A 56,552-nucleotide genomic window follows, 5' to 3' on the forward strand; every position below is an offset into this window, starting at 1 on the left:
CGTCGGCGCTCGCCGCGCCCGAGACGCCCCCGGCACCGTCGGCGCCCGCCCCCGCGGCGGTGGCCAAGGCGGCGGCGGAGATCGATGAGCTGCGACAGAGCAACCTGCACCTGGCGGCCGAGCTGGCGGATCTCAAGTCCGACTACCGGTCGATGACCGCGCGTAGCCGGCTGAGCCAGCTGGGCGTGACCGACCCGACCAGCTTCCGGATCGAGGGGCGGCTGTCCTACGGTGGCCGCGCCGGACGTCTGGTGACCCCGCACGGCGAGGTGGCGACCCCCGCGTTCATCCCCGTCTCCACCCGCGGCACCGTCCGCGCGGTGCTGCCGGAGTCGGTCCGCGACCTGGGCGCACAGGCCGTGCTGGCCAGCGCCTACCACCTGTACCTGCAGCCCGGCGCCGAGGTCGTCGAGGGTGCGGGCGGTCTGGGCCGGTTCATGAATTGGCCCGGCACCACGATCACGGAGTCCGGTTCGTTCGCGTTGGCCGGCGGTGACCCGGAGGCGCAGACCAACGGTGCCGGCAAGCGGACGCGGGTCGACGACGGTGGCGTGTCCTTCCGCAGCCACCTCGACGGCACCGAGCACCGGTTCACCCCGGAGTCCTCGATGCTGGTGCAGCACCGCCTGGGTGCGGACGTGATGTTCGCTCTGGACGCGCACGGCGGCGGCACCCTGGCCGAGCAGCAGTCCACGGTCGCCCGCAACCTGGCCTGGGCGCGGCGCGGTCTCGCCGAGCACAACTTCCTGACCGCGCAGCGCGGCGACCGCCAGTCGCTGTGGGCCGTGATCGGAGGCGGCGGGTACGAGCAGGTGCGGCGCTCGGCGGCGCGCGAGTTGCGCGGCCTGAGCGATGAGGACCGGATGTCCGGCGGTCTCGGGTTCGGCGGCTACGTACTGGCCGACGTCCCGACGGGTGTGGATTTCGGCGAGGTGGTCCGGTGGGTCACCGCCGAGCTCGACGAGGAGTCGCCGCGGCACCTGCTGGGCGCGTTCGAGCCCGCGGACCTGTTCGCCGCGGTCGAGGCGGGCATCGACACCATCGACTCCGCGGCCCCGTCGCGGGCGGCCAAGGCCGGCATCGTGTACACCGTGGACGGCACGTACTCGATCTCGGATCCCAAGTACCGCAGCGACTTCGGCCCTCTGGATCCGGAGACGATCAACTACGCGTCGCAGTACTCGCGGGCGTACATCCACCACCTGTTCGAGGCCAAGGAGGGGCTGGCGATCACGCTGTGCACCATCCACAACGAGCAGTTCCTGGTGTCGTTGCTGTCCCGGATCCGGCAGTCGATCGTGGACGGTGACTACGACCGGTTCAAGTTCGATTTCCTCAGCCGCTTCAGTGGCGGGACGACACCCGCGTTCGCGCCCGTCATCGACTGACGAGCGTAGCGAGAGCAGGCTCACACACCGACGCCCCCGGTCGACTCGACCGGGGGCGTCGGCTATCGTCTGACCCGATCCAGGCCGACCCTGATGTCTCGAACCGAGGAGAAAACCGTTGCGCCACAATAACGCAGCCCGATCCGCCGGGGTCGCTGTCGCGGCCGCGGCGACGTTCGCGCTGGCCGCGTGCGGGTCGGGCGCCACCGGATCATCAGGCGCGACCGCGACATCGTCCGCCGTCGCCCCGCCGGTACCGGCGGCCAAGGCGCTCACGGCGGCCGACCTGCCGTCGGACTGGAAACTCGCGGCGGTGCCCGGCAAGGCGTTCGTGCCCTCGGCGATCGGCGAGTTGGAGAGCTCGCGGGGGCTGACCTACGAGCCGGCCGCGTGCAAGGCGCCCGACATCGCGGGCCAGTCCGAGGTGGAGCAGACCGCCACGGCGAGCCAGCGCGTCGAGATCACGGTGTCGAACGCCGTCTATTCGGTAGCGCTGCTGCCCGGCGATGTGGACATCAGGACATTCGAGTCCGCCGCCACCGGACAGTGCGCCAAGGTCACCCTGAGCAACGGCACCGCGTCGGCGCAGCGCATCACCACGAAGCAGCCGCTTCCGTCGGGGATCGACGTGCCCGGCGGATTCGTCCTGGACGCGACCACAATCCCCGTCAGCGGCGGCGGTCAGCCGGCGCACGGTCTGGCCGCCTACCTCACCACCCACGGCACCACGGTGATCGTCTCGTCCGCCGTCGGCGCGAGCGGCACGGTCGACCGCGTGACGTTCGACGACGTGCTCGACCGCGTGGTGAAGAAGGTCTCCGGGTAGCCGCCCATCGAGTGCCCCGCCGCTCATCGAGTGCCCACAGGTCTATTGGTGGGCGTCGAACGACGACGCGCAGCCGCGTTGCGAGGAACGTGGTCGGGACGAGGGCCCCGGGACCGTCGACGAGAAGCGCACTCCCGGGCAGTAGTGGTCGGACTACCGGCGCTGGGTGCTCGCGGTGGCGTCGACGTGCCCGTCTGCCGTGCTCAGCCACATCCGTACTCCATCGCCGTCCAGCCGCGGGCGGTGCCCCGAGCAGCGGCCGATCCCGAGCGGCGGCATAGGTTCTTCGATGTGATCACGCGCGAGTTGGTCGCGGCGCGGCTGCTGGGGAGCAGGCCGCCCTACCCCATGCGATGACCTATGCCGCACGAACAGCCCTCTGCCCCACCGGCGCCCATGCGGAAGGGGGCACTCGGTGGGGCAGAGGGCGTTCGGTGGGCGTCAGTCGGTGAGCGCGTCGGCGCTCTCAGCGCGGGCGAAGCTGTTGGCGATCTCCTTCTCCGCCTCGGCCTTGCCGACCCAGTTGGAGCCCTTCACGAACTTGCCGGGCTCGAGGTCCTTGTAGTGCACGAAGAAGTGCTCGATGGCGTCGAGCTCGAACTTGTCGATGTCCGAGATGTCCTGGTAGCGGTCCCAGCGGGGGTCGCCGGCCGGCACCACGAGCACCTTGTCGTCGCCGCCCTTCTCGTCCTCCATCTTGAACATGCCGATGGCGCGGGCCTCCACGATCGAGCCCGGGATCACCGACTCGGGGAGCAGCACCATCGCGTCCAGGGGATCGCCGTCCTCGCCCAGGGTGTCCTCGATGTAGCCGTAGTCGGTGGGGTAGCCGAACGCCGTGTACAGGTAGCGGTCCAGTTTGAGGCGGCCGGTCTTGTGGTCGACCTCGTACTTGTTCCGCGAGCCCTTCGCGATCTCGACGGTGACCTCGAACTCCACGCTGTGTTCCCTTCGTGAGTGGTGCATCGACTCCGCCGGGCCTGCGACGACGCGCAGCCGACGACCGGTCTCCGAGGATACCGGTCGGGCGCCGGGGGCGGCACGGGGTCGCCGCGGCTACTGTGGTGGCGATCGAATCGCGTCCGGCCGATACCGCCCGGAGCCAGGAAACGACGGTGACCGTACGTGCCCGTCGGAGAGGAGGCCCGGTGGGGCGGCACGACGGCGCACGGGGGAGCCTCGAGCAGTCGAGGACCCGGCGCACGATGGTCCGGGTCCTGATCGCCATCGTGGTGCTCGCGCTGATCGTGGCGGGTGGCATCGCCGGCACCGTCGTCTACCAGGCGAAGCAGCGCGCCGACCGGCTGCGTGCGGAGGTCCCCGTGCAGCCCGCCGCAGTCGCGTACACGCCGCAGCTCGTGGGCGTCGACCCGGCCGTCTCCGCGCCGACGGCCGACGGCACGCGGGCGGCGATCGCTGCAGCGCTGCGCAACCCGGACCTCGGGCGGTTCACCGGCATCATCACCGACGCGGTCACCGGCGACGTGCTGTGGCAGCAGGACCCGGACCTGCCGCGGACGCCGGCGTCGACCACCAAGCTCCTCACGGCCGCTGCGGCACTGCTGACCCTTGGCGACGGGTCGAAGGTCACCACGACCGTGGTCGCGGGCGACGAGCCCGGCACCGTCGTCGTGGTGGGTGCGGGCGACCCGACGCTGACCTCCCTGCCGCCCGGAAAGGAGGGGCTGTCGCGCGGCGCGGCGCGGATCTCCACGCTCGCCGACCAGTTGCGCGCGTCGGGCACGAGCGTCCAGCGCATCCTCGTCGACACGTCGCTGTTCACCGGCCCGCAGATGGCGCAGGGCTGGGACCGCGCCGACATCGCGGGCGGTGACATCACCCCGATGCAGGCGTTCACCACCGACAGTGGACGACTCGACCCGACGGTGGACGAGTCGCCCCGCTCGCCGGAGCCCGCGCTCACCGCCGGCCGCGCCCTGGCCGCGGACCTCGGGCTGCCCGCGTCCGCGGTCGCGGACGGCACCGCGCCGGCCGGCGCCAAGGTGCTCGCATCGGTGCAGTCGGCGGCGCTGGGCCAGCGGCTGCTCGAGTCGATGACGCTGTCGGACAACGTGGTCATCGAGCAGATCGGTATGCAGGTGGCCGGGGCGGTGGGCAAGCCGCGCTCCATCGCGGGGTCTGCCGAAGCGGTGCTCTCGGTGCTGCAGGACAACGGCTTCGACGTGAGCGGCGTGACGCTGCGCGACGCGAACGGGTTGTCCACCGAGGACCGCATCCCTGCGGCGGTCCTCGACCGGATCGTCACGGCCGCCACGTCGGCGGACCACCCCAAGCTGCGGCCGCTGCTCGACTTCCTCCCCATCGCGGGTGCGACGGGGACGCTCAGCGATCGCTACACCACGGCCGACCGCGGCGGCGCGGGGTATGTTCGGGCCAAGACGGGCAGCCTGTCGGGCGTGAACACCCTCGCCGGCTTCGTCAACGACCGGGACGGCAGGGTGCTGACGTTTGCGCTGATGTCGTCGGGCACGTCCGACGGCGTCGCGCGTCCGGCGATCGACGCCATCGCCACCGCGCTGCGCGGCTGCGGCTGCCGCTGACATTCCGAGCAGGTAGGAGGCATCATGGCCGACACCGTCCGCGTGGGCGAGCGCATCGATTGGGGCCTGGCCGCGGCGACGGGGCGACGGCTCTCCCGCCCCGGGCCCGCCACGACCGGCTACACGCGTGACCGCGCGGCCGAGCAGCTGCTCGGCTTCGCCGTCTCCTCCGAGGACCACGTCCGCGACACCACCGGACTCACGGCGACCGCCGCGCAGCGGCCCGCGCGCGTCGTCGACCGCGCCGAGTGGATCACCGCCGCGGCCGAGTCGATGGGCACGCTGCTCGGTTCGCCCGCCGACGCCGCGCCCCGTCCGCACCGCGGTGGCCTGCTCGGCGTGGCAGCGGCCGTCGGGGCCGGGCTGGGGGAGAAGGTCGCGGGTGCGCAGGCGGGCGCCCTGCTGGCGTTCCTGTCCGGCGCGATCCTGGGGCAGTTCGACCCGTTCGCGGGCGGGGCCGCCGACGGTGTCCCGGCCGCCGATCCGGACGGCCGGGGCGAGCTACTCCTGGTGGCGCCCAACATCATCGGCGTCGAGCGGGCATTGGACCTGGTGCCGGACGACTTCCGCATGTGGGTGTGCCTGCACGAGGTGACCCACCGCGTGCAGTTCGGTGCCAACCCGTGGCTCGCGGGCTACATGACCGACAACGTCGCCCTGATCTCGGCGCAGGCGGGTGAGTCCACCGCCGAGATGCTCGAGCGGCTCGTCGGGTCGCTGCGCGGTGGCTCAGGGGCCGACAGTGGCGCGCAGCGCCAGCCCGGCGTGCTGGGCGTGCTGCAGCTGCTGCAGGGCCCCGAGCAGTTCGCCGCCGTCGAGAACCTGCTGATGCTCGGCACCCTGCTGGAGGGCCATGCCGACCACGTGATGGACGCCGTGGGACCGGCCGTGGTGCCTACCGTCGCGACGATCCGCGCTGCGTTCGACCGGCGCCGCAGCCGCCCGCAGAACCCGATCCAGCGGCTGCTGCGCGCCCTCCTCGGCCTCGACGCCAAGACTGCACAGTACGTGCGCGGCAAGCAGTTCGTGGACGCGGTCGTCGAGACCGTGGGTATGGAGCGGTTCAACGCGATCTGGACCTCGGCCGAGACCCTGCCGCGCACCGCCGAGATCGAGGACCCGGCGGCCTGGATCGCCCGCGTGTTGTGACGGGCGCGCTCCCGGCACCCGGGCCGGCGCTCGGCGCGGTGCGCCGCGCGGTGAGCGCGTGGCATCGGGCGCACGGGGAGCCGCCGCGGGTATGCGCCGGACTGTCCGGCGGCGCCGACTCCCTCGCCCTGGTCGCGGCTCTCGCACAGGCGCGTATCCGCACCTCGGCAATCGTGATCGACCATGCGCTGCAACCAGATTCGGCATCTGTTGCGCAGAGTGCGGTAGCGGCCGCCGCGCGTGTCGGGTGCCCGGACGCCCGGGTCGCCCGGGTCACCGTCGGCGCCCGCGGGGGGCTCGAGGCGGCTGCGCGCACGGCCCGGTACGCCGCGCTCGACTCGTGCCGCGACGGCGCGCCGGTGCTGCTCGCGCACACCCTCGACGACCAGGCGGAGACCGTGCTGCTGGGGCTCGGCCTCGGTTCGGGCGCCCGGTCGCTCGCGGGGATGCGCGAGTGGGCGCCCCCGTACGGTCGGCCGCTGCTGGGGGTGCGACGCGCGGTCACCGTCGCCGCCTGCACCGAGCTGGGGGAGCTGCCGTATCGCGACCCGCACAACGCCGACCCGCGGTTCACGCGCGTCCGCCTGCGCGCCGAGTCGCTGCCGCTGCTCGAGGAGATCCTGGGGGGCGGTGTGGCCGAGGCGCTCGCCCGCACCGCCGACGCCCTGCGCGCCGACGGGGACGCCCTCGACGCCCTCGCGGCGGCTGTGCTGGCCGGCCGACCCCGGGGCTCCGGCCTGCCCGTGACCGCGGTGAGCGGGCTGTCGCAGGCAGTGCGGGTGCGGGTGCTGCGGGCCTGGCTCGCGGCCGACGGTGCCCGTGCCCTCACCTCGGCGCACCTGCGCGCCGTCGACCGGCTGCTCACCGACTGGCACGGGCAGGGCCCCGTCGCCGTGCCGGCGGGGCCGGACGCAGCCGTCCCGGCGGGGCCGGACGCAGCCGTGCCGGCGGGGCCGGGTCCTGCCGCACCGCGGTTCGTGGTGGTGCGCGACAATGGCATCCTGAAGACCACGTGGGCGTGCGACGCCCGATGTGGACCAGTTGGTCGGCGGACGAAAGGTACGGACGGGTGACCGAAACGGGAATCTATGCGGGGGACATCGCGTCTGTCGTTCTCACCGAGGAGCAGATCCGCGCCCGCACGACCGAATTGGCCGGCCAGATCGCGGAGCGCTACCCGGTCCGCGAGGGCGAACCCGACCTGCTGCTCATCACCGTTCTCAAGGGTGCCGTGATGTTCGTGACCGACCTCGCCCGCGCGCTGCCCGTGCCCACGCAGCTGGAGTTCATGGCGGTGTCGAGCTACGGGTCATCGACGTCCAGCTCGGGTGTGGTGCGGATCCTCAAGGACCTCGACCGGGACATCGAGGGCCGCGACGTGCTGATCGTCGAGGACATCATCGACTCGGGGCTCACCCTGAGCTGGCTGATGCGCAACCTGGCGAGCCGCAATCCGCGGTCGCTCAACGTGGTCACCCTGCTGCGTAAGCCCGAGGCGGTGCGGGTCGACGTCGACGTCGCATGGATCGGTTTCGACATCCCCAGCGCTTTCGTCGTGGGCTACGGCCTCGATTACGCCGAGCGGTACCGGGACCTGCCGTACATCGGGGTCCTGGAGCCGCACGTCTACAGCGTCTGATGCGGGGCGAGACGGCGGTCGCGATCGCGGCGTCGGTCCGGGCGGGGGATCGCACCGCGGTCGAGGCGACGCGCGCCGCGCTGGATGCGATCGCGGCGACCGACTCCGACGTGGGCGCCTTCCGCGTAGTGCGGCGCGAGGCGGCGCTCGCCGAGGCGGCCGCGGTCGACTCGCGCACCGACCGCTACGCGCTCCCGCTGGCGGGGGTGCCCGTCGCGATCAAGGACAACGTCGACGTGGCGGGCGAACGCATCCTGGACGGTGTCTCCGGCGCCGCCGCGGCGGGGATCGCACCGTCGAGCGGCGATCATCCCGTCGTGCGGCGGCTGCGCGCCGCCGGCGCCGTGGTGGTGGGCCTGACGCGGGTGCCCGAGCTGTGCCTGTGGGGCACGACCGACGACTCGGACGTGATCACCCGGAGCCCGGCTCGGCCGGGTCGGACCGCGGGCGGCAGCTCCGGCGGCTCGGGCGCGGCGGTCTCGGCGGGGCATGTGCCCCTCGCCCACGGGAACGACGGCATGGGCTCGTTGCGCGTGCCGGGGGCCGCGTGCTCCCTGGTCGCGATCAAGCCCGGGACGGGTGTCGTGCCCGCGCAGCTGGGCGCCAACAACTGGTTCACCATGGCCGAGAACGGGCCCATGGCCGCCACGGTCGCCGACGCCGCGCTCGGTCTCGCCGTGATGGCCGACCGCCCCGAGCTCGCGGACCTGGGGGACGCGGCCGGTCTGCGCATCGGCCTGGGCCTGAACCGGCCGACCCCGGCGACGTTCGCGCGCCCCGGCGTGCTCGCCGCCGCCCGCGCGGCGGCGGCGCAGCTCTCCGCGCACGGCCTATCGGTCGCGGACTTCCGGGTGCCGTATCCGGCGGACCCGTCCGTCGTACTGGCGCGGTGGTTCGCCGTCGCCGCGGTCGACGCCGACGATCTCGCCGCCCGCGGCGAGGACCTGCGCGCGTTGCAGCCACGCACCCGGCGGCACGTGGCGATCGGCCGAGTCGCCCTCCGGCGGGGCTGGGTGCGCCCGGCCGACGCCGCCGCGCTGCGGTCCCGCGTGGAGCGGGCCTTCGCCGACGCGCGGATCGACATCCTCGTCACGCCCACTCTGACATCGGAACCCATCGCCGCCCGCCGCTACAGCGCACGCTCCTGGGTCGCCAACGTCGTGCCCAACGTCGCGTACGCGCCGTACCCGAGCATGTGGAACGTGCTGGGCTGGCCTGCGATGACGGTGCCCTTCCGCGGTGTCGGCGTGCAGCTGGTGGCGCGCCCGGGCGGCGAGGCCGACCTGCTCGCCGTCGGTGCCCTGCTCGAGCGCACCGCGAGGAGCTGACGCGGCGGTAACATCAGTCCGGAGGTGTCGGACAGGGGGCGACGATGGGCATGCCAGGGGTGGGCGGGCCGCAGGGGTACGGCTCGGGCGGGTACGGACCGGGGGTGCCGGGATCGGGCGGGCCGGGCACCGGCGGGCCCGGTTCTGGTGGCCGACGCGGCTGGCTGGCGCTGCTGATCGGTAGCGGCGTGGTGCTGGTGGTGGCGGTCGTCGCGATCGTCGCGGTGTTGGTGTCGGGCTCCGGCGGATCCGGTCCGGGTCCGTCGCCCAGCGCGTCGGCGTCGGCGGACGCCTCCGCGTCGGCGTCACCGTCGGCCGCGCCGCCGCTGCTGCCCGCGGCGGCGATGATCACCCCGGATCAGGTGAAAACGATCACGCAGATCACATTCCCCGCGCCGGACACGAGTGCGGCCGTGACCGAGGATCCCGGTCCCACCGATGTGGTCGGCTCCGACGACTGCCTCACGACGTACGCGCCGACCCGTGCGGCGGTCTGGGGCACGACCCTCTCGCGCACCATGGCCTACTACCGCGACGGCACGGCCACCGACTTCTCGAACCTGATCAGCGTGGGCGTCGGCTCGTTCGGCGCCGATGCCGACGCCCAGTCCACGTTCGACAAGGTCAAGGCTGCTGTGATGGCCTGCTCGTCGTACCAGGAGAAGACCAGCGACACCTTCACCGCGCAGTGGTCGGTGGACGCCGGTAAGACGGCTACCGCCACCGACCTCACGTGGCGCGTGACGCAGAACAACGGCGCCACGGGCTGGCACTGCGTGGCCGACTACCGGGTGTTCCGCAACGTGAACATCATCGCGAAACAGTGCAGCTCCGGCAGCGTGATACCGGCCCGGCTCGTGGACCAGATGATCACGAACGCGGGCGGATAGCGCGGGGTACGACGCGGCGGTAACAGTGTCGGGTGCTTCAAATCGGCCATCTCTTCATGCAGACTCGACGGGTGCTGACGGGTTATGCGGAGAAATGGCGGTGCGAGCCGGGCGAGTGGATGGCGTGGACGGCGAGCGAGGCCACCCGCGCCGCGATGATGCGCGCCGAACCCTGCGGCATCGTCCCGTCGTACGTGCAGCAGGACCATCTCCGCAGCTCCCGGGTCGACGGTCGCCCGGTCGCGCGGCTCGGGGTCACCAAGTTCACCGTGTTCGAGCGGTTCGACGAGGCCGTCATGCACCGGGTGTTCACCGACTTCCTGCGCGCGCACACGTCGTTCCACACGTGGTTCGACCGGGGCGCCGACGGTGACTGGATCGGCCGCACGTTGCCTGCGGACCGGCTCGAGCTGACGGTGGCGGCGCGCGGCGGCAGTGGGGACGACATCCCCGGCGACGGCGGGCACGGCACCCTCAAGGACTTCGTCTTCACCCACACGCGCACCCCCGCCGAGTGGTCGTCGTTCACCTTCGGGGTCGGCGACCTGCAGCACGCGACCGGAGCGGATCCGTGGTTCACCATCGCGCTGGCGTCCGACCATCTCTACACCGACGGCGTCTCGCAGGCGATCACCTTCATCGAGCTGCTCTCCCGGTACAGCGCGGCGATCGCGGGGGTGCCGTACGTCGAGATCCCCGGCCGGCCGTATGCGGCCTACGCGGCGGAGCAGCGCCGCCGGGTGGGGCGCTTGCGCTGCAGCGACGAGGTGGTGCAGCGCTGGCGCGCGGCGATCGTGCGGTCGGGTGGCACGACACCGTCGTTCCCGCTGTCGCTGGGTCTCGCGCCCGGCGAGTCGGCGCCCGGTTTCATGGCTGCGGACACCGAGTTCATCGGGCCCGACGTGGCGGAGCGGTTCGCCTGCGTGGTGCGCAGCGCGGGCGGGGGCATGAACGCCGGGCTGCTCGCGGTGATGGCGGAGCTGCACCGGCGGTTCACCGGATCCGAGACCTTCGCGATGACGCTGCCGCGCAACGACCGACCGGATCCGCTCGACAGGTTCGCTGTCGGTTGGTATGTCACGTTGGTGCCCGTGCACTTCGAGTGCCCCGCCGGGACCGCGTTCGCCGATGTGGTGCGTGTCGCGCAGGACGCGCTCGTCGAGGCCCGCGAGCTCGACGGCGTGCCGATCTACCCCATGATCGACCTGCTGCGCGACGACCCGGCGTTCGGCGTCGAGCACGGCTTCGCCGCGCCCATGCTGTCGTACCTGGACCTCACCCGGCTGCCCGGCGGGGAGCTCGCGGCGAAGCACGACTTCTCGGTGTTCGGCAACTCGAGCCCGGCCCGGGAGGTGTTCTTCTGGCTCAACCGCCACGACGGAGGCCTGGACTACAACGCTATGCACCCCGACACCCCCGAGGCCCACGCCGCGATCGCCCGGTACGTCGAGGAGTTCCGCGCAGTGGTCACCTCGCTCGCCGAGACCGGGGGAGCCGAGCCGGGTGGCCTGGCCGCGGCCGGGGCCCTCGCCGCGGTGGGGCGCGGGCGTAGGTCGGCGGGCAGGGCCCCGGCAGCCTGACGGTGGCTCCCGCGGGCCGCGTCCGGCACCGTCGGGCCCGGGCCCGACGTTCGCCCTGAGCGAGCGAACGCGGCACCGGCCGCCAGGCGGGGTAGCCTGGGGAATCGACCCCGCGCAGATCGACGCGCGCGCTCCGCTTGGAAGGACCGACGAGCCGCTAGGCCGAACGCTATGAAACGCAAGACTCTGATCCGCAATCTGGCCGTCGTCGCCGGGTTCGTACTGCTGGTGTGGGCGTTCACGATGCTCAGCAGCGGCGGCAATCGCGATTACAAGGCCGTGTCCACGTCTGTCGCGCTCGCGCAGCTGAAGACCGACAACGTCAAAGACGTCCAGATCGATGACAAGGAGCAGACGCTCCGGATCACGCTGGACAAAGCGGTCGACGGTACCGACGGCGCGACCAAGGTGTTCACGAAGTACCCCTCGGGGACCGTGCGGGACATCTTCGCCGATGTGCAGGCGGCGAAGGGCGCCACCTACACGACCAACGTGTCGCAGGACTCGTCGCTCTGGCAGAGCCTGTTGCTGATGTTCCTGCCGGTGATCCTGTTGGTGGGCCTGTTCTTCTTCCTGATGAACCGGATGCAGGGCGGCGGCCGCGGCGGCGTCATGGGCTTCGGCAAGTCGAAGGCCAAGCAGCTGAGCAAGGACATGCCCAAGACGACGTTCGCTGATGTGGCGGGTGCGGACGAGGCCGTCGAGGAACTCTACGAGATCAAGGACTTCCTGCAGAACCCGGCGCGATACCAGGCGCTCGGCGCGAAGATCCCCCGGGGCGTACTGCTGTACGGCCCGCCGGGTACCGGCAAGACGCTGCTCGCGCGCGCCGTGGCCGGCGAGGCCGGGGTGCCGTTCTTCACGATATCCGGCTCGGACTTCGTCGAGATGTTCGTGGGTGTCGGTGCGTCCCGCGTCCGCGATCTGTTCGAGCAGGCCAAGGAGAACAGTCCCTGCATCATCTTCGTCGACGAGATCGACGCGGTCGGGCGCCAGCGCGGCGCGGGCCTCGGCGGCGGGCACGACGAGCGGGAGCAGACCCTCAACCAGCTGCTGGTCGAGATGGACGGCTTCGGCGACCGGCAGGGCGTGATCCTGATCGCGGCCACCAACCGGCCCGACATCCTCGACCCGGCGCTGCTGCGCCCCGGCCGGTTCGACCGGCAGATCCCCGTGTCCAACCCGGACATGGCGGGCCGCAAGGCGATCCTGCAGGTGCACGCCAAGGGCAAGCCGCTGGCGGACGACGTCGACCTGGACGGGCTCGCCAAGCGCACGCCCGGCATGTCAGGCGCCGACCTGGCCAACGTCATCAACGAGTCCGCGCTGCTCACGGCGCGCGAGAACGGCACCCTGATCACCGGGGCGACGATGGAGGAGGCGGTCGACCGGGTGGTCGGCGGCCCGCGCCGCAAGAGCCGGATCATCAGCGAGCACGAGAAGAAGGTCACGGCGTACCACGAGGGTGGGCACACGCTCGCCGCATGGGCGTCGCGCGACCTCGACCCGGTCTACAAGGTGACGATCCTGGCGCGCGGCCGCACCGGCGGCCACGCACTGGCGGTGCCGGAGAACGACAAGGGCATGTACACCCGCGCCGAGATGATCGCGCGCCTGGTGTTCTCGATGGGCGGCCGCGCGGCCGAGGAGCTGGTCTTCGCGGAGCCCACGACGGGCGCGTCCAGCGACATCGACCAGGCCACCAAGATCGCCCGCGCGATGGTCACCGAGTACGGCATGAGCGCCCGCCTGGGTGCCGTGAAGTACGGGCAGGACGAGGGCGACCCGTTCCTGGGCCGCGGTATGGGCGGCGGTCCGCAGTACTCGCAGGACGTCGCGAAGGACATCGACGAGGAGGTGCGCAGTCTGATCGAGGCCGCGCACACCGAGGCGTGGGCGATCCTCAACGAGTACCGCGACGTGCTCGACGTGCTGGCCACCGAGCTGCTGGAGAAGGAGACGCTGGTCCGCAAGGACCTCGAGCGGATCTTCGCCAGCGTCGAGAAGCGGCCGCGGATCACGCAGTTCGACGTGTTCGGCGAGCGGATCCCCTCGAACAAGCCGCCGATCAAGACGCCCAAGGAGATCGCCCTCGAGAAGGGCGAGCCCTGGCCGCCAGTCGACGAGGAGGCCGAACGCGCCAAGGCGCTCACCGCGGCCGTGGGGCAGCCGGCGATGGGCCCGGGTGCACCCGGCCACGGCTGGGAGGGCCGGTACCCCGCGGGCCAGACCCCGACGAGTCCGAACGGCGGGCAGTACCCGGGGGCGCAGTACCCGGGCACCCAGTACCCGGGCAACGGGCAGCAGCCCGGCGGCCAGTATCCGGCGAGTGGCCAGTATCCGGGGGCCCAGTACCCCCAGGGGCAGTACCCGAGGCCCCAGGGGCAGCACCCCGGTCACCAGTACCCGGGACCGCAGTACCCGAACGGCCAGTACCCCAACGGTCAGGCTCCGTCGGGTCAGGGGCCGAGCAGCCAGTATCCGAACGGCCAGGGCGGCAACGGTAGTCGCCCCGACTACGGCGCCCCCGCCGGCTGGTCGGCTCCCGGATGGCCGCCTGCGGGCGGGCCCGTCGACGGTGACAACGGCCGGCCCGCTGCGGGCGAGCGCCCGAGCAGCGAGGACTGAACGATGACCACGGCGCAGACGGGCGCGGCGATCTCTCCTTTCGACCACGACCGTGCGGTGTCCGCCGTGCGCGAGTTGTTGCTCGCCGTCGGTGAGGACCCGAGTCGCTCGGGCCTCGTGGAGACGCCGGAGCGCGTCGCACGGTCGTTCGCGGAGATGTTCGCGGGTCTGCACACGGATCCCGACGCCGTCCTCGACACGACGTTCGAGGAGAACCACGACGAGCTGGTCCTGGTCAAGGACATCCCCATGTACTCGACGTGCGAGCACCACCTGGTGGCGTTCCACGGGGTGGCGCACGTCGGCTACATTCCGGGCCCGGCGGGCCGGGTAACAGGTTTGAGCAAGCTCGCGCGGCTGGTGGACCTGTACGCCAAGCGACCGCAGGTCCAGGAGCGCCTCACGTCCCAGATCGCGGACGCTGTGCTGCGCAAGCTGGACCCGCGCGGCGTCATCGTCGTCATCGAGGCCGAGCACCTGTGCATGGCGATGCGCGGCATCCGCAAGCCCGGAGCCACCACCACCACATCGGCGGTGCGCGGGCTGTTCAAGAGCAGCGCGTCGTCGCGGGCAGAGGCGCTCGACCTCATTCTGCGCCGGTGACGGTCCGGGTCGCCCCACGGAGCGTGCCGGCCGATCGGGAGGCGACGCTGGTCATGGGTGTCGTGAACGTGACCGCCGACTCGTTCTCCGACGGAGGACGGTATCTCGACGTGGACGCTGCGGTCGCGCACGGGCTCGAACTGGTGGCCGAGGGGGCCGCCATCGTCGACGTGGGCGGCGAGTCGACGCGCCCGGGCGCGCACCGCGTGCCCGCGTAGGTCGAGCGCGACCACGCGGTCCCGGTGATCGGCGCGCTGGCGGCCGCGGGTGTGACGGTGTCGGTGGACACCATGCGCGCATCGGTGGCCACCGCGGCGCTCGCCGCGGGCGCGGCGATCGTCAACGACGTCTCCGGCGGCCGCGCCGATCCCGACATGGCCCGTGTGGTCGCCGACTCCAGCGTCCCGTGGGTGCTGATGCACTGGCGCTCGTCGCTGGATCTGCGGCACGACTTCGCCGAGTACGACGACGTCGTGACCAGCGTGCGTGACGAACTGCTGCAGCAGGTCGAGCTCGCCGTCGCCGCGGGCGTGCCCGCCGAGCGGGTGATCCTCGATCCGGGCCTGGGTTTCGCGAAGCGCGCGGACCACAACTGGGCGCTGCTGCGCTCACTCGACGCGTTCACCGGGACGGGACTGCGGGTGCTGGTCGGAGCGTCGCGCAAGCGGTTCCTCGGTGAGTTGCTCGGCGGTCGCCCGCCCGCCGGTCGTGAGGTGGCGACGGCGGCCGTGTCGGCCCTGTGCGCCGCGGCAGGCGTCTGGGGCGTCCGCGTGCACGACGTGCGGGCGTCCGTCGACGCCGTCGCGGTTGCCGCCGCCTGGCAGCAGGGCGGAGCCGCGCTCCGCACCCAGCCGCCCGTGCCGGCGGGAGCCGACGGTGGCTGACCGCATCGAACTGCGCGGCCTCGCGGTCCGCGGCAACCACGGCGTGTTCGACCACGAGCGGCGCGATGGGCAGGACTTCCTGGTCGACCTCGTGCTGTGGGTCGACTCGCGCCGCGCCGCCGAGACCGACGACCTGGCCGACACCGTCGACTACGGGGCGCTGGCGCAGCGTGCACACGACATCGTGGCCGGCCCGCCGCGGAACCTGATCGAGACCGTCGCCGCAGAGATCGCCGACGTCGTCGCGGCCGACCCGCGCGTGCACGCGGTCGAGGTCACGATCCACAAGCCGTCGGCGCCGATTCCGCTGACCTTCGCCGACGTGGCCGTGGTCGCGCGACGCTCGCGCCGGGGCGGGTCGCAGCCGGCCGGGGGCACAGGGGTCGACTCATGACCCGCGCGGTGCTGTCGATCGGCGCGAACATCGGCGACGCCGCAGCCACCGTCGAGCGTGCGATCGCTGCGCTGGGGCCGGCGCTGGCCGCGCGATCGCCGCTGTACACCACCCCGCCGTGGGGCGGCGTCGAGCAGGACGACTTCGTGAACGCCACCGTGGTCGCCGACGATCCTGCCCGCGACGCTGCGGCGTGGCTCGCCTTCGCGCGCGAGCGGGAGGCCGAGGCCGAGCGTGTCCGTACCGTGCGCTGGGGCCCACGCACCCTCGACGTGGACGTCGTCGCGGTGTGGGACGGCGCGGACCCGGTCCTGGACTCCGATCGCGAGCTGACTCTGCCGCACCCGCGCGCCCACGAGCGCGCGTTCGTCCTGGTCCCGTGGCTGGCCGCCGACCCGGACGCAGTGCTGCCCGGCTGCGGCCGCGTCGTGGACCTGGTGCGGGCCCTGCCCGCCGCCGACGTCGCGGGGGTGACCCGACGGTGACCGAGCGTGGACCCCGGTTCCCCGGCGTACCCGCGGACGGCGGCGCGCCCGAACCTCGGCGCGGCCTCAAGCCGACCGGATGGCGTGAGCTGGTGGCGATCGCCCTCGCCGTGGGCGTGGCGGTGTGGATCGTGGTGCGGTCGCACTACGGCTCGCTGCCGTCCGTGCCGCTGCTGGCGGGGGGGTCGCTGTACGTGCTCGCAGCGATCGAGACGCCGGTGGCGTTCGTGGTGCGCTCGCGCGTCGCCGGCGGGCGCGTCGGCATCGGCGCCGGCCGGATGCACCCGATCACCGTGGCGCGGGCTGTGGCGTTGGCCAAGGCGTCGGCGCTGCTCGGCGCGTTCGCGGTCGGCGTGTTCGGCGGCCTGCTGGTGTTCCTGCTGTCGGAGCGGTCCACGCTGACCGCCGCCCAACACGACATGCCGGGCGCGGCGCTCGGCCTGGTCGGCGCGCTGCTGCTGGTGGCGGCGGCGCTGTGGTTGGAGCGGTGTTGTCGTACGCCTGACGATCCCGATGAGCAGCCCACGGACGCCTCCCCGGCGTGATCGCTGCCTGGCCCGGCGCGCAGGTGAGCTCCCGATGAGCAGCCCACGGACGCCTCCCCGGCGTGATCGCTGCCTGGCCGGCGCAAGGGCGGGTGACACTCCGTTCAACCTGTTTGAAACGGGTGGGGCGGTTGTCTACGAAAGCGACATTTGCGCGGGGTGCGACGGTAAGGGGTTGTAGAACGGTATGGTCACGTCATGACTTCTCCTGTCCGGCGGCGGCCGAACCGGCGATCGAGGGGTGGCGTGGGTCAGCTGATGCTCGCCGCGATCATCGTGCTCGCTGTGATCGGGACCGTGCTCTCGGTGTTCGTGGACAGCGAGCCGTGGGGTGCGATCTCACTGATCCTGCTGATCTGGGGCCTGGTGATCGCGGCCTTCCTCATCGCGCGATACCTGCGGGACCTGCGGGCTGCGGACGCGAAGGAACGCGACCTCAAGCTGGTGTACGACCTGCAGCTGGAGCGGGAGATCACCGCCCGTCGCGAGTACGAGCTCACTCTGGAGCGTGATCTGCGCGCGGACCTGCGGGCGGAGGCGAACGCCGAGCTGGACTCGCTCAAGTCCGAGGTGCTGGCGTTGCGCGCGAACCTCGAAGAGCTGCTCGGGCGCGACCTGGGCCCGTCGTATGCGGAGCTGTACGCGACGGCGCAGCGGCGGGCGCTCGCCGAGGCGGCCGCCTCGTCCGGGGTGTTCGAGGACGACGACCGGGTGCGCGCGCAGCAGGACTTCGAGTCGATGCATCGGGCGCACGTCGCGAGCGGCGAGAACCTCGCCGCCGGCGGTGACGACTTCGACAGCTACTACGGTTCCGACGGGGGTGCGGGCGGTGACGTGACCGAGTTCGCGGACGACTTCCATGACGACGACGCCGCCGACGAGCCGATCGATGCGGAGCATGCGCTGATCGGGCACGACGGTGGCCCCGGCGACGAGAGCCCGACCACGGTCTTCCAGGCCGTCGTCGACGAGCCGGTGCAGCGGGCGCAGGCGCCGTCCCGCGACGAGACGCGCATCATGGAGACGGTCGTCGAGACCGAGTCGGTGGAGCAGGAGGAGGCCGGGGGACGGCCGAGCTCCGGTCGGCGGTTCGGCTTCGGCTTCGGGCGCAGCCGCCAGGCGGCGCCGGAGCCCGAGCCCGTGGACATCGAGCCCGTGGAGGACTTCGTGCCGCCGCCCGCGCAGCGGGGATTCGCGGCCGAGCGGGGGTACCAGGGACGGCAGGCTCAGCAGGGTTACCCGCCGCAGCGCTCCCAGGGACAGCAGGGTCAGCCCGCGCAGCAGCCGTGGCAGGGGCAGCCGGGTTACTCCGCCGGGCCGGGCTATCCCGCGCAGCCGGGCTGGGACCAGCCCCCCGCCGAGCAGGTCTGGCAGCAGGCCCCCACGCAGGGTCGGTGGGCGCACCCCGATCAGCGTTATCCGGCCGCCGCGGCGTACCCGACCGGTCCCGCCCAGCAATACGCCCCGGACGAGTCCGTGGCGGAGCAGGTGCCCGCGGAGGAACCCGCGCGGCAGGACGGCGGCCACGAGGGCTGGGAGAACGCCCTCGAATGGGGCCGCGCCGGCGGCCGGTCGAGCGGCGCCGAGCAGGATCGGACGGAGCCGGATCAGGCCGCCGAGCCCGCGGCCGAGGGCCACGACCCGGTGAACGGCCAGCACTCGTCGGGCAGCACCGTGGCCGAGCTGATCGCGCGCATGAACGCCGGCACCGAGCGCACCGCGGGCCGCCGCCGCCACGGCGACGACGTGTAGCGCGAGAGCACGGAGTCGTTCGGCCGCGATACGCCATCAGCTGATCCACTCGGTGGGCGCGGTGTCCCCGGAACGGCCGGTCACACCCATCGATCACATCAACCTGCGACGTGACTGCCGGTCGACGTGCCGGCCTGCCTGCGGGCGGCGTCGATGACCTCTGTCACATCGCGTTGCGGCCCGTGGTGAGCCGGGCCTAGCCTTCTCGTGTACGTCTGGTACCCGCGGTGCGGGCCTGGAACGAACCACCTGGAGGCTGACCGTGCTGTCAGAAGTCGATGACCACTGCTCATGAGTTCGGTGGTATCCCCAATCCCGCGCCCGCCCGCCTGTCGGTAGGCATCGTCTCCGCCGGCCGTGTCGGTACAGCCCTCGGCGAGGCGCTCGAGCGCGTCGGCCACATCGTGTCTGCTGTGTCGGCACCGTCGAGCACCTCCCGTGCCCGCGCCGCCCGGCGCCTGCCCGAGGCCGCGATTCGTGAGCCCGCCGCCGTCGCCGCCCATGCCGAGCTGCTGATCCTGGCCGTGCCCGACACCGTGCTCGCGCAGTGCGTCGAAGGCCTGGCGCCGCTGGTCAATCCCTCCGCTATCGTCCTGCACACCTCCGGCGCCACGGGGGTCGGCGTGCTCGCGCCGCTCAGCGTGCGCGGGTGTACGACCGTGGCGTTCCACCCCGCGATGACGTTCGTCGACGCGCCCGAGGACACCGACAGGCTGCGGTCGGCGTGCGTCGGCGTCACCGCCGTCGACGAGGTCGGTTATGCGGTGGGGCAGGCCCTCGCGATCGAGCTGGGGGCCGAGCCGGTTCGTGTCCGCGAGGACGCCCGGGCCCTCTACCACGCGGCGCTGTCGCACGGCGCCAACCACCTCGTCGCTCTGATCGACGACGCGGTCGCCGCGCTGACCGTCGCGTTGGACGGTGGCGCCCACCAGGATTCGGTCGGCGGACCGGCTGCGGGCCTGCCCGAGCGGGTGCTCGGTCCGCTGGCGCGTGCCGCCCTCGAGAACGCGCTGCGGTCGGGGCCCGCGGCGCTGACCGGCCCCGCGGCGCGGGGCGACGCCGACACCGTCCGCCGCCACCGGGCGGCGCTGGACGCCGTCGACCCCCCGATCGCGGCCGCATACCGGGCCCAGTCCCGCCGCGCGGCTAGCCAATCCGGAACCCTGTCGATCCTCGACACCGTCCTCAAACCGCAACCGTGAAGGAGTGTTGAGAAGATGAGCTCACCCACCGGGATGTACACGCCCGGTCGACTCACCGTGCACCACGATCCGGTGCAGCTGTCGAAGGTCACGGCGGCGCTGCGCGCCACCGGCCGGCAGGTCGCGCTGGTGCCCACCATGGGCGCCCTGCACGCGGGGCACCTCGAGCTCGTCCACGCCGCCCGGCTGACGGGCGCGGTGGTCGTGGTGTCGATATTCGTCAACCCCCTGCAGTTCGGGGCCGGCGAGGATCTCGACGCGTACCCGCGCACCGTGGACGCAGACATCGAGAAGCTCACGGCCGCCGGCGTCGAGCTCGTGTTCGCGCCGTCGGCATCGGCGATGTACCCCACCGGTCCGCGCACCACGGTGCACCCCGGACCGGCGGGGGTGGGGCTCGAGGCCGCGAGCCGCCCCACCCACTTCGCCGGGATGCTCACCGTGGTGAACAAGCTGCTCAACATCGTCCGCCCGCACGCCGCGTACTTCGGCGAGAAGGACTACCAGCAGCTGGTGCTGGTGCAGCAGATGGTGACCGATCTGAACATGGACGCCCGCATCGTGGGCGTGCCCACGGTGCGGGAGGCCGACGGCCTGGCCATGAGCTCGCGCAACACCTACCTCGAGCCGCAGCAGCGAGAGGTGGCGGTCACGCTGTCGGCGGCACTGCTGGCCGGGGCCTACGCGGCGCAGGGCGGCCGGGCCGCGATCCTGGCGGCCGCGCGCGACGTGCTGGCGCACGCACCGGAGCTCGACGTCGACTACCTCGAGCTCCGGGCGCCCGATCTGTCCGAGGCGCCCGAGCACGGCGACGGCCGGCTGCTGGTCGCGGCGCGGTTGGGCCGTACCCGCCTGCTCGACAACGTCGGCGTCGCGATCGGCGCCGGGTTCCTGGCCGACCCCGCGACCGACCGCACCGCACAGGCTGAGGAGGTCTGAATCATGCTGCGCACCATGATGAAATCCAAGATCCATCGCGCCACGGTGACGCAGGCGGATCTGCACTACGTGGGCTCGGTGACCATCGACGCGGACCTGCTGGACGCCGCCGATCTGCTCGAGGGTGAGCAGGTCGCCATCGTCGACGTGACCAACGGTGCCCGCCTCGAGACTTATGTGATCGCGGGTGAGCGAGGCACCGGAGTGATCGGGATCAACGGCGCCGCAGCACATCTCGTGCATCCAGGGGATATCGTGATCATCATCGCCTACGGGATCATGGATCCCGCCGAGGTGGCGGCGTACGACCCACGGGTGGTGTTCGTGGACGCCGACAACCACACGGCGGCGCTCGGCCCGGACCCCGCGTACGTCCCCGACGGTTTCGGCCTCGCCACTGGCCGGGTCTGACCGGCCGTGCTGCTGACGATCGACGGCGGCAACACGTCGGTCGCGCTGGGCCTGTTCCCCGCCGACGGTGACGTGGGTGACCCGCCGCTGGGTACGTGGCGGATCCGCAGCGATGCGCGGATGACCGGCGACGAGTTGGCGCTGCTGGTGCGCGGCCTCATCGAGGTGCCCACGGCGGCGGTCACCGGCGTCTGTGCGCTGTCGACGGTGCCGGAGCTGCTGCGCGCCATCCGCTCGATGCTGCCGCGGTACTTCCCGGAGGCCGCACACGTGGTGATCGCTCCCGGGGTCAAGACGGGCGTACCACTCCTGGTGGACAACCCGCGCGAGGTGGGCACCGATCGGGTGGCCAACGCGGCGGGCGCATTCACGATCTTCCGATCGGCTTGTGTCGTCGTCGATTTCGGGACATCGACGCGTGTCGACGTGGTGAGCGGCCGCGGCGAGTTCCTCGGTGGCGCGATCGCGCCGGGCATCGACATCGCGCTCGACGCGCTGGCCGCGCGGACGGTGGCGCTGCGCCGCGTGGAGCTGGCGCCGCCACGCTCGGTGGTCGGCAAGAACACCGTCGAGGCACTGCAGGCCGGGGTGCTGCTGGGCTTCGCCGGGATGGTGGACGCGCTGGTGGGCCGGGTCCGCACGGAGCTTCCGGAGCTCGCCGACGCCACCGTCGTCGCCACGGGTGGGCTCGACGACGCGGTGCTCGCGGAGTGCCGCACCGTCACCGTCCGGCGCCCGGATCTGACCCTGCAGGGGCTGCGCGCGGTCTACCAGCGGGAGACCGCGCGTCGCCCTCGGCACCGATAGGCCGCACGGGTTATGCGCGTCGGTGAGTGGAACTCTTGTGGTCGTCGCGGCGACTCTGCTAGGTTGCCAGCCGTGACCACGAGTGTGCGCAGCTGTCTGGAGTGTTGTCGGTCCTGGTAGGACCGCGGGTGTCTCGCCGCGGCCTGGACAGGATCTGCGTAGCCCACCCGTTCGCCACACTCGCATGGAGCACTCGACGTGTACGCTCTGCACACTCTTCTCGAATCCGGCGTTGGCGTCATCGACGTCCGTGACCAGGCCGATCGCAGCCGCGACGGCATCCTCCCCGGCGCGGTCGCCATCGATGCGGCGGCCGTGATCGCCCGCGTCGTTCCCGGCCTTCCCACCAGCCTGTCCACGGCCGGCCGGGAGGCGCAGTGGCTGCTCGTCAGCACCAACGGCGCGACCGCCGCGGCGATCGCGATGCGGCTGCGCGACCGTGGCGTGTGCGCATCGCACGTCGAGGGCGGGTTCCGCGCGCTCACCACGCTGGGCGCCGGCGTGACCGCGCCCGCGTACCGGCGCGCGGTCGCACAGTTCGCCGCCCACTCGGGCTAGGTCGTGTCGGGACCGACCCGGGCGCTCGCGAATGCCGGGTCGATAGCGGCGGTTATTGTTATACGTCGTGACTGACGACGTGAATTCCGCAGGCCGCCCAGAGGTGTCCGAGCAGCAGCGGATGCGGATGGACAAGCGCGCCCGGATCCTGGCCGACGGTGGCGACCCGTATCCCGTGTCGGTGCCCCGCACGCACAGCCTGCGCGAGATCCGCGATGCGTACCCCGAGCTCGAGCCCGACACCGAGACCGGCCTGCAGGTCGGCGTGGTGGGGCGTGTCATCTTTCAGCGGAATACGGGCAAGCTGTGTTTCGCGACCCTGCAGGAGGGGAATGGTGTCACCCTGCAGGTGATGCTGTCGGTGGCCGGAATCGGCGCGGAATCGCTGGCCCGGTACAAAGCGGACACGGATCTCGGAGACTTCCTGTTCGTGCGTGGCGAGGTGATCTCGTCGCGGCGCGGCGAGCTGTCCGTGATGGCTGATTCCTGGCGGATCGCCGCCAAAGCGCTACGTCCGTTGCCGGTGCTGCATTCCGAACTGTCGGAGGAGTCGCGGGTCCGGAATCGCGCCGCGGATCTGATCGTTCGCCCCGGGGCGCGGGACATGGCCCGTAAGCGGGTCGCCGTCGTGCGTGAGCTGCGGAATGCGCTGGAACGACGCGATTTCCTCGAGGTCGAGACGCCGATGCTGCAGACGCTGCCCGGCGGTGCTGCGGCGCGGCCGTTCGTGACCCACTCGAACGCGCTCGATATCGACCTGTTCCTGCGGATCGCACCCGAGTTGTATCTCAAGCGGTGCGTCGTGGGTGGACTCGAGCGCGTTTTCGAGATCAACCGGAATTTCCGGAACGAGGGCATCGACTCGACGCATTCGCCGGAGTTCGCGATGCTCGAGACATACCAGGCCTACGGAACGTACGACGATTCCGCCCGGACCACTCGCGAGGTGGTGCAGGAGATCGCCACCGCGGTGTTCGGGTCGACGACGGTGACGCTGGCCGACGGCGAGGAGTTCGACCTGGGCGGTGAGTGGCCGCAGATCGACATGTACGGCTCGCTGTCGGAGGCCGTGGGTGAGGACGTCACCCCCGCCTCCACCGTGGCCGAACTGACCGCACTGGCGGGCCGTCTCGGTCTCGAGGTGCCCTCCGGTAAGGGGTATGGGCACGGCAAGCTCGTCGAGGAGTTGTGGGAGCACACGGCGGCTCCGAAGATGGGTGACAAGCCGTTCTTCGTACGGGATTTCCCCGTGGAGACCACGCCGCTCACGCGGCAGCACCGCACGCGCGCGGGGGTGACCGAGAAGTGGGATCTGTACGTGCGCGGATTCGAGCTGGCGACCGGATATTCGGAGCTGGTCGACCCGGTTGTGCAGCGCGACCGATTCGTCGATCAGGCGCGGCTGGCCGCAGCGGGTGATGACGAGGCGATGGTGCTGGACGAGGAGTTCCTCGCCGCGATGGAGCAGGGAATGCCCCCTACCACCGGAACCGGTATGGGAATCGACCGGCTGCTGATGGCTTTCACCGGCCTCGGCATCCGGGAGACCATTCTGTTTCCGCTCGTTCGGCCACTCGGTCGGGATTGATGCCGGTCGGTCCTAGTGATCGGGATTGATCCCGCGCGCTTCTTCGCAATCATCGCGATTCGTGGCTATTCTGTAAGTGAACTGCCGAACATAACCGTATCGAAGGGATCGCCACCCATGGCACGCAAGGTCACCGTCACACTGGTCGACGATGTAGACGAGACTCAGACCGCCGACGAGACGGTGGAATTCTCGCTCGACGGCGTCACCTACGAGATCGATCTTTCGACCAAGAATGCGGCCAGGCTGCGCGGTTCGCTACAGGAATGGGTCGATCACGCGCGCCGCAGCGGCGGCCGCAAGCGCGCCAAGGCCACCGTACCCGTCGCCGCCGGGCGCGGCCGCGCCGCCATCGATCGTTCGCAGAGCGCCGCGATCCGCGAATGGGCCCGCAAGAACGGGAAGAAGGTCAACGACCGCGGCCGCATCAGCGCGGACGTCATCGAAGCCTTCAACGCCGCCAACTGAGCGGCCGCAGGGACCGGCGGGCACATCCCCTCCCCGTTCGCTGACGGCGGAACGGGGAAGCATTCGCCGTGGGGGGTGCGTTCTACCTGGCGTATCGGGCGGACCGACCGCCCGGGGCCGGCCCTCGACGCCCGTCGCGGCCACCGGCGCCGGTACACGGTTCCCGCTACCGAACTACAGTGGGAACACCAGCTACAGACGGTTCTAGTTCGGGTTCGGCATCCAGCCGGAATCCGTCGTACCGGGATGTGAGGAAAATGGCCATGTTCGAGAGGTTCACGGACCGCGCTCGGCGCGTCGTCGTCCTGGCACAAGAAGAAGCCAGGATGCTCAATCACAACTACATCGGCACCGAGCACATCCTCTTGGGTCTCATCCACGAGGGTGAGGGCGTGGCCGCGAAGTCACTCGAGTCGCTCGGCATCTCCCTCGAGGGGGTGCGCAGCCAGGTGGAGGAGATCATCGGGCAGGGCCAGCAGGCCCCGTCCGGCCACATCCCGTTCACCCCGCGTGCCAAGAAGGTGCTCGAGCTCTCGCTGCGCGAGGCACTGCAGCTAGGGCACAACTACATCGGCACCGAGCACATCCTGCTCGGCCTGATCCGCGAGGGCGAGGGCGTGGCCGCCCAGGTCCTGGTGAAGCTGGGTGCCGATCTCAACCGGGTCCGCCAGCAGGTCATCCAGCTGCTCTCGGGCTACCAGGGCAAGGAGGGCGGCGGCGGCGAGCCCGCAGGCGCCGGTGCCCGCACCTCGGGTGGCGAGGCGGGTACCCCGTCGACGTCACTGGTGCTCGACCAGTTCGGGCGAAATCTGACCGCCGCGGCGGCGCAGGGGAAGCTCGACCCGGTGATCGGCCGGGCCAAGGAGATCGAGCGGATCATGCAGGTCCTCTCGCGGCGCACCAAGAACAACCCGGTGCTGATCGGCGAGCCCGGTGTCGGCAAGACCGCCGTGGTCGAGGGCCTCGCCCAGGCCATCGTCAACGGCGCCGTCCCCGAGACGCTCAAGGACAAGCAGCTCTACACCCTGGACCTCGGGTCCCTGGTGGCGGGCAGCCGGTACCGCGGCGACTTCGAGGAGCGTCTGCGCAAGGTGCTCAAGGAGATCGACACCCGCGGCGACATCATCCTGTTCATCGACGAGCTGCACACGCTGGTCGGTGCGGGCGCCGCCGAGGGTGCGATCGACGCCGCGTCGATCCTCAAGCCCAAGCTGGCCCGCGGTGAGCTGCAGACCATCGGCGCGACCACCCTCGACGAGTACCGCAAGTACATCGAGAAGGACGCCGCGCTGGAGCGCCGCTTCCAGCCCGTCCAGGTGGGCGAGCCGAGCGTCGAGCACGCCATCGAGATCCTCAAGGGGCTTCGCGACCGGTACGAGGCGCACCACCGCGTCTCGATCACCGACGGTGCGCTGGTCGCCGCCGCCACGCTGGCCGACCGGTACATCAACGACCGGTTCCTGCCGGACAAGGCGATCGACCTGATCGACGAGGCGGGCGCGCGGATGCGCATCCGGCGCATGACGGCTCCGCCGGACCTGCGCAAGTTCGACGACAAGATCGCGGACGCGCGCCGCGAGAAGGAGTCGGCGATCGACGAGCAGGACTTCGAGAAGGCCGCGAGTCTCCGTGACAAGGAGAAGCAGCTGATCAACCAGCGCGCCGAGCGGGAGAAGCAGTGGCGCTCGGGCGACCTGGACGTCGTCGCGGAGGTCGACGAGGAGCAGATCGCCGAGGTGCTGGGCAACTGGACCGGCATCCCCGTCTTCAAGCTCACCGAGGAGGAGACGACGCGTCTGCTCCGCATGGAGGACGAGCTGCACAAGCGGATCATCGGCCAGGAGGACGCCGTCAAGGCCGTCTCGAAGGCGATCCGGCGTACCCGCGCAGGTCTCAAGGACCCCAAGCGTCCGTCGGGTTCGTTCATCTTCGCCGGCCCGTCGGGCGTGGGCAAGACGGAGTTGAGCAAGGCGCTGGCGAACTTCCTGTTCGGCGAGGACGACGCGCTGATCCAGATCGACATGGGCGAGTTCCACGACCGCTTCACCGCATCGCGGCTGTTCGGTGCCCCTCCCGGGTACGTCGGCTACGAGGAGGGCGGCCAGCTCACTGAGAAGGTGCGCCGGAAGCCGTTCTCGGTGGTCCTGTTCGACGAGATCGAGAAGGCGCACAGCGAGATCTACAACACGCTGCTGCAGGTTCTGGAGGACGGTCGCCTGACCGACGGTCAGGGTCGCACCGTGGACTTCAAGAACACGGTCCTGATCTTCACGTCGAACCTGGGCACGAGCGACATCAGCAAGGCGGTCGGTCTCGGTTTCTCGCAGGACGACGGCCACGGCAGCAACTACGAGCGCATGAAGCTCAAGGTGAACGACGAGCTGAAGAAGCACTTCCGACCCGAGTTCCTCAACCGCATCGATGACATCGTCGTGTTCCACCAGCTCACCAAGGACCAGATCATCCAGATGGTCGATCTGATGGTGCAGCGTGTGGCGCGTGCGCTGAAGAACAAGGACATGGAGATCGAGGTCACCGAGCAGGCCAAGGCCCTGCTGGCGAAGCGCGGCTTCGACCCGGTGCTGGGCGCGCGGCCGCTGCGTCGCACGATCCAGCGGGAGATCGAGGACCAGCTGTCGGAGAAGATCCTGTTCGGCGAGATCGGTGCCGGCCAGATCGTCGAGGTCGGCGTCGAGGGCTGGGACGGCGAGAGCAAGGGCGAGGACGCCAAGTTCACGTTCGTCGGCAAGCCCCGGCTGACTAAGGACGAGACCGTCGGCGCGCTGGCCGGCGAGGCCACGGCCGAGTAGCGGACGCGCAGCGACGCCCCGCGTCCCGGAACCGTCCGGGACGCGGGGCGTCGGCGTATGTCTCATCGACGCGCGAGTAACAAGCAACCGGGCGTAGGGTTACCGACGTCACGATGCGGTCGCGGTCGTCTGGAGGCGAACGGAATGAGCGAGCGGTCCCTGCGTTCCCAGGTTCTGCGTTACCTGCGGATCTCGCTGTCGATGTGTGCGGTCACCGTCCCGTGCACGAGCGTCGGTCTGGTCTGCGCGGACTGATCCCGGATTCGGCTCGGCGCTTTCCCGGAATCGGATCGACCGGCCGACACGGGATCGTCTGCGTCGGTGACGATCGCACCGTCGACCACCACCAGCTCCCGGCCGCGCAGGTGGTCCGGCAACTCCGGCAGCGGTGGGAAGCGCACCAGCCGTAGCGAGCTGGTGACCGACTCGGGGACGGTGACGGTCCAGTCCGCCCAGGCGGTGATCACCTCACGTGCCCGATCGAGCTCCCACAGCATCATCCCCGCCACCACGTCGGGGATCGGTAGTAGTGCGATCTCCACGGCGGTGACCACTCCGAAGCTGCCACCCCGCCGAGCAGCGCCCAGAACAGGTCGGGATGTGCGGTGGGCGAGGTGCGCAGCAGGTCACCGGCAGCGGTGACGACCTCGATCGCCAGAACGGACGATGCGGCCAGGCCGTAGGAGCGGCTGTAGAACGAGAGTCCGCCGCCGAGGAGGTAGCCGGCCACGGAGACGTCCGGAGCGCTTCCGTGCAGCGCGGTCAGCCCGTGCGGGGCGGTCGCGGCGAGCACGTTCCGCCACGGCGTTCCGCCCTCGACCCGCGCCGACCCTGTGATCGGGTCGACGTCGACGCCGGTGAACGCGTGCAGCCGCAGCAGCAGCGCGCCGTGCCGTGGGTGGCCGCGTGTGTGGGCACCCACGATCCGGCCACGATGATGCTCACCAGCGCCCGCAAGTACGGTTGGCTGTTCGCGAACAACCAGCACGACACCTTGTTCGGGCTGATCGAATACGGTGAGGGTGAGAGCACGTCGTTCCGGCCGCTGGCCGCGTCCGGGTCGCCGGCGGTGGCCATGAACGTGCACCTGAACCGGTGGGACGAGCGTTCAGCGCGGATGGACCGGCTGATGCGGCCCGTCTACGGATGCGGCGCCGAGGCGCGGCTGATGTTCCGCGACCGTACCGGCGTCTGGGAACGAGGTGTCGCAGATCAGCCTCGGCGCGCGGGAGTGGCTGGCACAGCTCGCCGGCACCGCGCATGCGATTGATCCGCTGAGCCTGGTGATGATGCTGGTGGGTGCGGCGCGCCACCTCCACCACGAGCCGACGCCGAAGCTGCCACGGGTGCGGATCCGAACGACGTCGGGGATCTGGCTCGTTCTCCACGCGTCGCCGCTGGACGGCACCGACGGTTCGTCGGGGGACGTGGTGGTGACCATCGAGGAGGCGAGGCCGCCGGAGATCGTGGCGCTGGTGGCGTCGGCCTTCGGGCTCACGCGCCGGGAACGGGACGTGACCCGGCTGGTCCTGCAGGGGGTCGAGACCAAGGAGATCGCCGCGTCGCTGCACGTCTCGGCGTATACGGTGCAGGACCACCTGAAATCGGTGTTCGCCAAGGCCGGGGTGCGCAGCCGCCGAGACCTGATCGCCCGTGTCTACTTCGATCAGTACATACCGCGGATGGGGGCGGACATCAGCCCCACCGGCTGGTTCGTCGGCTGAGCCGAGACGCCGCGACCCCGCCGCCTCGGCCCAGCCGACCGGTTCGGGTGTTCGGTCTGGTTCGGCTCAGCGCGACTGCTAAGTCTGTGACGTCGTATTCGGGGGCGTAGGTTTGAGGATATGAGTGACCTCAGCCCCAGGCCCGGCTTCGATTCCCGGGCCTTTCGGAATGTGATGGGGCAGTTCTGTACCGGAGTCACGATCGTCGCCACCGTCGATGCGGAGGGACGGCCCAGGGGCTTCGCGTGCCAGTCGTTCGCTGCGCTCTCGCTCGAACCGCCATTGGTCCTGTTCTGCCCGTCCAAGACGTCGCGCACGTGGGGATTCGTGGAGCAGTCCAAGATGTTCGCGGTGTCGGTGTTGGAACAGTCGCAGGAATCGGTGAGCGCCGCCTTCGGGCGGACCGTGGACGACAAGTTCGACGGTCTCGACTGGACCCCGTCGCCGCTCGGCAACCCGACCATCGACGGGGCACTCGTCTGGATCGACTGCAGCCTCGAGAGCGTGATCGACGGCGGTGACCACTGGATCGCCGTCGGGCGGGTGGAGGGCCTCGGCGAGGTGGACCCTGCCACCGTCGAGGGGAGCCAGGCGGCCGGCAAGCCACTGCTGTTCTATCGCGGCGGATACCTCACGACAGAGCACCCGAGCCTCCACCACGCCGACCGGCTCGACTCGTTTCTCACCTGGGACGGCTCGGCGTGGCTGTAGGCCGGTGTCAGGCCTTGGCGGGTACGTCCAGCACGACCTCGAACTCGAGCAGATCGGCGCCGGTCGCGACGGGCTGCTGGCCGCCGGGGTTGCGCTGCCCGGCGTGCGCCTCCTTGGCCGGTCCGTTGCGCCAGTCGTCGAACGCCTGCTCGCTCTCCCACTGCGTGACCACGAAGTAGCGGTCGTCGCCCTTGACGGGCCGCAGGAGCTGGAAGCCGATGAATCCGGGGGAGTTCTCCACCGCGTGCGCGCGATGCGCGAACCGCTTCTCGAGCTCGGGGCCAGCACCCTCGGGGACATGGATGGCATTGATCTTCACAACCGGCATGGGTCCACCTTACGCAGCTTGCCGCGGTAGCGTATGTCCTCGTGGATGCGTGTGTGGGGCTGAGGGATTGGGGCGGTCAGGGCGCGCCGATCCTGCTCCTGCACGGGTTGATGGGGCGCGGGCGTACGTGGCGGCGGCATATTCCGTGGCTGCGCCGGTACGGCCGCGTGATCACCTTCGACGCCGCCTTCCACCAGGGTGCCGACCGGGTGGAGCCGGTCACGCGTGCCGGCGTCGCCACTGAGCGATTCGTGGCCGACGTCGCCGAGATCATCACGTGGATCGACCGCGGACCGGCGGTGCTCATCGGACATTCGATGGGCGGCCTGCACGCCTGGTGTACGGCCGCCGAGTATCCGGAGCTGGTTCGCGCGGTGGTGGTCGAGGACATGTCGCCGGAGTTCACCGGGCAGTCGACGGACACCTGGGCGCCCTGGTTCGCGAGCTGGCCCGAGCGGTTCGCGTCCGAGGCCGAGTGCGTGGCGATGTTCGGCCACGTGGCGGGGAGGTACTTCTACGAGGCATTCGACGACGGGCGGCTGCACGGCACCGTCGACGCCTTCCGGGCGATCGCCGACGAGTGGGGCCGACGGGACGCATGGTCGCAGTGGTGCGCGGTGTCCGCGCCGACCCTGCTGATCGAGGCCGGGTTCTCCGTCGTTCCCGAGGGGGTCGGGCCGCGCATGGCCGCGCGCTTCACCGGGCCCGAACTCACGTACGTGAGGTTCGACGGTGCCGGCCACCTGGCCCACGACGACGCCCCCGACCGGTACCGCGGCGGGGTCGAGGCGTTCCTCTCCGGGCTCGAGCGACCGTGACGCTGCCGTCGATCGCCGACGAGTGGGTGCCGGATGCCTGAGGGCGACACCGTCTTCCGGACGGCGCAGCGTCTCGATGCGGCGCTCGCCGGCCGAGTGCTGACCGGTTGCGATCTGCGGGTGCCGCGGTACGCCACCGTCGACCTCTCCGGGCGGCGGGTCGACGGTGTCGTCTCCCGCGGCAAACACCTGCTGATCCGGTTGGGCGACAGCAGTATTCACAGTCACCTCAAGATGGAGGGGGTCTGGCATGTGTACCGGGCGGGGGAGCGCTGGCGGCGGCCCGCGCACACCGCGCGAGCGGTGCTGCGTGTGGGTGACGCCGGATCCGGCGGCGATTCCGTCCGAGCGGCCGTGGGCTTCTCGCTGGGCGTGCTGGCGGTGGTGCCCCGGGAGCGGGAGGAGGCGGCGATCGGCCCGCTGGGGCCCGACCTGCTGGGGCCGGACTGGGACGAGGGACTCGCAGCTGCGAACCTCGGGGCCGATCCGGAGAGGCCCGTCGGGCTGGCACTCCTCGATCAACGCGTGATGGCGGGGATCGGCAACGAGTACCGCAGCGAGATCTGCTTCCTGCGCGGCGTGCTGCCATCGACCCCGGTGGGCGAGGCCGGCGACCCGGCCGCATGGGCGGCACTCGCGCACCGCCTGCTCGCCGCGAACCGCGACCGGCCGGTGCGCACCACGACGGGCATCGACCGCGACGGTGCGCGGACGTGGGTGTACGACCGCGCCCGCCGGGTGTGCCGCCGGTGCGGCACACCCGTACAGGTGGGGCGGCTCGGCGAGGGCGCGGACCGCGAGCGGACGGTGTGGTGGTGCCCGAGCTGTCAGCGGTAGGTGTCCCGGTCGTTCTCGCTCCGCCGGACGGATCAGAAGGCGTTCCAGCCGGTGAAGGTGGAGATCAGCCCGAGCACGGTGCCGGCGGCGATGAGCCACGTCGGGTTGAGTCTGGTCTTGTAGGTGACGGCCGCGGCGATCGCGGTGAGGATGATGCGGCTGGCCCGGTCATCGACCTGCTGGGCGAGGACGAATGTCGCAGAGAACACCAGACCGATGGTGATGGGGACGAGCGCGTTGCGGGCCAGCCGGACGCGCGGGCGGTCGATGTTGCGTTCGTACCAGGTGCTGCCGGCGTAGGCGATGACGCTGGACGGCACGAGCTTGGCGACCAGAGCTATCAGCGCGCCGGGGACGCCGGCGGCCTTCTGTCCGATCATCACCAGCGCCATGCCGTTGGGGCCGGGGATCGCTTGGGACGCTGAGAAGACGACCACGAAGTCGGTGCTGGTGAGCCAGCGTTGACTCTGGACGGTGTAGTGGTAGATGTCGGTGAGGGCCACGGTGTTCCCGCCGACGGCGAGGACCGACCACAACGAGCAGTGGACGAGCAGCCGGAGCAGGTCGGCGGTCATCGGTCCGCCGGCCCGGCCTGGCGGTGGGAGTCGAGCAGGGCCAGCCCGACCGCGGTGGGCGCGGTCAGCAGGATCACCAGCCACAGGGACAGGCCGAGGACCGCCATCAGCACGAAGGTCGCGACGAGCACCGTGACGGTCCACCAGGCGATCCGCATGCCCTTGAGCAGCTTGGCGGCGGAGCCGACCATCAGCCCGGAGGCGACCGGCATGATCGCCCCGAAGGTCTGCTGTACCTGGGGGATCCGCCACCATCGGTCGATTGCGAAACCCGCGGCGATGGTGAGCACGGTGGGGAACAGGTAGAGGCCGACGATGGCTGCGGCGGCGCCGGACCAGCCGTGGTACCTGCGGCCGTAGATGACGCAGACGTTGGCGACGTTGGGGCCGGGGAAGAACTGGGCGAGCGAGTACAGTTCGGTGAACTCGGTGTCGGTGAGCCATCGACGTCGGTCGACGAGCACGTGCCGTGCCGAGGGCAGGACTCCGCCGAACCCGGTGAGGCCGATCAGGGCGAAGCCGCTGAACAACTGCAACCGGCTCGGCGTGAACGGTTGGTCGGTCGCGCTCATATGCGGCCCGCGCTCAGGACGTCCCGGTCATGCGCCGTCCACATATGGGTGCCTCCTCACCGTGCACGCTACAGCGCATACGGTTTCGCTGTTGCGGACTCGTCCATCCAGGGTTCCGCCCCTAGAGATACCTCTGTTTCGGAGGTATGTTGGGGTCATGGACGGATCGGGTGACGCGGCGCGGACCGCGGATGCGCTTCTCGGGGTGGTCGGTCTGGTCCGGAGGCGGTCACGCCGGGCCGTCGGCCGGCCGCTGGTGGACGCGGGCCTCACCGGGTCGCAGATCGAACTCGTGCGTACCGTGCGCCGTGAGCCGGGGATCGGCGTGGCCGAATCCGCCGAGCGGTTGGGGCTCGCTGCGAACAGCGTCTCGACGCTGGTGCGGCAGCTCGCCGATGTGGGAGTCGTTCGCCGCGAGACGGATCCGGGCGATCGTAGGGCCGTACGACTGCACCTGAGCGAACATGCCCGCCGGGACGTCGAGGCGTGGCGCGACCGGCGGATCGTCGCCGTCGTGCGCGCGATCGAGCAGCTGGATCCGGCCGACCGGGTGGCGCTCGGCCCGGCGATCGACCTGTTCGGGCGCCTCGGCGACCTGATCGAGGTCGACGGTGCCGAAGAGGGGGTGGCGTGATGAGTGCGGCGGTCGGACAGGTTGCGGCGGAGGCTATCTCGCTCAACGGTGTGACGTACCGATTCGGTGAGCACGTCGCCGTCGACGACCTCACGCTGTCCGTACACCCGGGGGAGTGCTTCGGCCTGCTGGGCCCCAACGGCGCGGGTAAGACCACCACGATCCGCATCGTGAACACCCTGCTCCCGGTGCGGCAGGGGCGGGTGGCGGTGTTCGGCATCGACGTGCGCCGCCACCCGATGGCGGTGCGGCGACAGATGGGCTATGTGCCGCAACAGCTCTCGATCGAGGGAGCGCTCACCGCCAGGGAGAACGTCTCCTGGTTCGCGCGCCTGTACGACGTCCCGCGGCGCGAGCGCAAGGCCCGCGTCGCCGAGGTGCTCGAGATGGTCGATCTCACCGACGTCGCCGATCGCCTGGCGTCGGGGTTCTCCGGCGGCATGGTGCGGAGGTTGGAACTCGCTCAGGCACTGGTGAATCGGCCCTCCCTGCTCGTCCTCGACGAACCCACCGTGGGGCTCGACCCGGTGGCTCGCGACTCGGTATGGGAGCGCGTCGCGCAGATGCGGGCCGAGTACGGGATGACGGTGCTGCTCACCACGCACTACATGGAGGAGGCCGACGAGCTGTGTGACCGGGTGGCGCTGATGCACCACGGCCGGCTCGCCACCGTCGGCACCCCGGCCGAGCTGAAAGCCCGCCAGGGACAGGACGCCTCGCTCGAGGACGTCTTCCGCGCACACACCGGCGCCGACCTGGGCGCCGGATCCGGGAAGGGAGGGCTGGGCAGTGTCCGTTCCACTCGCCGTACCGCTCGGCGGATGGGCTGAATCCGTCGCCAGGCTCGGATCACGGGTCTACACACTGTGCCTCGTCGAGCTGCAGAAGCTCCGGCACGACCGCACGGAGCTCCTCACGCGCGCGATCCAGCCGATCCTGTGGTTGGTGATCTTCGGCACCACCTTCAGCCGCATCCGTGCGATCCCCACCGGCAACGTGCCGTACCTCGACTACCTGGCACCCGGGATCATCGCCCAGTCGGCGCTGTTCGTGTCGATCTTCTACGGCATCCAGATCATCTGGGAGCGCGACGCCGGGGTACTCACCAAGCTGCTGGTGACACCGACCCCGCGGGCGGCGCTGGTCACCGGCAAGGCGTTCGCGGCCGGGGTGCGCTCGGTGGTGCAGGCGGTGGGTGTGAGCATCGTCGCCGCACTGCTCGGGGTGTCCATGTCGTGGAACCCGCTGCGGCTGCTGGGGGTCGTGGTCGTGGTGGTCCTGGGGTCGGCGTTCTTCGCGTGCCTGTCCGTGACGATCGCAGGGCTGGTACTCAAGCGCGACCGGCTGATGGGTATCGGGCAGGCGATCACGATGCCGCTGTTCTTCGCATCCAACGCCCTGTACCCGGTGGAGGTCATGCCGGGGTGGGTCCGCGCGATCAGCCGGGTGAACCCTCTCAGTTACGAGGTCTCGGCGCTGCGCGGCCTGCTGATCCGGACGCCGACGAACCTGTGGCTCGACTTCGGTGTGCTCGTGCTGGCCGCGGCGGTGGGGATCGCTGCAGCGTCGGCGTTGCTGGGCCGGCTGGCCCGGTAGTCCCGGCCGAGGGGAGCGGCAGGTCACGGCCGGCGCGGTACGGGGCCGCGAAACGTGTGAGGCGGGGCCGACGGTGTCGGCCCCGCCTCAACGACGGCGTCCCCGCTGCGCGCCTGCACGGCGCGATGCGGCACGGCTCAGCTGATCAAGGTATCAGCGGGTCACTGCCAGACCCAGTTCCACCGGCGGTTGCGCGGGTCCCACTGGCGGACGCGGCGCTTGGGCTGGGGACGGGGACGCGGGGGGTTGGCGGGGAATGCCATGTGTGTTTCCTTACTGTGTCGGTTCCGGCGGTCCGCCGGAGACGGGGGACAATCTAGCGGCGCGGACCGCATCGGCGAAAGAATTGGACTCCCAAAGTTCCTGAAAAGGGGAGATTCTGGACTTTTGGTGAGTGGGAGTTGTGTTCCGGGGCGGGTTACTGCCAGACCCAGTTCCACCGGCGGTTGCGCGGGTCCCACTGGCGGACGCGGCGGCGCTGGCGGGGAGCGGGGCGCGGTGCAGGGCGGCGGTTACCGTAGTTGTTCGGCATGGTGTTCTCTCCTGGCTTGGTCCCGGTGGCCGGGGCTCATCTGTTTGTCATCTTTGATAGTGGACGTCGTGACTCGAGTGTCCCTGGGTGAAACCTGACAGTCCACTGTGCCCTTTTTCTGGCGGTTCGTGCGGAGCGGGGCGTTCCGTCCGTCAGTGCCAGACCCAGGTCCAGCGACGGTTGCGCGCGTCCCACTGGCGCACGCGCCGGCGGACGGGGGCAGGGGCGGGCCGCCTGGGGTTGTTGTGCAGTGTCATGGGAATCCTCCTGTGGTGTACCCGTTTTCGCGGTTCTCTCCGATTGCATGAGCAAGATTGCCGCCTGTCTCTCGAGCGTCGCTGCGGCGAAACTGGGAGAATCGCGAGAGCGATTGTGAAGTTGTTGTGCGGCGGCGGTGAGTGGGGTCCCGCGCATGTGTCGCGAAAAAAGATCGAGGTGTCTCGTTCTCGATAATGAACGCACGGAGGGCGAGTTCGATGCGTGCGCGAGCGCTCGACGGGCCGGGTGATGGGCGGGTCGGGAGCAGCTCACCCGGCCTCGCCGGCCAGCGCGAACCAGCCGTCCCCGGTCTGCTCGATCAGTCCGTCGACCAGCAGTGAGTCCAGGGCCCGGTCCCGCTGCCCCGGGTCCCGGTCCCACGCGACGTCGAGCGCCGCGCGGGGCACGGGACCGTCGCTGCTGCGCAGCACATCGAGCAACCTGCCACGCGCCTGCCGGTCCGTGCCCTCGAAGGCCTGCGTTCGCCTGGTGGGCCCCGCCCAGGCGGGGGAGCCGGCCGCGCGCCAAGCGCACGACCCGCGCACAGGGCACTCGTCGCACCGCGGCGACCGGGCGGTGCAGACCAGGGCGCCGAGTTCCATGAGTGCGGCGCAGAGTCGTGGGCGGCGGCGGGCGGGCACCGTGTCCAGCGCCGCCGATGCCGCGGCGAGGTCGCGCGCCACCGCCGGATTCCCGGCCTCCGCGACCCCCGAGCCGGCGCGCGCCAGAACCCGCCGCACGTTGATGTCGACCACCGGCACCGGCTGCCCGAACGCGAAGCACGCGACCGCCCGCGCCGTGTAATCGCCGATCCCGGGCAACGCCAGCAACTCGTCGACTCCGGCGGGCACCTCGCCGCCATGCCGGTCGACGATCGCCTGCGCGCACGCGTGCAGACGCATCGCCCGCCGCGGATAGCCGAGCCTGCCCCAGGCGCGCACCGCATCGCCGGGGGACGCGGCCGCGAGCGCCGCGGGGTTCGGCCACCGCGCCACCCAGGCCCGCCACACCGGCTCCACCCGCACCACGGGTGTCTGCTGCAGCATCACCTCGCTGACCAGGATCTGCCACGGGGGCACGCCCGGCCGCCGCCAGGGCAGGTCCCGTTCGGAGTCGTCGAACCAGGTCAGCACGTCCCGGCAGGCGGTGGCGTTGAGGCTGGTGGACATAGAGGGCAGTATGGACCCATGCCGAGATCAACCCCACAGGGAGCCTGGCACGCACTCGCCGAGGGTAACCGCCGCTTCGTCGCAGGCCAGTCCATCCATCCGAATCAGGGCGCTTCGGACATCGCGGACCTGGTCCGCGGACAGAACCCGACCGTGGTCCTGTTCGGCTGCGGCGACTCGCGCGTGGCCGCCGAGATCATCTTCGACCAGGGCCTCGGGGACATGTTCGTGGTCCGCACCGCGGGTCACATCCTGGACTCGGCGGTCCTCGGTTCGATCGAGTACGCGCTCGAGATCCTCAACGTGCCGCTCATCGCGATCCTCGGGCACGACAACTGCGGCGCGGTGGCGGCCACGCTCAACACGCTGGAGACCGGTGAGCTACCGCCGGGCTACATCCGCGACATCGTCGAGCGGCTCACCCCGTCCATCCTGATGGGCCGGCGTGAGGGGCTCAGCACGGTCGACGACTTCACCTGTCGGCATGTGCAGGAGACCGGCGCCATGCTCATGGAGCGGTCGCGCATCATCGCCGACCGGGTGAACGACGGGCGTGCGGCCATCGTCGGACTCACGTACGAGCTGGGCGAGGGGCGCGTGCGACTGCGCGGTGTGCTGGGCGACGTGGGCGATGCGGACGGCCTCTCGTCGGTGCAGTCGCTCGACCCCGGTCGGATCGCCTGACGGCGCGCAGCACCGACCGCCCGCATCCCGCCCGCACACCGGCCTGTCCAGCGATCCGGGCCGCCCGGTTCGCCGACACGCCGTTGCAGGTCAGCGGTGCCCGGCGCGGCTACGGTTACGGTTGAGCCGTGCTTGAACCCAACGGACCCCTGCCGCCCGAGATCTACTGGCGGCGGCGCGTGCTCGCGGCAGTGCTCGCGCTGCTGGGCGTTGCGGTGATCGTGCTGGTGATCGTGCTGTCCAGTGGCGGTGGCGGGAAGTCCACGGATGCCGCCGCGGTCGCGTCGGAGTCGGCGGCATCGACCACCGACGGCCTCCCCCCGTCGCAGGCGCCCGAGTCGGGTGCAGGCGGGGGCAATCCCGCGCAGCAGAGCGCGCAGGCGCTGCAGTCCTCGGTCTCGCGCGTCGGTGCGGCACCATCGTCGGGCGCGGCGGCATCCGGTTCGGCCGAGCCCGGGTCGCCCGGCCTGCCGACCCCGGGGGCGGTCACCGCCGGCGGCGCGTGCCCGGATACGTCGATCTCGGTGGTGGTCACGGCCGACAAGCCCACGTACACGCTGGGCGACCAGCCGGTGTTCAGCGCCACCGTCACGAACGCCGGAGCGGTGCCGTGCGTCCGGGACATCGGTACCGGGCAGCAGCAGTTGCTCGTCTACACCCTCGACGGGACGAAGCGGCTGTGGTCGAACTTCGACTGCACCTTCCAGCCGCAGATCAAGAACGAGACCCTGGGTCCCGGCCAGCAGCTGACGTACGGACTGCAGTGGGCGGGCACCACCTCGAGCCCCGGCTGCCAGACGAAGCGCGTCCCGGTTCCTCCCGGGGCCTACCAGGTGATCGCGCAGCTCGGCGAGAAGCGCAGCTCACCGGTCACGTTCAACATCGTCAAGCCGGCGGCGGACCCGAACAACTGACGCGGGCGAGAGAGCTGTCAGTCGAACCGCTCGACCGACAACTCGGCCATGTGCGACAGGCCCTCACGTACGTGCCGGGCCCACCCGTCGCCGATCCCGTCGACCACCTGCAGATCGGCGGACGATGCGGCGAGCAGGGTCTGCAGGTTCCCGAAAGACGCCACCAACGAGTCGATCTGGTCGGCGGACACGCGGGGGATGGCGCTGAGCAGGCGATAGCCGCGCGGCGACACCGCGAGGTCCTGCGCCTCCACCGTGGTGGGGTAGCCGAGCGCGCCCGCGACCACCATCGGGCTGAGTAGGTCCGCGTCCGAGAGGGATTCGATGCGGCGCAGCGCGGTCGCGACGTCGTCGGGCGCCACCCCGCCCGCCGACGTGACCGGGAGGTAATCGCGCACAACAGGTTCCCGGATCGCCGGGCTGTCGCCGAGCAGGTCCTCGAGCTGCAGGGCGATCTGTCGGCCCGAGGTGCCGAGCTCGATCACGTACTGCTCGATCTCGACCGATGTCCGGCGCACCAGCTCCAGTCGCTGCATCACGTGCGTGACCTCCCGGAGGGTGACGTAGTCCTCGATCTCGGCCCGCGAGAGGTGTCCGGCCGCCTCGTCGAGCCGCTGCGCGTACCGCTCGAGGGTGGCGACGGCGAGGTTGGCGCGGGAGAGGATCGGCTCGACGTCGTCGACCAGGTGTCGCATCCCGCCCACGTACGCGCGGACGATCGACATCGACGCGCTGACCGAGATCACCGGGTACCCGGTCTGGATCGCGGTCCGCTCGGCGGACCGGTGCCGCGTGCCGGACTCCTCGGTGGGGATCGACGCGTCGGGCATCAGTTGTACGTTGGCCCGCACGATCCGCGTGCCGTCGGTGGAGAGGACCACCGCGCCGTCCATCTTGGCCAGCTCGCGCAGCCGCGTGGGCGCGAACTCCACGTCGAGGTGGAAGCCACCGTCACAGATCCGCTCGACCTCGGCGTCGTACCCCAGCAGTACGAGCGCGCCCGTCCGGCCACGCAGGATCCGCTCGATCCCGTCCCGCAGCCCGGTGCCCGGCGCTACGCGCGAGATGGTGGCGCGCAAGTGCGCGTCCCCGCCGAACGGGCCCGCGGAGAGGGGAGTGACCTGCATAACGGACACACTATCGGTGCTCGTCGGCGGCCCGAGACCCAGGCCCGGGCCTCAGCCCCGGTCGCCACCCACCCGGTCGAGCCCGGCCAGCTTCACCGCGTCGCGCAGTGTGGACGCCGCCAGCAGGCGCATACCAGCGATCTTCGGCGGATCCGGGGTGACCGGCACGATGGCCGTCGAGAAGCCCAGCCGCTGTGCCTCGGCGACGCGGCGCGCGAGCCCCGTCACCCTGCGCAGCTCGCCCGCGAGCCCCACCTCACCGAGCACCACGGTGCGGTCGGGCAGCGGGCAGTCGTGCTTCGCGGAGACCACTGCCAGCGCGAGCGCGAGGTCGGCGGCCGGCTCCGTGATCCGCATGCCGCCGACGGTGGCTGCGTATACGTCCTGCTCGTGCAGCCGCACGTAGGCGAACCGGGACACCACCGCCAGCACCATCGCGACGCGCGCCGAGTCGAGACCGGACACCGCGCGGCGCGGCGAAGGGAGGCTGGACTTGTCGACCAGGGCCTGCAGCTCGCCCAGCATGGGCCGCTTACCGTCGAGTCCGACGGTGACGGCGGTCCCGGCCGCGGCATGGTCGCGGTGGTGCAGGAACAGGCCGGACGGGTCGGTGACCTCGGCGATGCCGTCCTCGCGCTGCTCGAAGCAGCCCACCTCGTCGGCCGCGCCGAACCGGTTCTTGACGCCGCGCACCATACGCAGCGTGGAGTGCTTGTCGCCCTCGAAGCTCAGGACCACGTCGACGAGGTGCTCGAGCGACCGCGGGCCGGCCACGGCACCGTCTTTGGTGACGTGTCCGACCAGCAGCACTGCCACGCCGGACGCCTTCGCGAGGGAGGTCAGCGTGGCGGTGATGGCCCGCACCTGCGTGACGCCGCCGTGTACGCCGTCGACGCCCGAGGCCGACATGGTCTGCACCGAATCGACCACCAGCAGAGAGGGTTTCACCGCGTCCACGTGCCCCAGTACCGTACCCAGGTCGGACTCGGCGGCGAGGTAGAGGTGATCGGAGACGGCGTTCGTGCGCTCGGCGCGGAGACGCACCTGGCCGGCGGACTCCTCGCCGGTCACGTACAGGGCGCGGCCACGGCCGGACTCGGCCCAGCGCCGGGTCACTTCGAGCAGCAGCGTCGACTTGCCGACCCCGGGCTCGCCGGCCAGCAGGATCACCGAACCGGGGACGATGCCGCCGCCGAGGACGCGGTCGAGCTCCCCGATGCCGACGGACAGCGCGCGGGTGGTGTTGGGATCGATCTGCGAGATCGGCAGCGCGGGTGACGTGGGCAGCGTCAGGGACGCCGCGGCCGAGCCGCCGATGCTCGCGCCGGAGCCGGCTATGCGGGCCGGGGCCACCTCCTGAATCGTCGACCACGCACCGCACGACGGGCACCTACCGACCCACTTGGGGACGGAGTGCCCGCAGTCGGTGCAGCGGTAGACGGTCTTGGCGCGGGTGATCGGTAGTCCTGGTCTGCTAGCAGAGCCTCGGGGTCAGCTGCCGCTGCCGCTGTCGGAGCCGGCCTCCTGCGGGCCGGAACTCGCGCCGGCGTCGATCGGCACGGGCAGGGTGACCGAGCCCGACTTGGCGAACGTGAACGTCAGGTCGGTGGTGAGACCCGGCCGCAGCGGCCCGGTGAGCGGCAGGCTCACCTTGAGGCGGTCGATGTCACTGTCGAGCGTGCCGATGGGGGCCGAGCCCAGCAGCGCCTTGCCGGGCTTGATCGTCGTGTCGCCGCTGATCGACGCCTGGCCGCCGCCGGCCGTCGTGATCGACTGCAGGGTGTCGGAGGCGATCGGATCCTGGTCGGTGATCACGAAGGCGATCTTCGCCTGATCGTTGACCGCCGGATACAGGATGTGGACATCGCGCAGGGCGATGTGCCCGAGATCGCCGGAGGCGCCGTTGACCGCGGAGACCTGATCGGCGGTCTGCGAGATCTGGCCGGAGCCGCAGGCACTCAGCGACATCATCGCGCCGGCCGCGACAGTGGCCGCCGCGACGCCGGTGACGATCCGCCGGGACGTGGCCACACGTGGGGCGTGCGCGGCGATCGAGCGCGCCGACATGTGCCGACTGCGATCCGTTGCTGACACCGTTCCTCCAGTTCCGCCGCAGATGGGCTGGTCCCGCTTCACTGTCACTAGGCAGCGTAGTAGGTGGGGGGCCCGTGCGGGACGACCGGGCCGCGGAAAACTTCGGCGCGGTCTCGCATATGTGCCTGATCGGCGTCCGGTAGACCGCTGTGAACTCGCACTCCACGGCGTGCCGGATCACCGAATCGGCGGATTGTCAAGCCCTGAAAAGGTCCAGGTGGGGGTCTGACCTGCGACGTTGCTGGAGCCCCGGTAATAGCCACGTGTTAAGCTGGTCTCATCGAAAGGGGCAAGGATCTTATGATTTTCAAGGTCGGAGACACCGTTGTGTACCCCCACCACGGTGCCGCACTGATCGAAGCTATCGAAATCAAGACCGTCGGCGGGCGGGAACGCGAGTATCTGGTTCTCAAGGTCGCTCAGGGCGATCTCACCGTGAAGGTCCCCGCAGAGAACGCCGAGGTGGTCGGAGTCCGCGACGTTGTCGGCCAGGAGGGCCTCGACCGCGTGTTCCAGGTCCTCCGCGCGCCCCACACGGAGGAGCCGACCAACTGGTCGCGTCGCTACAAGGCGAACCTGGAGAAGCTGGCGTCGGGTGACGTCAACAAGGTGGCCGAGGTCGTTCGTGACCTGTGGCGCCGGGAGCAGGACCGCGGCCTGTCCGCGGGCGAGAAGCGGATGCTGACCAAGGCTCGACAGATCCTGGTCGGTGAGCTGGCGCTGGCGGAGTCCACGGACGACGTGCGCGCCGAGACGATTCTCGACGAGGCGCTCGCGCAGGCGTCCTGACCTTCGTCGACAACAGGTATCGCGTGAGCGTGATCGCCCTGGTCCCGGCAGCGGGCCAGGGCGTTCGTCTGGGTGGGGGCTGTCCGAAGGCATTCGTCGAGCTGGCCGGCCGCACCCTGCTGGAGCGCTCGGTGACGGGCCTGCTCGCCTCCGGCGTGGTGGACACCGTCGTCGTGATGGTGCCCGCAGACCTGCTGGCCGAGGCGCGGCGGGTGGTACCGGGTGCCCTGGTGGTCGCGGGGGGTGCCGAGCGGACCGACTCCGTGCGCCGCGGCCTGGCCGCGGCCGGCTGCGCAGCCGACGACCTGGTCCTGGTGCACGACGCCGCGCGTCCGCTGACCCCCGTCACCGTCGTCGCGCGCGTCGTGGATGCGCTCCGCGCCGGAGCACCCGCGGTGGTCCCCGCGCTGCCCGTGACCGACACCGTCAAGCAGGTCGACGGGGACGTCGTGACCGGCACCGTCGACCGCGCGCAGCTGCGTGCGGTGCAGACCCCGCAGGGCTTCGTCGCCCGCGTGCTGCTGAACGCCTATACCGCCGCCGACGGGATCGCCACCGACGACGCCGGGCTGGTCGAACGAGCCGGCGGCACCGTCACCGTCGTGCCCGGGGATCCCCGGGCACTCAAGATCACGACGCCCTTCGACCTAGCGGTCGCCGAGGCGCTGTGCCGGGAGGTCTGATGAGCGCACCGATCCTGCCGCGCGTGGGCATCGGCACCGACGTGCACCCGATCGCGCCGGGGCGGCCGTGCTGGATGCTCGGGCTGCTGTTCGACGGTGACGGGTGCGAGGGGCACTCCGACGGCGACGTCGCCGTGCACGCCCTGTGCGACGCCCTGCTGTCCGCCGCGGGATTGGGCGACCTCGGCACGGTGTTCGGCACCGGTCGGCCCGAGGTGGCCGGAATCACGGGTGCGCAGATGCTGACCGAGGTGCGGGACTTGTTGTCCGACAACGGCTTCGTGGTGGGGAACGCCGCCGTGCAGATGATCGGCAACCGGCCCAAGGTGGGGCCGCGGCGCACTGAGGCGGAGGCTGTGCTCGGCGGGCTCCTGGGCGCGCCGGTGTCGGTGTCCGCGACCACCACGGACGGACTCGGCCTCACGGGCCGCGGCGAGGGCGTGGCCGCCGTCGCGACGGCCCTGGTGTACCGGGACCCTCGGGGGGCTCCGCCCCCCGGGCACCCCCCGGAGTTCATCGGTTCGTCGGGCGCGCGGGGGCAGTCCGAACTGCCCGTAGAATAGCCAGCCGTGACGCTACGGTTGTTCGATTCCCTGACGCGCGAGGTCCGTGACTTCGTGCCCCTTGTCGAGGGCAAGGCGGGTATCTACCTCTGTGGCGCCACCGTGCAGGGCGTCCCGCACATCGGGCACATCCGCAGCGGGGTGGCGTTCGACGTGTTGCGACGGTGGCTGTCCGCGAACGGTTTCGACGTGGCCTTCGTGCGAAACGTGACCGACATCGACGACAAGATCCTGCGCAAGTCCGCCGAGGCCGGTCGGCCCTGGTGGGAGTGGGCCGCCACGCACGAACGCGAGTTCACCCGCGCCTACGATGCCCTGGGCGTGCTGCCGCCGTCCGCCGAGCCCCGCGCCACCGGGTTCATCACCCAGATGGTGACGTACATGGAGCGCATGATCGAGCGGGGGCACGCGTACGCCGCCGACGGGGATGTGTATTTCTCCGTACGTTCGCTTCCCGGCTACGGCGAGCTGTCGCGGCAGAAGGTCGACGACGTGCAGCAGGGCGAATCCCTCGGTGAGGGGAAGCGGGACCCGCTCGACTTCACACTGTGGAAGGCCGCGAAGCCGGGCGAGCCCGCATGGCCGTCACCGTGGGGTCCGGGCCGGCCGGGCTGGCACCTGGAGTGCTCGGCGATGGCCGCGTCGTACCTCGGTGCCGAGTTCGACATCCATTGCGGCGGAATGGATTTGATATTTCCGCATCACGAGAACGAGATAGCCCAGGCACACGGTGCGGGCGACCCGTTCGCGCGCTACTGGCTGCACAACGGCTGGGTCACCATGTCGGGCGAGAAGATGAGCAAGTCGCTCGGCAACGTGGTCTCGATCCCCGTCCTGCTGCAACGCTTCCGGGCCGTCGAGCTGCGCTACTACCTGGGGTCGGCGCACTACCGGTCGATGCAGGAGTACTCCGCCGGTGCGCTGGAGGAGGCCGTCACGGCCTACGGGCGGATCGAATCGTTCGTGGAGCGGGTCGCGGAGCGCGCCGAGGTGTCGGTGGGGCGGTGGACCCCCGGCTTCGCGGAGGCGCTCGACGACGACCTCGCCGTGCCCCGCGCCCTCGCTGAGGTGCATGCGGCGGTCCGCGCGGGTAATACTGCGCTCGAGGCGGGCGACGTCGACGGTGCCGTCGCACACGCGTCGGCGGTGCGGGCGATGACCGCGGTGCTGGGCGTGGATCCCCTCGACCCGCACTGGGCGGACCTGTCGGGGCACGACTCCTCGGCGGTGGACGCGCTCGACGTGCTCGTACGCGCCGAGCTGGACCGGCGTCAGGCGGCGCGCGCCGAGAAGAACTGGGCGGAGGCGGACGCCTCGCGCGACCGCCTCAAGGCCGCGGGCATCGAGGTGACCGACGGTGCCGACGGTTCGACCTGGCGGCTCGCCGCTACCGATCATTCGAGTTAGGGGCAGGACATGGCCGGAAACTCCCAGCGGCGCGGCGCGATCCGCAAGGCGGGTACCAAGAAGGGGCAGGTCGTGGGTTCGGGCGGCGTACGCCGCCGCGGACTCGAGGGGCGGGGCGCGACGCCGCCCGCGCACATGCGGCCGAACCACCCGCAGTACAAGAAGGCGAGGGCCGAGGCCCGGTCGGGTGGCCAGGGCGGACGGCAGGGCCGGGGGACCGGGCCGCGGGCCGGGCGCGTCGGCGACGACGGTCCCGAGTACGTGCTCGGTCGTAACCCCGTCGTCGAGTGCCTGCGCGCGGGGGTCCCGGCGACGGCGCTGTACGTCGCCGTCGGCGCACAGAACGACGAGCGGCTCACCGAATCGGTCACGACGGCCGCCGACCGCGGGATCTCGATCCTCGAGGTGCAGCGCGCCGAGCTGGACCGGATGAGCGAGAACGGACTGCACCAGGGCATCGCGCTGCAGGTGCCGCCGTACGAGTACGCCCACCCGGACGACCTGCTCACCCGTGCCCGCGAGCGTGGCGAGCAGCCGTTGATCGTGGCACTCGACAACATCACCGACCCGCGCAACCTGGGCGCCGTGATCCGGTCGACCGCGGCCTTCGGCGGCCACGGCGTGGTGATCCCCGGCCGGCGGACCGCGTCCGTCACCGCTGTCGCGTGGCGTACGTCGGCGGGCGCCGCGGCCCGGCTCCCCGTCGCGCAGGCCGCCAACCTCAACCGCGCGCTCGCCGATTACGCGGCGGCCGGACTGCAGATCGTGGGGCTCGACGCCGGCGGCGACGTCCTGCTCGACGACTACGACGCGACCACGGGCACCGTCGTCGTGGTCGGGTCCGAGGGCAAGGGCCTGTCGCGCCTCGTCCGTGAGACCTGCGACTCGATCCTGTCGATCCCGATCGCGTCGTCGGTGGAGTCGCTCAACGCGTCCGTCGCGGCCGGCGTCGTGCTGGCCGACTTCGCCCGGCAGCGCCGCCGGTAGCCCTGGAGGCGCCGTGGCATCACCGCACACTCCGGAGGGCGACGCGCTGGCCGAGCGCCGGGTCGCCCGTCGCAGGGCTCTGCTCGACGCGGGCGTCGGGCTGCTGGGTGCGCCGGACGGGCCGGCCGTCAACGTCCGCAGCGTGTGCCGCTCGACGAGCATCACCGAGCGCTACTTCTATGAGACCTTCGGCAGCCGGGACGAATACGTGCGCGCCGTGTACCACGACGTGAGCGAGCAGGCGCGCGCCGCGCTGGCCGGCACCGTCGCCGCCCATGGCGGCGAGACCGCCGATCTGGCCCGTGCCGCGGTCGACGCCTTCGTGGGCCTGATGATCGAGCGCCCGGAGCGGGGCCGCGTGCTGCTACTGGCGCCGTACCGGGACGGGGCGCTGTCGGCGCTCGGACTGGGCCATATGCCCGACTTCTTCGCGCTCGTCGAGGCGACCCTTCCCCGCGGGGGCCCGCCGCAGGAGCGCGCGCTGACTGCGGTCGAGCTGGTCGGCGCCCTCACGGCCCTGTTCACCCAGTTCCTGACCGACGGACTGCCGGTGGGACGCGACGCGCTGGTGGGGCATTGCGTGGCGATGCTGACCGCGGCGGCCGAGCGGGTCGCGGGCTGAGCGTTCACGAGGTCAGGCGAACGGCACGACCCGCCCGCCCGCGCCCTCGATCACCCGGCGGAGGCGGCGCGCGACGGTGACGGCGTCGGGGGTGTCGCCGTGCACGCACACGGACTCGGGCGCCAGAGCGACCTCGGTACCGTCGATCGCCTGGACGGTGCCGTCCACCAGCATCCGCAGGACGCGAGCCGCGATCTCGTCGGGATCGTGGAGTACCGCGCCCGGCTGCGAGCGGGGGACGAGCGCACCGTCGGGCGTGTACGCACGGTCGGCGAACGCCTCGGCGACGGGCCGCAGTCCCGCGTCGGCGGCGACGGCGAGGAACACCGAGCCCGGCAGCCCGAGGGCCGGCAGTTCCGGCGCGCACGCCCGCATCCCCTCGACCACCGCCTCCGCCTGCCGGCGGTGAGTGACGATGGCGTTGTACAGCGCGCCGTGCGGCTTGACGTACGACACGGAGCCGCCCACGCTGCGGGCGAGCGCCTGCAGCGCCCCGATCTGATAGATCACGTCGGCGACCAGGTCCGCGTACGGCACGTCGATGAAGCGGCGGCCGAACCCGCGCAGATCGGCGTACCCGACCTGGGCGCCGATCCGCACCCCGGAGGCGACCGCCGTGGCGCACGTCGCCCGGAGCGTGGTGGGGTCGCCCGCGTGGAACCCGCACGCGATGTTGGCTGAGCTGACCACGGACAGCAGGCCGTCGTCGTCGCCCAGCGTCCAGGCACCGTAGGACTCCCCGCAGTCGGCGTTGAGGTCGATCCGCACGCCCTCAACGGTAGCCGTCAGTGGACGTGCTCCGGGGCGCGCACCACCGCGACCTCGGTCGGCGCGCCGCGGCGCCCGCCCGACCGGTACCGCCCGATCAGCCGACACCCCAGGTAGATCCCGAACGAGATGGTGGTGACGAACACCGACACCGGCAGCGCGGGCGCGAGCGACAGCACGATCCCGCCCAGCGCGGACGTCAGCGCGAACACCAGCGACAGAATCGTGGCCCGGGCCGGTGAGCTGGTCACATGCGACGCGGCCGCGCCCGGCGTGATCAGCAGTGACATCACCAGCAGCGCCCCGACGATCTGCACACCCTGCGCGGCTGCGGCGCCGACCAGCATCGCGAACAGGACCGTCAGGAACCGCACCGGCACGCCGTGCGCGGCGGCGACCTCCGGGTCCGTCGACAGGAACAGGAGCGGCCGGTACACCACGGCCAGCACCGCGAGCACCACACCGGTGGTGATCGCCATCAGCGTCACGCCGTGCAGCCCGACGGCGACCACCTGTCCGGTGAGCAGTGAGAATGCCGTGCCCTGCCGCCCGGGATACAGCGTCAGGAACAGCACCGACAGGCCCATACCGAACGCCAGCACCACGCCGATCACCGAGTCGCGCTGCCGGGCGTACACACCGAGCAGCCCGAACACAGCGCCCGCGAGGATCGAGCCGAGCAGCGCACCGGCGCCGACGTCGAAGCCCACCAGGAGCGCGAATGCGGCGCCGGTCAGCGACAGCTCGGAGGTGCCGTGCACGCTGAACGCCATCTGCCGGGACACAACGAGCGGCCCCAGCACGCCGGCGAGGACGCCGAGCAGCCCGGCCGCCAGCAGCGCCTGCTGTACGAAACCCTGCTGCAGCAGCTCCCAGGTGAGGCTGAGGTCGAACATCGAACGCAGGTGATCCATCTAGTCCTTCACCTCCTATTCGCCGCCGACGACCACGAGCCGGCCCCGCACGGTCACCACGTCCACGGGAGCCTGATACAGCCGGGACAGCACCTCCGAGGTCATCACCTCGCGGGTCGGGCCGATGCGGAACCGGCCGTCCACCAGGTAGAGCACGCGGTCGCAGTACGGAAGGATCGGGTTGATCTCGTGCGACACGAACAGCACGGCGGTGTCGAACTCGCGCCTTCGTCGCTCGATCAGCGACACCGCGAGTTGCTGGTTGCCGGGGTCGAGTGAGAGCAGCGGCTCATCGCACAGCAGTACCTTCGGGTCGGCTGCCAGGGCCTGCGCGACGCGCAGACGCTGCTGCTCGCCGCCGCTCAACGTGCCGACCGGGGCGTCCGCGAATGCGGTGGCACCCACCTGTCCGAGCGCGGTCTCCACCGCGACGCGCCGCTCGCGGCGGCCGCGCCAGCCGACGCCCCACCGGGCACCGTCGTACCCCAGGCCGACCAGGTCGCGGCCTCGCAGTGGCACGGACCGGTCCAGCGAGCGCTGCTGCGGGATGTACCCGACCCCGCCGCCGACCTCGACGGTGCCGTCGGACAGCGCCGCCTGCCCCAGAAGTACGCGCAACAGGGACGTCTTGCCTGCGCCGTTGGGTCCCAGGATCGCGATGAACTCGCCGGGGTCGACGCCGAGGGTCAGATGGGACCACAGCGTCCGGTCGCCGAAGCCGAGCGCGGCGTCGGTGAGCCGGACGACGGGGCCCGACGTCACCGAGCGGCCTGCGGGGCGACGGCCGTCGACAGGGCCGATACGATCCCGCGCTGCCACGCGACATAATCGGTCACGCCGGCGGGCAGGGTCTCGGTCACGGGCACGACGGGGACCTTCGCGGTCTCGGCCGACTGCTTGAGCGCGTTGGTCACAGAGTCTTCGGTCTGCACGTTGAGGACCAGCGCGCGCACCTTTCCATCCGTGATGAGCGCGGTGGTGGCGGCGATGTCGGCGGGCGCCGGGTCGGAGCCCTCCTCGATCGCGTGCGTGAACCGCGCCGGTGTGGCATCGGTCAGGCCGGCCAGGATGAGCAGGTAGTCGGCGACCGGCTCGGTGGTGGCGACGTCCGCCCCGTCCGCCTTGGTGGCGAGCACCTCGGCCTGCGCGATGACGTCATCGACGCCGGCGTCGAACTGCTGCGCGCGGCGGGTGTAGTCGGCACGGTGCGCCGCGTCCTCCTCGCCCAGCTGTCCGGCGACGAGGTCGGCCACCCGCTTCATGGTCGGTAGGTCGTAGAAGACGTGTTCATTGACGTCGGGCTTGTCGTCGGTGCCGAACTTGATCTTGAACGCATCGACGGACCGGACGGACGTCCCGTGCAGTGCCGAGTCGATGTAGGAGTCGTAGTGGCCGCCGTTGTAGACAACCAGTGTCGCTCTCTTCACGGCGAGGGTGTCCTGCGCGCTGGCCTCGAACTCGTGCGGGTCGCCCGTCGGATTGGTGAACAACGATCGCACGTCGGCGGCGTCCCCGGCCACCGCGCGTGCGATGGCGCCGTACACGTCCGTCGACGTGACGACCAACGGCTTGCCGCCCGGGGGCGCGCTGCCGGCCGAGGCTGCGCCGGCACCGTCGGACTCCGAGCCGCACGCGGCGAGCAGGCCCGCGAGGGCGACGGTGGCGGCGACGAACGCCTGCGTGCGGGGGGTGCGGCGCATGGGCGCCTCCGTTCTGTGAGCGAAATGATAACCGTTACCAAAATGCTATCGGTTTCCGTCAAAACAGTCGAATCGGGTGGTGAGCCCCTGTCGCGGTTGGGCGGGCGAAGGCTGGGTCGTTCGCCGGAAGAATTATGTAGTTACGAAGCCGACGTAATGGCATTGTGGCATTTCGGCCCGTTTGTGCGCAGGGGGCGTGTGATCTGCGCCATAGTGCTTTGTTTCGGCGACTATGGAAATGGTGGAAATTGCACGTCGGTCATACGTTGAGCAGGGTTCAGGCTTTCCCGAAGAGTGCTTGATTGAATTAAACTTGGTCGCAGTTAGCCATCCACCCGATCCCCTGACCTGCGGAGCGGCAGTGTGGGGCGGCGGCTGGGATTCTCGATAGCAAAGGGGAAGCTGTGGTCACCACAATTGTCGGGCGAACGGCGAATCGCGCGCAGACGGAATACGACCGATCGATCAACGCCGAATTCGTCGACCGCTTCACGGGTCTTCGCTGTGTGGTTGCGGCGCCGAATGCCCGGCCGGAGGTATGGCACGACTACGTCGACGGGGTTCGCGCGGCCTACCGCTCGTGGGGTGTGGACGACGCGTTCGACTTCGCCGAGGTCGCTACCGGCCGGTCGACCACGTTGTTCTGCGCAGTGCTCGACGACGCGGGCGAGGTGGTTGCGGGGCATCGGGTGCAGGGACCGTACATCGCCGCGGCACAGTCGCACGCGCTCGTCGAATGGGCCGGGCAATCGGGCCAGCGGGCGCTCGTCGACGCGATCGAGGATCGTCTCGCCGGCGGGCTGGTCGAAGTGAAGTCGGCATTCGTGTCGTACAAGGGCCGCGAGGCGTCGGCGGTCGCGAATCTGCTGTCGCGCGTCAGCCTGAGCCTGATGGGCCTCACGGGCAGTCGCCACATGATGGCGACCGCCGCCGAGCACGTGCTCCGGCGCTGGGAGGAGGGCGGTGGCCGCGTCGACTGGACCGTCCCGCCCACCCCGTACCCGGATCCGCGGTACACAACCAGGGTCATGTTCTGGGACTGGAACCGGATGGCGGCTGACGCGTCCGCTGACCTGTGGCCGACCATGGTCACAGAGTACGAGGCGCTCGGCGGCGGACTGTGGGCGGGATCACTTCCACTGCCACAGGTTTCGGCGTCCGAGTTCGTGAGGATTGCGGACTGAGGATTCATGTAGGTGTCGCGGGGAATGAAGCCCACGGCTAGACTAACGACGTTACGGGTGGCTCCTGGGGCGCCTGAGATCGCACGGCGCGGATCGCCTCGCGCGGGCTGGATCGGTATGGGTATCAGAGAGAATCGGATGGAGCACATGATCGTTCCGCGCATCGCGGACAGCGCGACCTGAGCGTCATGGGCATGCGCATCGATCAGCGGACCGGGGCGCTGCTGGCCAGCACCGTGGGGGCCATCCCTCTGCTCGTTTTCGGGATCGTCTCACCCGCTTCCGTCCAACCGGGCGGGCTCTACTGGCTAGGCGGCATCTGGGCCTACACGGTCCTGTCGGCGACGATCGCGGTGGTTCGTCGTCCGATCGGTGACCGCCCCTTCGCTCTGCTGAGCGTGGGCGGCATGATCGGCATCGGTATCTCGGCGTGCCTGATGACCGCCCCCGGGACGGGCCACGCGATCCTGAGTCTGATCGCGGCGATCCCGGCAATGGCGGCCATGGCGTCCCGGATGCTGGAGGTCGCCGGCTTCGTCTTCGCCGCGGTACTGATCGCCGTCGTGTGCTCGATCGTGATGGCCGCCAACGCCGGGGATGCCCTGATCGGTACCGGCGCGACCGTCATGGCGGTAGTCGTGCCGACATCGATCGTGGTCGGCCTCCGAAGATCGCTGGAACGGGCAGTCGCGGAGAAGGCGAGGGTGAGTGAGACGGACCCCCTCACCGGCACGCTCAACCGGCGCGGGCTCAACGCGCACGTGGAGTCGCTGATCGCCCGTGCCGCAGCCGGCGAGGTGGGCATCGGCTTCCTTACGGCGGATGTGGACCACTTCAAGCGGGTCAACGACCAGTTCGGCCACTCGAGGGGCGACGAGATCCTGGTCGAGACCGCAAGCGCGATCCGGCGGGCGTGCCGCGAGGGCACGCTGCTGGCCAGGTTCGGCGGGGAGGAGTTCGTTGCGATGTTCCCCGCCGGGGATCCGGACGAGGTCACCGTCGTGAGCAACCGGGTGCGGCTCGCCGTGGAGCGCGAGACCGACGTGACCATCAGCGTCGGGGCGGTGTACTGCCCGATCGCCGTGATCGAGGCGCCGGCCGTGGACGGCGCGTGGAACGCCACGGGCTTGACGGACCGGCTCATCCGGGAGGCCGACAGGTACCTCTACCAGGCGAAGGAGGGCGGGCGGAACAGGGTGCGCAACGGCGCCTCCGAGGAGCTCCGATTCGTCGTGCTCCGGGCGCGTTCGATTCCGCGGTACCGCAAAGGGGGGTCGCATAGTCGCGCGTCACTCGATGACGTCGGAGCGGTCAGTCACCTGGCCGACGAACAGACCGGCTGAGGAGGCTCGATGTCCATCGGGAACGGCGTGCGCGTTCTAGCGGCCCACGAGGAGGCGCGAGTCGCGGCGCTGTGCGCGGACGAGGGATACTCGCTGGTCGACGGATGGTCGTCGGCGGAGACGGACCTCCTCGCGCTGGCGGCACTTCCGGTGCCGCCGGCAGGCCTCGGTGATCAGGGCAGCGGACTCGACTGGGCGTCCGACGGTCGGTTCGTGATCTTGGAATGGCGGCGGACGATCGTGCGGGTCCCGCGCGGTGAGCTGTTCCACGTCCTGCGGACCGCCCGCAACCGGCACCTCATCGACGATGTCGAGCAGGCTGCGTGGGGCGGCGCGAAGATCGGGGTCGCGGGCCTGAGTGTCGGTTCGTCCGCCCTGATCGCGTGCGCCCTCACCGGGGCACGGGACTTCCGGATCGCGGACGCCGACGAGATCGCCGTGACCAACCTGAACCGGGTCGCGGCTTCCGTGGTCGATATCGGGCTGCCGAAGATCGAATCCGCTCGGCGCAGGGTGCTGGAACTCGATCCGTACGCGGCGGTCGAGACCTTCGCCGGCGGTTACACCCCCGATATGGCGTCCCGGTTCCTGGTGGGGCTGTCGGTGGTCATCGAGGAGACCGATGACATCGCGGCGAAGCTCGACATCCGGGTGCGGGCGCGGGCGGCTCGGATCCCGGTCGTCATGGCGACCGACCTCGGCGACGGGCTGATCGTCGACGTCGAACGGTTCGACCTCGATCCGGACTACCCGCTGCTGCACGGGCGCGGTGAGCCGCTGCTCGGCGGGGATATGACGGATCCCGCCTGGCGGGCGCGGGCCGCCGTCGCCCTGGTCGGGGACGCGGCGCCGCCGCGCATGATCGGAGCAGTCGGCGAGCTGGGGCGCAGCATCACGTCGTGGCCCCAGCTCGGTAGCACGGCGGCCCAGGCCGGCGCGCTGGCAGCGGCCGCCGCCCGGTACGTGGTGACCGGGCGGCCGCTGGCCTCGGGCCGTTATCGCGTCGGCGTCGAGGAGATGTTCGGCGAGCAGGCCCTCGACCCGGCGATCTGACTGCCGTGGGTCAGCGCACGGTATGCGGCATGATCGCGTTCGCCGGGATCTGCCCGAACCGGCCCGACTGGTAGTCCTCGAGAGCCTGGACCAGCTCGGCGCGGGTGTTCATCACGAACGGGCCGTACGCGGCGACGGGCTCGCGGATCGGACGCCCGCCCAGCAGCAGCACCTCGAGCGCCGCGCGGTTCGAGTCCTGGCCCTCGTCGGCCCGCACGGTGATCCGGTCGCCGGGACCGAACACGGCGAGCTGACCCTGGTGGATCGGGTGCGCGACGGGCCCGACGGTGCCGCGTCCGCTCAGCACGTACACCAGCGCGTTGTGTTCGCGTGCCCACGGCACGTCCAGCTCGGCCCCGGGGGCGACGGTGGCGTGCGCCATCGTGATCGGCGTGCGGGTGGCACCCGGCCCGGCGTGACCGTCGAGCTCGCCGGCGACGATCCGGACGAGCGCGCCCCCGTCGGTGCTGGACACGAGGGTCGCCTGTCCACCGTCGATCGACTGGTAGGCCGGGGTGGCGAACTTCTCGGACTTCGGCAGGTTCACCCACAACTGCAGTCCGTGGAACAGGCCGCCGGACTCGACGAGCTCGGCGGGGGGCGTCTCGATGTGCAGGATGCCGGAGCCGGCGGTCATCCACTGGGTGGCACCGTCCTCGATGAGGCCGCCGCCGCCGTGGCTGTCCTGGTGGGCGAACCGGCCGTCGATCATGTAGGTCACGGTCTCGAAGCCGCGGTGCGGGTGCCAGTCGGTGCCCTTCGGCTCACCGGGCTGGTAGTCGACCTCGCCCATCTGGTCCATGTGGACGAACGGGTCGAGGTCGCGCGCGGACACGCCGGCGAACGCGCGGACCACGGGGAAGCCGAGGCCCTCGTGGCCGCGGGGGCCGGTGGTCACGGAGCGCACGGGGCGCTGGGTCTGATCGGCCTGGTACGGCGCGATGCGGGGGAGTGTCAGGGTGTCTGCGGTGACGGCGGGCATGTCGTCCTCCTCGGGAGGGATCGGCTGATGCTGACGACACTATAACCGGACTGTAGTCCGCTTCATTCCCTTCCCAACATGTGCACCCTTCCGTCGGCCGTTTCTCAACATGTGCACCCTTCCGTCGGGCCCGATGTCGACGAAAAGGTGCACATGTTTGAGCGGTGAGGTCGACGAAACGGTGCACATGTTTGAGGGGGTCGACGGGGCCTCGCGCGGCTGACACCTGCGTAATGTCGGGCGAGTGCGACGGAGACTCGGTCTGGCCCTCAGCGACGACGGAACCGAACTGTTCTATGTCGACCACCCGTCCGGCGCGGGCGCGTGCGGTCCCGGCGGCAAGCCCACCCTCCTCCTCGTCCACGGGTGGGCCGAGGCGTCGCGGTCGTGGGGCCCCGGGTTCGTCGCGGCGCTGACCGCGTCCGGTCATCGCGTGGTCGCGCTCGACCTACGCGGGCACGGCTATTCGTCGGTGCCCGACCCCGTCGACGCGGGTGCATTCGGCTCCGACCGGTGGGCGGCCGACCTCGCGGCGGTGCGTTCCGCGGCGGCGATCGAGGGGCCGGTGATCCTGGTCGGCTGGTCGTACGGCGGCCTGGTGATCGCCGACCACCTCGCCGAGCGCGGCACCGACGGCGTCGCGGGCGTCGTCCTGATCGGGGCGATCACGTCGATCGGCGGCGGCGCGGACGGACCCTTCCCCGGCGGCGTGGTCGGCGAGTCGATGGTGGCCGCCCTACCCGACGCCCTCTCCGCGAAGCCGGGGAAGGCCGCCACCGGCCTCGGCCGGCTGCGCATGATGCCCGCCGACCCCGCGTTCGGCACCGTCATCCAACAGCAGTTCGGGATGGCGCTCGCGACTCCGCCGCACGTACGGGGCGGGCTGTTCCGGCGTACCGTCGACCACGACGGTGACCTGGCCACCTGGCACTTCCCGGTGCTGATCCAGCACGGCACCGACGACGCCGTCGTGTCACCGTCGGTCGCCGAGCATCATGCCGCCGTGCTTCCCGACGCCACCGTGTCCTGGTGGGACGGTGGCGGGCACGCCCCGTTCGCCGAGGATCCACGGCGGTGCGCGGGCGAGTTGGCCGTCTTCGCCGACGGTGTCGGGCTCGCCGCGATACAGGTCCCCGCGGACCACGATTAGAGTGGGGGCCGTGTCATACGTCCGCATCGACTCGCCACGCCGTATCCGCACGCCGCGCCGGGTCGCCGTGCTGTCGGTGCACACGTCCCCGCTGGCGCAGCCGGGTACCGGCGACGCGGGCGGCATGAACGTCTACGTGTGGCAGACCTCGCTGGAACTGGCCCGGCGCGGTGTCGAGGTCGAGATCTTCACGCGCGCAACGGCATCGTCGGACGAGCCGGTGGTGGACGCCGCGCCCGGCGTGCGGGTGCGCAACGTCGTGGCGGGGCCGTTCGAGGGGCTCGACAAGCGCGATCTGCCCGCGCAGCTGTGTTCGTTCGCGGCCGGCGTGCTGCGCGCCGAGGCCCGTCAGGAGCCGGGCTACTTCGACCTGATCCACTCGCATTACTGGCTGTCCGG

Annotated in this window: 58 protein-coding genes and 2 pseudogenes (1 of these 60 running past the window's edge); 45 read left to right on the top strand and 15 right to left on the bottom strand. The window is 71.0% G+C overall.

Translation table 11 applies throughout. From position 1 onward, the window contains the following. The coding region (locus tag ABD908_RS02450; RefSeq protein WP_344990384.1) for a tRNA guanosine(34) transglycosylase Tgt at positions 1-1,388 on the top strand (1,388 nt) is incomplete at its 5' end. A gap of 118 nt (positions 1,389-1,506) precedes the next feature. Continuing rightward, entirely contained in the window at positions 1,507-2,214 is a 708-nt protein-coding gene (locus tag ABD908_RS02455) for a hypothetical protein (RefSeq protein WP_344990388.1), read from the top strand. 441 nt (positions 2,215-2,655) lie between these two features. Here ABD908_RS02455 and ABD908_RS02460 read toward each other — a convergent pair whose 3' ends face one another. Next, the gene (locus ABD908_RS02460) at positions 2,656-3,153 is read right to left on the bottom strand and encodes an inorganic diphosphatase (protein WP_344990391.1); all 498 of its coding nucleotides are present in this window, start codon (positions 3,151-3,153) and stop codon (positions 2,656-2,658) included. Positions 3,154-3,419: 266 nt separating this feature from the next. Here ABD908_RS02460 and dacB point away from each other — a divergent pair, with 266 nt between their 5' ends. The 22 genes and pseudogenes from dacB to ABD908_RS02570 all read left to right on the top strand — a co-directional run bounded on the left by dacB (position 3,420) and on the right by ABD908_RS02570 (position 27,435). After that, a complete protein-coding gene (gene dacB, locus ABD908_RS02465; RefSeq protein WP_385924513.1) occupies positions 3,420-4,775 on the top strand; it encodes a D-alanyl-D-alanine carboxypeptidase/D-alanyl-D-alanine endopeptidase in 1,356 nt (451 codons plus the stop codon). A 24-nt stretch (positions 4,776-4,799) separates the two neighbouring features. Next, positions 4,800-5,924, top strand: a complete 1,125-nt coding sequence (locus tag ABD908_RS02470; RefSeq protein WP_344990396.1) for a zinc-dependent metalloprotease — start codon at positions 4,800-4,802, stop codon at positions 5,922-5,924. After that, entirely contained in the window at positions 5,921-6,997 is a 1,077-nt protein-coding gene (tilS, locus tag ABD908_RS02475) for a tRNA lysidine(34) synthetase TilS (protein ID WP_344990399.1), read from the top strand. The genes ABD908_RS02470 and tilS overlap by 4 nt, the downstream gene beginning before the upstream one ends. Further along, positions 6,955-7,563: a hypoxanthine phosphoribosyltransferase gene (hpt, locus tag ABD908_RS02480; protein ID WP_344990614.1), complete on the top strand. Its 609-nt coding sequence runs from the start codon at positions 6,955-6,957 to the stop codon at positions 7,561-7,563. Before tilS ends, hpt begins: the two co-directional genes overlap by 43 nt. Continuing rightward, positions 7,563-8,891, top strand: coding sequence for an amidase (locus ABD908_RS02485; protein ID WP_344990402.1), 1,329 nt, complete (start codon positions 7,563-7,565; stop codon positions 8,889-8,891). The genes hpt and ABD908_RS02485 overlap by 1 nt, the downstream gene beginning before the upstream one ends. 44 nt (positions 8,892-8,935) lie before the next feature. Next, positions 8,936-9,781, top strand: coding sequence for a sensor domain-containing protein (locus ABD908_RS02490; protein ID WP_344990405.1), 846 nt, complete (start codon positions 8,936-8,938; stop codon positions 9,779-9,781). Between the two features lie 56 nt (positions 9,782-9,837). Beyond that, a complete protein-coding gene (locus ABD908_RS02495; protein WP_344990407.1) occupies positions 9,838-11,361 on the top strand; it encodes a condensation domain-containing protein in 1,524 nt (507 codons plus the stop codon). A 171-nt stretch (positions 11,362-11,532) separates the two neighbouring features. Next, positions 11,533-13,989, top strand: a complete 2,457-nt coding sequence (gene ftsH / locus ABD908_RS02500; RefSeq protein WP_344990410.1) for an ATP-dependent zinc metalloprotease FtsH — start codon at positions 11,533-11,535, stop codon at positions 13,987-13,989. Between the two features lie 3 nt (positions 13,990-13,992). Continuing rightward, complete coding sequence (gene folE, locus ABD908_RS02505; RefSeq protein WP_344990413.1) at positions 13,993-14,592, top strand: GTP cyclohydrolase I FolE; 600 nt, start codon at positions 13,993-13,995, stop codon at positions 14,590-14,592. A 53-nt stretch (positions 14,593-14,645) separates the two neighbouring features. Next, positions 14,646-15,476: pseudogene (gene folP, locus ABD908_RS02510) on the top strand (dihydropteroate synthase). Next, positions 15,469-15,870, top strand: coding sequence for a dihydroneopterin aldolase (gene folB, locus ABD908_RS02515; RefSeq protein WP_344990415.1), 402 nt, complete (start codon positions 15,469-15,471; stop codon positions 15,868-15,870). Before folP ends, folB begins: the two are co-directional and overlap by 8 nt. Next, positions 15,867-16,355 (top strand): 2-amino-4-hydroxy-6-hydroxymethyldihydropteridine diphosphokinase, encoded by a 489-nt coding sequence (gene folK, locus ABD908_RS02520; protein ID WP_344990418.1) that lies wholly within the window; start codon positions 15,867-15,869, stop codon positions 16,353-16,355. Before folB ends, folK begins: the two co-directional genes overlap by 4 nt. Further along, on the top strand, positions 16,352-16,900 hold the full coding sequence (locus ABD908_RS02525) for a DUF3180 domain-containing protein (RefSeq protein ID WP_425584331.1): 549 nt from the start codon (positions 16,352-16,354) through the stop codon (positions 16,898-16,900). Before folK ends, ABD908_RS02525 begins: the two co-directional genes overlap by 4 nt. 198 nt (positions 16,901-17,098) lie before the next feature. Then, positions 17,099-18,652 (top strand): DUF6779 domain-containing protein, encoded by a 1,554-nt coding sequence (locus ABD908_RS02530; protein ID WP_344990420.1) that lies wholly within the window; start codon positions 17,099-17,101, stop codon positions 18,650-18,652. Positions 18,653-18,930: 278 nt separating this feature from the next. Next, on the top strand, positions 18,931-19,854 hold the full coding sequence (locus ABD908_RS02535; protein ID WP_344990423.1) for a Rossmann-like and DUF2520 domain-containing protein: 924 nt from the start codon (positions 18,931-18,933) through the stop codon (positions 19,852-19,854). 15 nt (positions 19,855-19,869) lie between these two features. Beyond that, the gene (panC, locus tag ABD908_RS02540; RefSeq protein WP_344990425.1) at positions 19,870-20,793 is read left to right on the top strand and encodes a pantoate--beta-alanine ligase; all 924 of its coding nucleotides are present in this window, start codon (positions 19,870-19,872) and stop codon (positions 20,791-20,793) included. 3 nt (positions 20,794-20,796) lie between these two features. After that, entirely contained in the window at positions 20,797-21,204 is a 408-nt protein-coding gene (panD, locus tag ABD908_RS02545) for an aspartate 1-decarboxylase (RefSeq protein ID WP_344990427.1), read from the top strand. Between the two features lie 6 nt (positions 21,205-21,210). After that, positions 21,211-22,011, top strand: coding sequence for a type III pantothenate kinase (locus ABD908_RS02550; RefSeq protein ID WP_344990429.1), 801 nt, complete (start codon positions 21,211-21,213; stop codon positions 22,009-22,011). A 198-nt stretch (positions 22,012-22,209) separates the two neighbouring features. Further along, positions 22,210-22,569, top strand: coding sequence for a rhodanese-like domain-containing protein (locus tag ABD908_RS02555; protein WP_344990431.1), 360 nt, complete (start codon positions 22,210-22,212; stop codon positions 22,567-22,569). A gap of 67 nt (positions 22,570-22,636) precedes the next feature. Then, complete coding sequence (gene lysS, locus ABD908_RS02560) at positions 22,637-24,157, top strand: lysine--tRNA ligase (RefSeq protein ID WP_344990433.1); 1,521 nt, start codon at positions 22,637-22,639, stop codon at positions 24,155-24,157. 117 nt (positions 24,158-24,274) lie between these two features. Then, positions 24,275-24,625, top strand: coding sequence for a histone-like nucleoid-structuring protein Lsr2 (locus ABD908_RS02565; RefSeq protein ID WP_344990620.1), 351 nt, complete (start codon positions 24,275-24,277; stop codon positions 24,623-24,625). Between the two features lie 263 nt (positions 24,626-24,888). After that, entirely contained in the window at positions 24,889-27,435 is a 2,547-nt protein-coding gene (locus ABD908_RS02570) for an ATP-dependent Clp protease ATP-binding subunit (protein WP_344990435.1), read from the top strand. Between the two features lie 179 nt (positions 27,436-27,614). Here ABD908_RS02570 and ABD908_RS02575 read toward each other — a convergent pair whose 3' ends face one another. Continuing rightward, positions 27,615-27,977: a hypothetical protein gene (locus tag ABD908_RS02575; protein WP_344990437.1), complete on the bottom strand. Its 363-nt coding sequence runs from the start codon at positions 27,975-27,977 to the stop codon at positions 27,615-27,617. Continuing rightward, the gene (locus ABD908_RS02580; RefSeq protein WP_344990439.1) at positions 27,932-28,357 is read right to left on the bottom strand and encodes an FAD-binding oxidoreductase; all 426 of its coding nucleotides are present in this window, start codon (positions 28,355-28,357) and stop codon (positions 27,932-27,934) included. The genes ABD908_RS02575 and ABD908_RS02580 overlap by 46 nt, the downstream gene beginning before the upstream one ends. On the opposite strand from ABD908_RS02580, the gene ABD908_RS02585 reads away from it, so the two are divergent. From ABD908_RS02585 to hsaB, 3 genes are all read left to right on the top strand, one after another. Further along, entirely contained in the window at positions 28,346-28,705 is a 360-nt protein-coding gene (locus ABD908_RS02585; protein ID WP_344990441.1) for a hypothetical protein, read from the top strand. The two genes, ABD908_RS02580 and ABD908_RS02585, sit on opposite strands and share 12 nt — an antisense overlap. Continuing rightward, positions 28,638-29,159 carry a helix-turn-helix transcriptional regulator gene (locus ABD908_RS02590; protein ID WP_344990443.1) on the top strand — a complete coding sequence of 174 codons (522 nt, stop codon included), beginning with the start codon at positions 28,638-28,640 and terminating at the stop codon, positions 29,157-29,159. Before ABD908_RS02585 ends, ABD908_RS02590 begins: the two co-directional genes overlap by 68 nt. 120 nt (positions 29,160-29,279) lie before the next feature. Continuing rightward, entirely contained in the window at positions 29,280-29,870 is a 591-nt protein-coding gene (gene hsaB, locus ABD908_RS02595) for a 3-hydroxy-9,10-secoandrosta-1,3,5(10)-triene-9,17-dione monooxygenase reductase subunit (RefSeq protein WP_344990445.1), read from the top strand. A 7-nt stretch (positions 29,871-29,877) separates the two neighbouring features. Here hsaB and ABD908_RS02600 read toward each other — a convergent pair whose 3' ends face one another. Further along, positions 29,878-30,198, bottom strand: a complete 321-nt coding sequence (locus ABD908_RS02600; protein ID WP_344990447.1) for an antibiotic biosynthesis monooxygenase family protein — start codon at positions 30,196-30,198, stop codon at positions 29,878-29,880. A gap of 53 nt (positions 30,199-30,251) precedes the next feature. Here ABD908_RS02600 and ABD908_RS02605 point away from each other — a divergent pair, with 53 nt between their 5' ends. Further along, positions 30,252-31,016 (top strand): alpha/beta fold hydrolase, encoded by a 765-nt coding sequence (locus ABD908_RS02605; protein WP_344990449.1) that lies wholly within the window; start codon positions 30,252-30,254, stop codon positions 31,014-31,016. Between the two features lie 33 nt (positions 31,017-31,049). After that, complete coding sequence (locus ABD908_RS02610) at positions 31,050-31,853, top strand: DNA-formamidopyrimidine glycosylase family protein (RefSeq protein ID WP_344990451.1); 804 nt, start codon at positions 31,050-31,052, stop codon at positions 31,851-31,853. A 32-nt stretch (positions 31,854-31,885) separates the two neighbouring features. Here ABD908_RS02610 and ABD908_RS02615 read toward each other — a convergent pair whose 3' ends face one another. Next, positions 31,886-32,428, bottom strand: a complete 543-nt coding sequence (locus tag ABD908_RS02615) for a chromate transporter (RefSeq protein WP_344990453.1) — start codon at positions 32,426-32,428, stop codon at positions 31,886-31,888. Further along, on the bottom strand, positions 32,425-33,000 hold the full coding sequence (locus ABD908_RS02620; RefSeq protein WP_344990456.1) for a chromate transporter: 576 nt from the start codon (positions 32,998-33,000) through the stop codon (positions 32,425-32,427). The genes ABD908_RS02615 and ABD908_RS02620 overlap by 4 nt, the downstream gene beginning before the upstream one ends. Positions 33,001-33,157: 157 nt before the next feature. Here ABD908_RS02620 and ABD908_RS02625 point away from each other — a divergent pair, with 157 nt between their 5' ends. The 3 genes from ABD908_RS02625 to ABD908_RS02635 are packed head-to-tail and all read left to right on the top strand — an operon-like array spanning position 33,158 to position 35,230. Next, positions 33,158-33,634, top strand: coding sequence for a MarR family winged helix-turn-helix transcriptional regulator (locus tag ABD908_RS02625; protein WP_344990458.1), 477 nt, complete (start codon positions 33,158-33,160; stop codon positions 33,632-33,634). Beyond that, the gene (locus ABD908_RS02630) at positions 33,634-34,464 is read left to right on the top strand and encodes an ABC transporter ATP-binding protein (protein WP_344990460.1); all 831 of its coding nucleotides are present in this window, start codon (positions 33,634-33,636) and stop codon (positions 34,462-34,464) included. Before ABD908_RS02625 ends, ABD908_RS02630 begins: the two co-directional genes overlap by 1 nt. After that, entirely contained in the window at positions 34,424-35,230 is an 807-nt protein-coding gene (locus ABD908_RS02635; RefSeq protein WP_344990462.1) for an ABC transporter permease, read from the top strand. Before ABD908_RS02630 ends, ABD908_RS02635 begins: the two co-directional genes overlap by 41 nt. A 1,059-nt stretch (positions 35,231-36,289) precedes the next feature. Here the strand turns inward: ABD908_RS02635 and ABD908_RS02640 are convergent. Beyond that, a complete protein-coding gene (locus ABD908_RS02640; RefSeq protein ID WP_344990464.1) occupies positions 36,290-37,189 on the bottom strand; it encodes an HhH-GPD family protein in 900 nt (299 codons plus the stop codon). Positions 37,190-37,207: 18 nt separating this feature from the next. Between ABD908_RS02640 and ABD908_RS02645 the strand changes: the two genes are divergently transcribed. Together ABD908_RS02645 and ABD908_RS02650 are read left to right on the top strand one after the other, a co-directional pair. Next, entirely contained in the window at positions 37,208-37,873 is a 666-nt protein-coding gene (locus tag ABD908_RS02645; protein WP_344990466.1) for a carbonic anhydrase, read from the top strand. Between the two features lie 128 nt (positions 37,874-38,001). After that, a complete protein-coding gene (locus tag ABD908_RS02650; RefSeq protein WP_344990468.1) occupies positions 38,002-38,787 on the top strand; it encodes a hypothetical protein in 786 nt (261 codons plus the stop codon). Between the two features lie 17 nt (positions 38,788-38,804). On the opposite strand, the gene disA is transcribed toward ABD908_RS02650, so the two are convergent. From disA to ABD908_RS02665, 3 genes are read right to left on the bottom strand one after another with little or no spacing between them, the layout of a single operon-like run. Further along, a complete protein-coding gene (gene disA / locus ABD908_RS02655; protein WP_344990470.1) occupies positions 38,805-39,914 on the bottom strand; it encodes a DNA integrity scanning diadenylate cyclase DisA in 1,110 nt (369 codons plus the stop codon). 51 nt (positions 39,915-39,965) lie between these two features. Beyond that, positions 39,966-41,372, bottom strand: coding sequence for a DNA repair protein RadA (gene radA / locus ABD908_RS02660; RefSeq protein ID WP_344990623.1), 1,407 nt, complete (start codon positions 41,370-41,372; stop codon positions 39,966-39,968). A gap of 33 nt (positions 41,373-41,405) precedes the next feature. Beyond that, on the bottom strand, positions 41,406-42,008 hold the full coding sequence (locus tag ABD908_RS02665) for a copper chaperone PCu(A)C domain-containing protein (RefSeq protein ID WP_344990472.1): 603 nt from the start codon (positions 42,006-42,008) through the stop codon (positions 41,406-41,408). A 300-nt stretch (positions 42,009-42,308) separates the two neighbouring features. Here ABD908_RS02665 and ABD908_RS02670 point away from each other — a divergent pair, with 300 nt between their 5' ends. The 6 genes and pseudogenes from ABD908_RS02670 to ABD908_RS02695 all read left to right on the top strand — a co-directional run bounded on the left by ABD908_RS02670 (position 42,309) and on the right by ABD908_RS02695 (position 47,059). Beyond that, entirely contained in the window at positions 42,309-42,797 is a 489-nt protein-coding gene (locus tag ABD908_RS02670; RefSeq protein ID WP_344990474.1) for a CarD family transcriptional regulator, read from the top strand. Positions 42,798-42,820: 23 nt separating this feature from the next. Continuing rightward, positions 42,821-43,480 (top strand): 2-C-methyl-D-erythritol 4-phosphate cytidylyltransferase, encoded by a 660-nt coding sequence (ispD, locus tag ABD908_RS02675; RefSeq protein WP_344990476.1) that lies wholly within the window; start codon positions 42,821-42,823, stop codon positions 43,478-43,480. Positions 43,481-43,494: 14 nt separating this feature from the next. Then, positions 43,495-43,947, top strand: a pseudogene (gene ispF / locus ABD908_RS02680) (2-C-methyl-D-erythritol 2,4-cyclodiphosphate synthase); the annotation flags it as partial. A gap of 102 nt (positions 43,948-44,049) precedes the next feature. Further along, complete coding sequence (gene cysS, locus ABD908_RS02685) at positions 44,050-45,450, top strand: cysteine--tRNA ligase (protein WP_344990481.1); 1,401 nt, start codon at positions 44,050-44,052, stop codon at positions 45,448-45,450. A 9-nt stretch (positions 45,451-45,459) separates the two neighbouring features. Beyond that, a complete protein-coding gene (gene rlmB / locus ABD908_RS02690; protein WP_344990483.1) occupies positions 45,460-46,437 on the top strand; it encodes a 23S rRNA (guanosine(2251)-2'-O)-methyltransferase RlmB in 978 nt (325 codons plus the stop codon). A gap of 13 nt (positions 46,438-46,450) precedes the next feature. After that, positions 46,451-47,059 carry a TetR/AcrR family transcriptional regulator gene (locus ABD908_RS02695; protein WP_344990484.1) on the top strand — a complete coding sequence of 203 codons (609 nt, stop codon included), beginning with the start codon at positions 46,451-46,453 and terminating at the stop codon, positions 47,057-47,059. 12 nt (positions 47,060-47,071) lie between these two features. Here the strand turns inward: ABD908_RS02695 and ABD908_RS02700 are convergent, their stop codons facing one another. From ABD908_RS02700 to ABD908_RS02715, 4 genes are read right to left on the bottom strand one after another with little or no spacing between them, the layout of a single operon-like run. After that, positions 47,072-47,827, bottom strand: a complete 756-nt coding sequence (locus ABD908_RS02700) for a LamB/YcsF family protein (RefSeq protein ID WP_344990485.1) — start codon at positions 47,825-47,827, stop codon at positions 47,072-47,074. Between the two features lie 17 nt (positions 47,828-47,844). Beyond that, positions 47,845-48,741, bottom strand: a complete 897-nt coding sequence (locus ABD908_RS02705) for a metal ABC transporter permease (RefSeq protein ID WP_344990487.1) — start codon at positions 48,739-48,741, stop codon at positions 47,845-47,847. A 15-nt stretch (positions 48,742-48,756) separates the two neighbouring features. Next, positions 48,757-49,503 (bottom strand): metal ABC transporter ATP-binding protein, encoded by a 747-nt coding sequence (locus ABD908_RS02710; protein ID WP_344990489.1) that lies wholly within the window; start codon positions 49,501-49,503, stop codon positions 48,757-48,759. Continuing rightward, on the bottom strand, positions 49,500-50,441 hold the full coding sequence (locus tag ABD908_RS02715; RefSeq protein WP_344990491.1) for a metal ABC transporter solute-binding protein, Zn/Mn family: 942 nt from the start codon (positions 50,439-50,441) through the stop codon (positions 49,500-49,502). Before ABD908_RS02715 ends, ABD908_RS02710 begins: the two co-directional genes overlap by 4 nt. A gap of 404 nt (positions 50,442-50,845) precedes the next feature. Between ABD908_RS02715 and ABD908_RS02720 the strand changes: the two genes are divergently transcribed. The 3 genes from ABD908_RS02720 to ABD908_RS02730 all read left to right on the top strand — a co-directional run bounded on the left by ABD908_RS02720 (position 50,846) and on the right by ABD908_RS02730 (position 54,021). Continuing rightward, the gene (locus ABD908_RS02720) at positions 50,846-51,625 is read left to right on the top strand and encodes a hypothetical protein (RefSeq protein ID WP_344990494.1); all 780 of its coding nucleotides are present in this window, start codon (positions 50,846-50,848) and stop codon (positions 51,623-51,625) included. A 194-nt stretch (positions 51,626-51,819) separates the two neighbouring features. Next, positions 51,820-52,968 (top strand): GGDEF domain-containing protein, encoded by a 1,149-nt coding sequence (locus tag ABD908_RS02725; RefSeq protein ID WP_344990496.1) that lies wholly within the window; start codon positions 51,820-51,822, stop codon positions 52,966-52,968. A gap of 9 nt (positions 52,969-52,977) precedes the next feature. Further along, positions 52,978-54,021 (top strand): ThiF family adenylyltransferase, encoded by a 1,044-nt coding sequence (locus ABD908_RS02730; RefSeq protein WP_344990499.1) that lies wholly within the window; start codon positions 52,978-52,980, stop codon positions 54,019-54,021. Positions 54,022-54,031: 10 nt separating this feature from the next. Here ABD908_RS02730 and ABD908_RS02735 read toward each other — a convergent pair whose 3' ends face one another. Continuing rightward, positions 54,032-55,003 (bottom strand): pirin family protein, encoded by a 972-nt coding sequence (locus ABD908_RS02735; protein WP_344990501.1) that lies wholly within the window; start codon positions 55,001-55,003, stop codon positions 54,032-54,034. A gap of 244 nt (positions 55,004-55,247) precedes the next feature. Between ABD908_RS02735 and ABD908_RS02740 the strand changes: the two genes are divergently transcribed. Next, entirely contained in the window at positions 55,248-56,153 is a 906-nt protein-coding gene (locus ABD908_RS02740) for an alpha/beta fold hydrolase (RefSeq protein ID WP_344990503.1), read from the top strand. Positions 56,154-56,178: 25 nt separating this feature from the next. Continuing rightward, positions 56,179-56,552, top strand: partial view of a D-inositol-3-phosphate glycosyltransferase gene (gene mshA / locus ABD908_RS02745; protein WP_385924507.1) — the 5' end (the start) only. Its footprint extends 1,000 nt past the window's final position; 374 of the gene's 1,374 nt are visible here — the first part of the coding sequence; the start codon lies at positions 56,179-56,181; its stop codon lies off the right edge, out of view.

The sequence above is a fragment of the Tsukamurella soli genome, assembly GCF_039541155.1.
Taxonomy (GTDB): Bacteria; Actinomycetota; Actinomycetes; order Mycobacteriales; family Mycobacteriaceae; genus Tsukamurella; species Tsukamurella soli.

Coding starts and splice junctions, on each gene's coding strand:
- ABD908_RS02705 (WP_344990487.1), bottom strand. CDS start 48,741: ATGGATCACCTGCGTTCGATGTTCGACCTCAGCCTCACCTGGGAGCTG.
- ABD908_RS02730 (WP_344990499.1), top strand. CDS start 52,978: ATGTCCATCGGGAACGGCGTGCGCGTTCTAGCGGCCCACGAGGAGGCG.
- ABD908_RS02490 (WP_344990405.1), top strand. CDS start 8,936: ATGGGCATGCCAGGGGTGGGCGGGCCGCAGGGGTACGGCTCGGGCGGG.
- ABD908_RS02610 (WP_344990451.1), top strand. CDS start 31,050: ATGCCTGAGGGCGACACCGTCTTCCGGACGGCGCAGCGTCTCGATGCG.
- ABD908_RS02725 (WP_344990496.1), top strand. CDS start 51,820: ATGCGCATCGATCAGCGGACCGGGGCGCTGCTGGCCAGCACCGTGGGG.
- ftsH (WP_344990410.1), top strand. CDS start 11,533: ATGAAACGCAAGACTCTGATCCGCAATCTGGCCGTCGTCGCCGGGTTC.
- ABD908_RS02620 (WP_344990456.1), bottom strand. CDS start 33,000: ATGAGCGCGACCGACCAACCGTTCACGCCGAGCCGGTTGCAGTTGTTC.
- ABD908_RS02565 (WP_344990620.1), top strand. CDS start 24,275: ATGGCACGCAAGGTCACCGTCACACTGGTCGACGATGTAGACGAGACT.
- ABD908_RS02640 (WP_344990464.1), bottom strand. CDS start 37,189: ATGTCCACCAGCCTCAACGCCACCGCCTGCCGGGACGTGCTGACCTGG.
- rlmB (WP_344990483.1), top strand. CDS start 45,460: ATGGCCGGAAACTCCCAGCGGCGCGGCGCGATCCGCAAGGCGGGTACC.
- ABD908_RS02615 (WP_344990453.1), bottom strand. CDS start 32,428: ATGACCGCCGACCTGCTCCGGCTGCTCGTCCACTGCTCGTTGTGGTCG.
- ABD908_RS02495 (WP_344990407.1), top strand. CDS start 9,838: ATGCAGACTCGACGGGTGCTGACGGGTTATGCGGAGAAATGGCGGTGC.
- folE (WP_344990413.1), top strand. CDS start 13,993: ATGACCACGGCGCAGACGGGCGCGGCGATCTCTCCTTTCGACCACGAC.
- ABD908_RS02715 (WP_344990491.1), bottom strand. CDS start 50,441: ATGCGCCGCACCCCCCGCACGCAGGCGTTCGTCGCCGCCACCGTCGCC.
- ABD908_RS02600 (WP_344990447.1), bottom strand. CDS start 30,198: ATGCCGGTTGTGAAGATCAATGCCATCCATGTCCCCGAGGGTGCTGGC.
- ABD908_RS02570 (WP_344990435.1), top strand. CDS start 24,889: ATGTTCGAGAGGTTCACGGACCGCGCTCGGCGCGTCGTCGTCCTGGCA.
- ABD908_RS02470 (WP_344990396.1), top strand. CDS start 4,800: ATGGCCGACACCGTCCGCGTGGGCGAGCGCATCGATTGGGGCCTGGCC.
- ABD908_RS02535 (WP_344990423.1), top strand. CDS start 18,931: ATGACCACTGCTCATGAGTTCGGTGGTATCCCCAATCCCGCGCCCGCC.
- ABD908_RS02530 (WP_344990420.1), top strand. CDS start 17,099: ATGACTTCTCCTGTCCGGCGGCGGCCGAACCGGCGATCGAGGGGTGGC.
- disA (WP_344990470.1), bottom strand. CDS start 39,914: ATGCAGGTCACTCCCCTCTCCGCGGGCCCGTTCGGCGGGGACGCGCAC.
- ABD908_RS02735 (WP_344990501.1), bottom strand. CDS start 55,003: ATGCCCGCCGTCACCGCAGACACCCTGACACTCCCCCGCATCGCGCCG.
- ABD908_RS02485 (WP_344990402.1), top strand. CDS start 7,563: ATGCGGGGCGAGACGGCGGTCGCGATCGCGGCGTCGGTCCGGGCGGGG.
- folK (WP_344990418.1), top strand. CDS start 15,867: ATGACCCGCGCGGTGCTGTCGATCGGCGCGAACATCGGCGACGCCGCA.
- panC (WP_344990425.1), top strand. CDS start 19,870: ATGAGCTCACCCACCGGGATGTACACGCCCGGTCGACTCACCGTGCAC.
- hsaB (WP_344990445.1), top strand. CDS start 29,280: ATGAGTGACCTCAGCCCCAGGCCCGGCTTCGATTCCCGGGCCTTTCGG.
- ABD908_RS02645 (WP_344990466.1), top strand. CDS start 37,208: ATGCCGAGATCAACCCCACAGGGAGCCTGGCACGCACTCGCCGAGGGT.
- panD (WP_344990427.1), top strand. CDS start 20,797: ATGCTGCGCACCATGATGAAATCCAAGATCCATCGCGCCACGGTGACG.
- hpt (WP_344990614.1), top strand. CDS start 6,955: ATGTGGACCAGTTGGTCGGCGGACGAAAGGTACGGACGGGTGACCGAA.
- ABD908_RS02625 (WP_344990458.1), top strand. CDS start 33,158: ATGGACGGATCGGGTGACGCGGCGCGGACCGCGGATGCGCTTCTCGGG.
- ABD908_RS02670 (WP_344990474.1), top strand. CDS start 42,309: ATGATTTTCAAGGTCGGAGACACCGTTGTGTACCCCCACCACGGTGCC.
- dacB (WP_385924513.1), top strand. CDS start 3,420: ATGGTCCGGGTCCTGATCGCCATCGTGGTGCTCGCGCTGATCGTGGCG.
- ABD908_RS02630 (WP_344990460.1), top strand. CDS start 33,634: ATGAGTGCGGCGGTCGGACAGGTTGCGGCGGAGGCTATCTCGCTCAAC.